Source organism: Bacillus sp. mrc49, from assembly GCF_002803435.1.
The window spans coordinates 1-57,671 of sequence record NZ_PHNG01000640.1; the positions used below are offsets into that span (position 1 = coordinate 1).

56 protein-coding genes and 1 pseudogene are annotated in these 57,671 nt (G+C 40.6%); 40 read left to right on the plus strand and 17 right to left on the minus strand.

Features of this window, described 5'->3' with window-relative positions:
• Positions 1–544: M20 family metallopeptidase (locus CVN76_RS07120; protein ID WP_157805586.1), on the minus strand; the 544-nt coding region annotated here is incomplete at its 3' end.
• A gap of 163 nt (positions 545–707) precedes the next feature.
• Between CVN76_RS07120 and CVN76_RS07125 the strand changes: the two genes are divergently transcribed.
• Positions 708–1,214, plus strand: coding sequence for a general stress protein (locus CVN76_RS07125; RefSeq protein ID WP_100530703.1), 507 nt, complete (start codon positions 708–710; stop codon positions 1,212–1,214).
• 49 nt (positions 1,215–1,263) lie between these two features.
• On the opposite strand, the gene CVN76_RS32340 is transcribed toward CVN76_RS07125, so the two are convergent.
• The 4 genes and pseudogenes from CVN76_RS32340 to CVN76_RS07140 all read right to left on the minus strand — a co-directional run bounded on the left by CVN76_RS32340 (position 1,264) and on the right by CVN76_RS07140 (position 5,421).
• A complete protein-coding gene (locus CVN76_RS32340; protein ID WP_442857559.1) occupies positions 1,264–2,214 on the minus strand; it encodes a methyl-accepting chemotaxis protein in 951 nt (316 codons plus the stop codon).
• Positions 2,212–3,255 (minus strand): annotated as a pseudogene (locus CVN76_RS32345) (cache domain-containing protein); the annotation flags it as partial. The gene CVN76_RS32340 and the pseudogene CVN76_RS32345, both read right to left, overlap by 3 nt.
• Positions 3,256–3,457: 202 nt before the next feature.
• A complete protein-coding gene (locus CVN76_RS07135; protein ID WP_100530705.1) occupies positions 3,458–4,924 on the minus strand; it encodes a PH domain-containing protein in 1,467 nt (488 codons plus the stop codon).
• Positions 4,925–4,926: 2 nt separating this feature from the next.
• Entirely contained in the window at positions 4,927–5,421 is a 495-nt protein-coding gene (locus CVN76_RS07140) for a PH domain-containing protein (protein ID WP_100530706.1), read from the minus strand.
• 131 nt (positions 5,422–5,552) lie between these two features.
• Here CVN76_RS07140 and dacB point away from each other — a divergent pair, with 131 nt between their 5' ends.
• Entirely contained in the window at positions 5,553–7,043 is a 1,491-nt protein-coding gene (gene dacB / locus CVN76_RS07145; RefSeq protein ID WP_232732134.1) for a D-alanyl-D-alanine carboxypeptidase/D-alanyl-D-alanine endopeptidase, read from the plus strand.
• Here dacB and CVN76_RS07150 read toward each other — a convergent pair.
• Complete coding sequence (locus tag CVN76_RS07150) at positions 7,026–7,706, minus strand: HAD hydrolase-like protein (protein ID WP_442857558.1); 681 nt, start codon at positions 7,704–7,706, stop codon at positions 7,026–7,028. The two genes, dacB and CVN76_RS07150, sit on opposite strands and share 18 nt — an antisense overlap.
• A gap of 89 nt (positions 7,707–7,795) precedes the next feature.
• Here CVN76_RS07150 and CVN76_RS07155 point away from each other — a divergent pair, with 89 nt between their 5' ends.
• Both CVN76_RS07155 and CVN76_RS07160 read left to right on the plus strand, forming a co-directional pair.
• Entirely contained in the window at positions 7,796–8,401 is a 606-nt protein-coding gene (locus CVN76_RS07155; RefSeq protein ID WP_100530708.1) for a uridine kinase family protein, read from the plus strand.
• A 344-nt stretch (positions 8,402–8,745) separates the two neighbouring features.
• Entirely contained in the window at positions 8,746–10,491 is a 1,746-nt protein-coding gene (locus tag CVN76_RS07160; RefSeq protein WP_100530709.1) for a glycosyl hydrolase family 18 protein, read from the plus strand.
• A 76-nt stretch (positions 10,492–10,567) separates the two neighbouring features.
• On the opposite strand, the gene rpoN is transcribed toward CVN76_RS07160, so the two are convergent.
• Complete coding sequence (rpoN, locus tag CVN76_RS07165) at positions 10,568–11,929, minus strand: RNA polymerase factor sigma-54 (protein WP_157805587.1); 1,362 nt, start codon at positions 11,927–11,929, stop codon at positions 10,568–10,570.
• A gap of 326 nt (positions 11,930–12,255) precedes the next feature.
• Between rpoN and CVN76_RS07170 the strand changes: the two genes are divergently transcribed.
• From CVN76_RS07170 to CVN76_RS07180, 3 genes are all read left to right on the plus strand, one after another.
• A complete protein-coding gene (locus tag CVN76_RS07170; protein ID WP_100530711.1) occupies positions 12,256–13,581 on the plus strand; it encodes an aminotransferase family protein in 1,326 nt (441 codons plus the stop codon).
• A gap of 18 nt (positions 13,582–13,599) precedes the next feature.
• The gene (locus CVN76_RS07175) at positions 13,600–15,033 is read left to right on the plus strand and encodes an aldehyde dehydrogenase family protein (RefSeq protein WP_100530774.1); all 1,434 of its coding nucleotides are present in this window, start codon (positions 13,600–13,602) and stop codon (positions 15,031–15,033) included.
• Positions 15,034–15,220: 187 nt separating this feature from the next.
• A complete protein-coding gene (locus CVN76_RS07180; RefSeq protein WP_100530712.1) occupies positions 15,221–16,741 on the plus strand; it encodes an aldehyde dehydrogenase family protein in 1,521 nt (506 codons plus the stop codon).
• Positions 16,742–17,036: 295 nt separating this feature from the next.
• Here CVN76_RS07180 and CVN76_RS07185 read toward each other — a convergent pair whose 3' ends face one another.
• Complete coding sequence (locus tag CVN76_RS07185) at positions 17,037–19,082, minus strand: molybdopterin oxidoreductase family protein (RefSeq protein ID WP_100530713.1); 2,046 nt, start codon at positions 19,080–19,082, stop codon at positions 17,037–17,039.
• Positions 19,083–19,400: 318 nt separating this feature from the next.
• On the opposite strand from CVN76_RS07185, the gene CVN76_RS07190 reads away from it, so the two are divergent.
• Together CVN76_RS07190 and CVN76_RS07195 are read left to right on the plus strand one after the other, a co-directional pair.
• Positions 19,401–20,726 (plus strand): ATP-binding protein, encoded by a 1,326-nt coding sequence (locus CVN76_RS07190; RefSeq protein WP_232732135.1) that lies wholly within the window; start codon positions 19,401–19,403, stop codon positions 20,724–20,726.
• Positions 20,727–20,773: 47 nt separating this feature from the next.
• Positions 20,774–21,910, plus strand: a complete 1,137-nt coding sequence (locus CVN76_RS07195; protein WP_100530714.1) for a DEAD/DEAH box helicase — start codon at positions 20,774–20,776, stop codon at positions 21,908–21,910.
• A 59-nt stretch (positions 21,911–21,969) separates the two neighbouring features.
• Here the strand turns inward: CVN76_RS07195 and CVN76_RS07200 are convergent, their stop codons facing one another.
• Positions 21,970–22,422: a MarR family winged helix-turn-helix transcriptional regulator gene (locus CVN76_RS07200; RefSeq protein WP_100530715.1), complete on the minus strand. Its 453-nt coding sequence runs from the start codon at positions 22,420–22,422 to the stop codon at positions 21,970–21,972.
• 125 nt (positions 22,423–22,547) lie between these two features.
• Between CVN76_RS07200 and CVN76_RS07205 the strand changes: the two genes are divergently transcribed.
• The 3 genes from CVN76_RS07205 to megL all read left to right on the plus strand — a co-directional run bounded on the left by CVN76_RS07205 (position 22,548) and on the right by megL (position 24,980).
• Positions 22,548–22,988: a GNAT family N-acetyltransferase gene (locus tag CVN76_RS07205; protein WP_198512519.1), complete on the plus strand. Its 441-nt coding sequence runs from the start codon at positions 22,548–22,550 to the stop codon at positions 22,986–22,988.
• Between the two features lie 50 nt (positions 22,989–23,038).
• Entirely contained in the window at positions 23,039–23,641 is a 603-nt protein-coding gene (locus tag CVN76_RS07210) for a YczE/YyaS/YitT family protein (RefSeq protein ID WP_100530777.1), read from the plus strand.
• A 163-nt stretch (positions 23,642–23,804) separates the two neighbouring features.
• Entirely contained in the window at positions 23,805–24,980 is a 1,176-nt protein-coding gene (megL, locus tag CVN76_RS07215) for a methionine gamma-lyase (RefSeq protein WP_100530716.1), read from the plus strand.
• Between the two features lie 15 nt (positions 24,981–24,995).
• Here megL and CVN76_RS07220 read toward each other — a convergent pair whose 3' ends face one another.
• A complete protein-coding gene (locus CVN76_RS07220) occupies positions 24,996–25,727 on the minus strand; it encodes a tryptophan-rich sensory protein (protein ID WP_100530717.1) in 732 nt (243 codons plus the stop codon).
• A gap of 362 nt (positions 25,728–26,089) precedes the next feature.
• Positions 26,090–27,205 carry a tyrosine-type recombinase/integrase gene (locus tag CVN76_RS07225; RefSeq protein ID WP_100530718.1) on the minus strand — a complete coding sequence of 372 codons (1,116 nt, stop codon included), beginning with the start codon at positions 27,203–27,205 and terminating at the stop codon, positions 26,090–26,092.
• 266 nt (positions 27,206–27,471) lie between these two features.
• Between CVN76_RS07225 and CVN76_RS07230 the strand changes: the two genes are divergently transcribed.
• From CVN76_RS07230 to CVN76_RS07245, 3 genes are all read left to right on the plus strand, one after another.
• A complete protein-coding gene (locus tag CVN76_RS07230) occupies positions 27,472–28,206 on the plus strand; it encodes a hypothetical protein (RefSeq protein ID WP_100530719.1) in 735 nt (244 codons plus the stop codon).
• Between the two features lie 94 nt (positions 28,207–28,300).
• Positions 28,301–28,552 (plus strand): hypothetical protein, encoded by a 252-nt coding sequence (locus CVN76_RS07235; protein WP_100530720.1) that lies wholly within the window; start codon positions 28,301–28,303, stop codon positions 28,550–28,552.
• 287 nt (positions 28,553–28,839) lie between these two features.
• Positions 28,840–29,034: a hypothetical protein gene (locus CVN76_RS07245; protein WP_157805588.1), complete on the plus strand. Its 195-nt coding sequence runs from the start codon at positions 28,840–28,842 to the stop codon at positions 29,032–29,034.
• A 19-nt stretch (positions 29,035–29,053) separates the two neighbouring features.
• Here CVN76_RS07245 and CVN76_RS30890 read toward each other — a convergent pair whose 3' ends face one another.
• Positions 29,054–29,230: a hypothetical protein gene (locus CVN76_RS30890; RefSeq protein ID WP_232732136.1), complete on the minus strand. Its 177-nt coding sequence runs from the start codon at positions 29,228–29,230 to the stop codon at positions 29,054–29,056.
• Positions 29,231–29,300: 70 nt separating this feature from the next.
• On the opposite strand from CVN76_RS30890, the gene CVN76_RS07250 reads away from it, so the two are divergent.
• The 25 genes from CVN76_RS07250 (at position 29,301) to CVN76_RS07370 (ending at position 54,888) form a co-directional block, all read left to right on the plus strand.
• Entirely contained in the window at positions 29,301–29,516 is a 216-nt protein-coding gene (locus CVN76_RS07250) for a hypothetical protein (RefSeq protein WP_100530723.1), read from the plus strand.
• Positions 29,517–29,858: an HNH endonuclease gene (locus tag CVN76_RS07255; RefSeq protein WP_100530724.1), complete on the plus strand. Its 342-nt coding sequence runs from the start codon at positions 29,517–29,519 to the stop codon at positions 29,856–29,858.
• Positions 29,859–29,860: 2 nt separating this feature from the next.
• Positions 29,861–30,160, plus strand: coding sequence for a hypothetical protein (locus CVN76_RS07260; RefSeq protein WP_100530725.1), 300 nt, complete (start codon positions 29,861–29,863; stop codon positions 30,158–30,160).
• An 86-nt stretch (positions 30,161–30,246) separates the two neighbouring features.
• Positions 30,247–30,630 (plus strand): P27 family phage terminase small subunit, encoded by a 384-nt coding sequence (locus CVN76_RS07265; protein WP_061142620.1) that lies wholly within the window; start codon positions 30,247–30,249, stop codon positions 30,628–30,630.
• Entirely contained in the window at positions 30,611–32,299 is a 1,689-nt protein-coding gene (locus tag CVN76_RS07270) for a terminase large subunit (protein ID WP_100530726.1), read from the plus strand. Before CVN76_RS07265 ends, CVN76_RS07270 begins: the two co-directional genes overlap by 20 nt.
• Before the next feature lie 42 nt (positions 32,300–32,341).
• Entirely contained in the window at positions 32,342–33,529 is a 1,188-nt protein-coding gene (locus CVN76_RS07275; protein WP_100530778.1) for a phage portal protein, read from the plus strand.
• Positions 33,510–34,277 (plus strand): head maturation protease, ClpP-related, encoded by a 768-nt coding sequence (locus CVN76_RS07280; protein WP_157805591.1) that lies wholly within the window; start codon positions 33,510–33,512, stop codon positions 34,275–34,277. The genes CVN76_RS07275 and CVN76_RS07280 overlap by 20 nt, the downstream gene beginning before the upstream one ends.
• Before the next feature lie 31 nt (positions 34,278–34,308).
• Positions 34,309–35,523 (plus strand): phage major capsid protein, encoded by a 1,215-nt coding sequence (locus tag CVN76_RS07285; protein WP_100530779.1) that lies wholly within the window; start codon positions 34,309–34,311, stop codon positions 35,521–35,523.
• Positions 35,524–35,538: 15 nt separating this feature from the next.
• Entirely contained in the window at positions 35,539–35,793 is a 255-nt protein-coding gene (locus tag CVN76_RS07290) for a head-tail connector protein (protein ID WP_100530728.1), read from the plus strand.
• 12 nt (positions 35,794–35,805) lie between these two features.
• Positions 35,806–36,129, plus strand: coding sequence for a hypothetical protein (locus CVN76_RS07295; RefSeq protein WP_100530729.1), 324 nt, complete (start codon positions 35,806–35,808; stop codon positions 36,127–36,129).
• Positions 36,110–36,430: a phage head closure protein gene (locus tag CVN76_RS07300; RefSeq protein WP_100530730.1), complete on the plus strand. Its 321-nt coding sequence runs from the start codon at positions 36,110–36,112 to the stop codon at positions 36,428–36,430. The genes CVN76_RS07295 and CVN76_RS07300 overlap by 20 nt, the downstream gene beginning before the upstream one ends.
• Positions 36,430–36,819, plus strand: coding sequence for an HK97-gp10 family putative phage morphogenesis protein (locus CVN76_RS07305; protein WP_100530731.1), 390 nt, complete (start codon positions 36,430–36,432; stop codon positions 36,817–36,819). The genes CVN76_RS07300 and CVN76_RS07305 overlap by 1 nt, the downstream gene beginning before the upstream one ends.
• Entirely contained in the window at positions 36,816–37,181 is a 366-nt protein-coding gene (locus CVN76_RS07310; RefSeq protein WP_100530732.1) for a DUF3168 domain-containing protein, read from the plus strand. Before CVN76_RS07305 ends, CVN76_RS07310 begins: the two co-directional genes overlap by 4 nt.
• 4 nt (positions 37,182–37,185) lie before the next feature.
• Positions 37,186–37,764: a major tail protein gene (locus CVN76_RS07315; protein ID WP_100530733.1), complete on the plus strand. Its 579-nt coding sequence runs from the start codon at positions 37,186–37,188 to the stop codon at positions 37,762–37,764.
• Positions 37,765–37,821: 57 nt separating this feature from the next.
• Positions 37,822–38,178: a phage tail assembly chaperone G gene (gene gpG, locus CVN76_RS07320; protein ID WP_052137203.1), complete on the plus strand. Its 357-nt coding sequence runs from the start codon at positions 37,822–37,824 to the stop codon at positions 38,176–38,178.
• A 220-nt stretch (positions 38,179–38,398) separates the two neighbouring features.
• Positions 38,399–42,532 (plus strand): phage tail tape measure protein, encoded by a 4,134-nt coding sequence (locus CVN76_RS07325; RefSeq protein WP_100530734.1) that lies wholly within the window; start codon positions 38,399–38,401, stop codon positions 42,530–42,532.
• On the plus strand, positions 42,532–43,359 hold the full coding sequence (locus CVN76_RS07330) for a phage tail family protein (RefSeq protein ID WP_100530735.1): 828 nt from the start codon (positions 42,532–42,534) through the stop codon (positions 43,357–43,359). The genes CVN76_RS07325 and CVN76_RS07330 overlap by 1 nt, the downstream gene beginning before the upstream one ends.
• A gap of 8 nt (positions 43,360–43,367) precedes the next feature.
• On the plus strand, positions 43,368–45,440 hold the full coding sequence (locus CVN76_RS07335) for a phage tail spike protein (RefSeq protein ID WP_100530736.1): 2,073 nt from the start codon (positions 43,368–43,370) through the stop codon (positions 45,438–45,440).
• A gap of 12 nt (positions 45,441–45,452) precedes the next feature.
• A complete protein-coding gene (locus CVN76_RS07340) occupies positions 45,453–47,390 on the plus strand; it encodes a tail fiber domain-containing protein (RefSeq protein WP_100530737.1) in 1,938 nt (645 codons plus the stop codon).
• Between the two features lie 17 nt (positions 47,391–47,407).
• On the plus strand, positions 47,408–48,865 hold the full coding sequence (locus CVN76_RS07345) for a BppU family phage baseplate upper protein (RefSeq protein ID WP_100530738.1): 1,458 nt from the start codon (positions 47,408–47,410) through the stop codon (positions 48,863–48,865).
• 12 nt (positions 48,866–48,877) lie between these two features.
• Complete coding sequence (locus CVN76_RS07350) at positions 48,878–51,565, plus strand: hypothetical protein (protein ID WP_100530739.1); 2,688 nt, start codon at positions 48,878–48,880, stop codon at positions 51,563–51,565.
• A gap of 324 nt (positions 51,566–51,889) precedes the next feature.
• On the plus strand, positions 51,890–52,981 hold the full coding sequence (locus tag CVN76_RS07355) for an acyltransferase family protein (protein WP_100530740.1): 1,092 nt from the start codon (positions 51,890–51,892) through the stop codon (positions 52,979–52,981).
• Positions 52,982–53,143: 162 nt separating this feature from the next.
• On the plus strand, positions 53,144–53,593 hold the full coding sequence (locus tag CVN76_RS07360) for a hypothetical protein (RefSeq protein WP_100530741.1): 450 nt from the start codon (positions 53,144–53,146) through the stop codon (positions 53,591–53,593).
• Positions 53,594–53,608: 15 nt separating this feature from the next.
• Positions 53,609–53,854 (plus strand): phage holin, encoded by a 246-nt coding sequence (locus CVN76_RS07365; RefSeq protein WP_100530742.1) that lies wholly within the window; start codon positions 53,609–53,611, stop codon positions 53,852–53,854.
• A gap of 59 nt (positions 53,855–53,913) precedes the next feature.
• Positions 53,914–54,888, plus strand: coding sequence for a peptidoglycan-binding protein (locus CVN76_RS07370; RefSeq protein ID WP_157805592.1), 975 nt, complete (start codon positions 53,914–53,916; stop codon positions 54,886–54,888).
• An 80-nt stretch (positions 54,889–54,968) separates the two neighbouring features.
• Here the strand turns inward: CVN76_RS07370 and CVN76_RS07375 are convergent, their stop codons facing one another.
• The 5 genes from CVN76_RS07375 to CVN76_RS07395 all read right to left on the minus strand — a co-directional run bounded on the left by CVN76_RS07375 (position 54,969) and on the right by CVN76_RS07395 (position 57,438).
• The gene (locus tag CVN76_RS07375) at positions 54,969–55,724 is read right to left on the minus strand and encodes a Panacea domain-containing protein (protein WP_100530743.1); all 756 of its coding nucleotides are present in this window, start codon (positions 55,722–55,724) and stop codon (positions 54,969–54,971) included.
• A gap of 16 nt (positions 55,725–55,740) precedes the next feature.
• Positions 55,741–56,448: a hypothetical protein gene (locus tag CVN76_RS07380; RefSeq protein WP_100530744.1), complete on the minus strand. Its 708-nt coding sequence runs from the start codon at positions 56,446–56,448 to the stop codon at positions 55,741–55,743.
• Between the two features lie 117 nt (positions 56,449–56,565).
• A complete protein-coding gene (locus CVN76_RS07385) occupies positions 56,566–56,772 on the minus strand; it encodes a hypothetical protein (protein ID WP_100530745.1) in 207 nt (68 codons plus the stop codon).
• Positions 56,773–56,826: 54 nt separating this feature from the next.
• Entirely contained in the window at positions 56,827–57,183 is a 357-nt protein-coding gene (locus CVN76_RS07390; RefSeq protein ID WP_100530746.1) for a DUF4064 domain-containing protein, read from the minus strand.
• A gap of 60 nt (positions 57,184–57,243) precedes the next feature.
• Positions 57,244–57,438 carry a helix-turn-helix transcriptional regulator gene (locus CVN76_RS07395; RefSeq protein WP_100530747.1) on the minus strand — a complete coding sequence of 65 codons (195 nt, stop codon included), beginning with the start codon at positions 57,436–57,438 and terminating at the stop codon, positions 57,244–57,246.
• Positions 57,439–57,671 lie beyond the last annotated feature (233 nt).

Sequence of the window (57,671 nt, forward strand, 5' to 3'; positions counted from 1 at the left end):
CTTCCCACGGACGGCTTCCATGGGCGGATTTACCAGATACCTCAATATCAAGGCGCAGGGCACCCTTTGCCTGCAGGCCAATTCCCAATTGGGTAGGTTCGGCACAAATTACAAAGTCCCCTCTATAACCATGTTTCGCTAAATAGCCAGAACAGTTCAACCCGCCAATTTCTTCATCCGATACTATCTGCAGCTGGATTTTCAATCCTAAATTCCTATCTTTCAGTTCGGAGAATGCACACATCATTCCGACAACCCCTGCTTTCATATCGGCTGCACCGCGTCCATATAAATGCCCTTCATGAATGCGAGGGAAAAATTGATCCGGGGTCCCGCTGACAACATCTACATGGCCATTCCAGATGACGGTTTTATCTCCGCTGCCAATCTCGCTAACGAGCATCCTATACCCATTATTAACGATTACATTCACGGTCAATCCTTGCTTTTTAAGCCAGTCCGCACAGTATTCAACTGCTTCGTTGGCTCCTTTTTTCGATGAACTGTCAATGGATACTAAATCTTTAAGTAACTCGATGAGCAAAAAGAAAACCTCCCAAAAATTTGCATACTATCATTATATATACCCTCCCTTTCCAAGTGTTAACTAGAAATTTTTTTCCTGTTACGTAACGTTTAATACTTCCACTTTCTGGGGTATGTAAAGGAGGAGCGATAGATTACATTCTTTAAGGAGGATGATAGAAATGGATAAACGTATAATTGGTGTATATGAAACTGGAGAAGAAGCCATTAAGGCTGTTGAGGCCTTGCAGGCCGATGGATATAACCGTGATGATATATCGGTGGTGGCAAAAGATAAAGAGGAGTTAAGGACAGTGAACGAAAAAACCGGGACGAAGGCTGAAGAGGGTCTCGCAGCTGGTGCAGCGACCGGGGGGATTTTGGGAGGAGCAGCTGGTTTATTAGCAGGAGTGGGTGCATTGGCAATACCGGGAATCGGACCCGTACTGGCAGCAGGGCCGCTTGCTGCAACATTGGCTGGTGCGGCTGTAGGCGCTGGTACAGGCGGTTTGGCAGGTACATTGATCGGGATGGGCTTACCGGAAGATGAGGCGAATCGATATGAAGCGGATGTGAAAAGCGGCAAGCTGCTTGTGCTGGTCGACGCAGATTCGCGTAAATTGAATTCTTCTTATTCAGGTATTACCGAAACGGATGAAACGTTAACGCATGGCAGAAGATCGCTATAATGACAGGTGAAAAAGGACGGAATCCCTTTAGGGTCCGTCCTTTTTTTGATTAAAATATGAACTTCCGTATTTCTTTATGCATTTCCTGTGATAAGGTATCCAGATCACTGGCAAGGGCATTTAATTGTTCCATGGAGGCGTTCGTTTGTTCGATAGATGCCGATACTTCTTCAGTTCCCGCAGCCGTTTCCTGACTGATCGAATTCAATTGTTCTGCATTTCCGGACATCCGTGTAACCTCTGATACCATATCGTTCATCATCGTTTTCATTTCGTCAAAATTGCTGAAAGTGTTCTCGATGATTGTTGCAATGTGACTGAAGGCATTCTCCGTATCCGTTACCGAAGTATCCTGATGATGGATTTTTTGATTGACTTGGTCAATCAGTTGTACTGTGTTGCTCGTATCGGCCTGCATCGCTTGGATGATTTCCGAGATTTCCTTCAGCGAATGCTCCGTTTGCTCGGCCAACTTCTTCACTTCATCGGCTACCACGGCAAACCCTTTCCCGTGCTCACCAGCCCTTGCCGCTTCGATGGCAGCATTCAAGGCGAGTAGGTTCGTTTGTCCGGCAATCCCGCTTATCGTCTTTACGATCGCGCTAATATCATGGGAACGGGCATCCAAGGACTTAACGGCCGTACCCATTTTATTGGAGATCAGCGATGTTTCGTTGAATTGTTGTTTTAGGTCGCGCACTTGAGTGATGCCGTTTTCGGAAGCCTTGAACATATTGTCGGATTCCAACGCCATTTTACTTGTTTCTGCGTCAAGATCATTGATTTTGTCTGCCAAAAGCTTTACAGCCTTTTCATTATTTTGCCCGACTTCAATTTGATCTATGGCACCTGATGCTATTTGTTCCATCGTCAAGGCGACTTCGTTTGCCGCTGCCGAATTTTCCTCTGCACTTGCGACTAGCGTCATCGAGGACTCGGAAACTTTATCGGAAAGGGTGTTGACCTTCCCTAACATCTGGCTCATATTTCGGGCCATCATGTTCGTGTCTTCTGCAAGCTGTCCTATTTCATCGGTCCTAGAGATGGAATTTATGGTCGTGAAATCGCCGCCAGCCATCTTCCGTATCGAGCCTTGCAGGTTTTTAATCGGGTTCGTCAAGGATCTGGTGATGAAGATGGCAGATAGGGCCGTCACGGTAAAGACGATCAACAACGTGATGATATTATCTTTGATCATCGGGCTTGCACGGACTATCACTTCATTTTCATCCATCAATCCAGCTATTCGCCATCCGGTAGTCGGGTTGGTGGCATAGCCGATGATCCGTTTTTTTCCTTCATATTCCTCGAGCATCGATCCGGATTCATTTTTCATTTTCTTGAAAATGTTCTCCTTGGATATGTCCTGTTGAATTTTTTCTTTATCCGGATGGGTAACGAAGGCTCCTTTTTCATCCAGCAAAACCGAATAACCGGTTTCACCGAACTTCGTTTGGTTAACCATCTTGACTAATGTGTCGATCGAAATGTCTACACCGAGCACGCCGATTAATCGGTTGCCATCATATATGGCCTTTGCTGCAGTGATGACAAGTTTATTTGTAGCTTGATCTGTATAAGGTTCCGTCCAAATGGTTTCATTTTTTTCCTTTAACGCGGCTTGATACCACTCTCTCTGTCTAGGGTCAAAATCAGACGGCAATTCAGCTTTAGGGAATATTATTGTTTTTCCCCCTTTTTCCGTGCCGAGATACAAGCCATTTATTTCGGAATTGCTTGACTGTGTATGGGAAAACTCATCGATTATCGATTCAGGGTCCTTTTCATAAGTGCTCATGCGGGGGTACTTACTGAGCCTATCCAATTGATCCTCGGTTTTCTTGAAGAAGATTTCAAAGGATTCATTCATTGACTTGACTTGCTCTTCCGTCGTTCCAGTAAGCTCATCTGTCGTTAACTCGATGCTATTTTTATAGCTCATGTAAGCAATGGCCAAGCCGCTTATCATGATCAAAGCTAAAAAGGGAATCAATATCTGTTTTTTTAGCGAATTAAAATACCAATCTGTCATTTTCTGCATGGACAATGCTCCTTATATAGTTCGGATTTTGGCTTCTAATAGATATTTCGGTGCGCATTTACTTTTTTGAAGCCTCCATTTAGAAAATTGCCATAATTAATCGTCAGATTTGAGCGCCCATTACATGACGTGGATATTCGCAAGGAGCTGCAGATGGGAAAGAAGAGGAGACTGTATGGGTCACCTCTTCCATGGACGGTGCTTATTCGGTTTGGATAGCTTGGGTTCTGCCTATGTACCACGCGTAAAAATCGTCTGCATATTCCGCGGGCACATCATGGATTGTTGTGTGATGTACAGGTTTGGAGCGGTTGATCGTTTCAATGGAGGCAAGCCCGAAAACCTTCTGCAGTTTGGAACGCCTGACTTCAATTTGAATGACCTTGCTTCTTTTGGTTATGAACAGAGAGGTTTCTAAACTTCCTGATTTAAACTGAACAAACTCGCCATTCAACAAGTAGCGGCTACTTTTGAAATCAAGTATCCTCAATGTGAAAATGAGGACAAGTAAAATCAGCGAAAGATACCACAAAGCTATATCGAAAAAACAGATGGCGGCTGTCGTGAGAAGCCAGAAAACGCTTGGGCGAAGCATTCGGATTTTGAAGGCTTGTTTCGAGAGCGGCTCCATTGCACGTTCAACCTTGTAAGCGGGTAGTATCTCTTCTATCATCGCGTAGGCCCGTTCGGTCGATAAAAAAGGATAGAGAACATTCGTATCAAGCTCTTCATCCCCAGTGCTTCCTGCGCTTATCAGTTTCACTTCGGCTAAACCTAGCATCCTTTTCATGATGGATTGGGTGATCTCGACAGCTTGGACCTTTTCTTTCTGGATTGAAAAAGTAGTTTCGTCCAATACACCTTTCGTGATATGGATGCGCTCCTGATCGGATGAAATTTCATATTTTCCATATTTAACAAAGGTGGATACGATTCCGAAGGTGACCGCTATGCAGATAAGGGCAGTGATGGCGATGGTTATGATCCACCACGACTCCATTGCCTTCTCAGCGTATCCTTCGGCATTTCTTAAATCGATGAAATCATCGAGTGTATTATATAATGTGGCCAAAACGGGAATCAGGGCCAGGAAGCTGAGCGATGTAAAGGAGGCTTTCAGAACGTCTCGTTTGGTCGGTGTGAAATGAATCGTTTTTTCCATGGATGGTTCTAGGTCTGCTGCAATCATTTCCTCGGCAACCTGCGCATCCATGATTGAATCATGCTTTGACGAATGTGTCCGCTCTAGCCGCTCGGCCTCTTTTTGGGAAATCACCTCGAAAGGTACGCTGCCCTCGTCCCCGCTGGTCCCCGTTTCGAATGTCAAGGAGGTTAGTTTGAAAATCCTGTGGAAAACGGTCGTCCGTCGATGGACATTCTGCACCTTATGAAGCGGTATCGATTGATATGATTTCGAGATGAGGCCTGAGGTAATATGGATGGTGCCTTCCTTGATTTGATATTTATAGGTATACCATTTCAGGATGATAGCCAAGACTCTCCAGGCCAAATAAATCAGAAAGGCGATTTGGAGTATCTTCATATACATTTTTTCTGATCCGAAGTTGAATAGATAAAGTATGATGATGAAAAAAATATTCCCTTTCAGCAATTTTCCTAAATCCAAAGGGATTTTGATGGGGTGAAGTCGCTTGGTCTGTTCTTCCATCGTCAATCCACTTCCTTAATTTTTGCGAAATAGGCGATTTTGTCTCGTAATTCATAGGCTTCTTCCTCTGGGATGGCAGGTATCTCGTGAGAGTCGCCCATTGTGCCGATGCTTAGTGAGTATAGGTTATATTTTCGCAGCAAAGGACCCTGGTCCAGCCTGACGGATTGCACTTTCGTCATCGGTATGAGTTCATGCGTTTCAAACAAGGCTCCTCGTTTTGTTTGGATGAATTCTTCATTCACATCGTACCGCCAATATTTTTGCAGTAAGCCGGGTTCAATGAAGATGGACCAGACAGAATTGAATAAGCATAGTACGGTAAGTCCGATTACCCCCCATCCAATCCATTCTTTCCAGGCAAAATAGTCGTCTGCAAATAATAGAAGGATAAGGATGGCAAGGATAATGAGATGGATAATGGCTTCAGACATCCGCCAAACCTTCACCGCTTGTTTGGAAATCTGTTTAGTAGGTGGTTTAACCTTTGAATACATACATTCACTCCTTTTGTGTCTTCTTACTTATACGATCTATCTTTCGAAAAAGTTCCCGGTTTGTCTCCTATTAGATGGCGGTAAAGTGGACAAGATAGTAGGAGGCAGTTTTTAGAGTAGGAGTGATGGGTTTGACATATAAAAGGAAGGTAAGCTTCATCTTCTTCCTGTTTTTGATAGGCATTTTTCATGGTGAATCCATGCAGGCTGCGAAAGAAGAGGGAACGGTGGGACAGGAAATTCAACGTATCTTGGAGGATTCCCCGGCATTATCAGGGGCGTTAACGGGAATTTCGATCCGGTCAGCGGAAACGGGGGAACTGATTTATGAACGAGGTTCGCAAACGCGCTTGCGCCCAGCTTCCAACCTTAAGCTATTGACGGCAGCGGCTGCACTGGAAACGTTGGGGGAGGACCATGTATTTCTGACGGAAGTATACGTAAAAGGTGTGCAAGTCGGCCATGTCCTGCAGGGGAATTTGTATTTGAAAGGAAAGGGAGATCCAACCTTGCTGGAAGAAAATTTCGATGAGCTGGCTGCTTCACTAAAGCAAAAAAAAGTGACGCTCATTCACGGAGATCTTATTGGGGATGATTCCTGGTATGATGATATCCGGTATTCAAAAGACTTGGTATGGAGCGATGAACAAGAATATTATGGAGCGGCTGTTTCAGCTTTAACCGCTTCCCCGGATGAAGATTATGATACCGGAACGATCATCGTGAAAATTACGCCAGGTGATAAAGCAGGCGGCAAGGCAGTGGTGAAAAAGACACCGGAAACGGATCAGGTGAAGATCATCAACAAAACGAAAACGGTGGCGGCAGACGGTCATAGGAAAATCGAAATCGATCGTTCTCATGGAACACGGACCATTACGGTGACCGGAACGATTCCGGAGAATGCCGGGGAGGTCAAGGAGTGGATTCCGGTAAAAAATCCGACCGAATATGCCATGAGCCTATTCGCAAAATCGATGAGAAAACAAGGAATCAAAATTGTGGGAGAAAGGAAAAAAGGGAAAACGCCAATAGACGCGAACTTGATTGCCACTCATCGATCCATGCCGCTTTCCCAGCTTCTCATTCCTTTCATGAAACTGAGCAATAACAGTCATGCTGAGATCTTAATAAAAGAGATGGGCAAAGAAGCCGGCGGGGAAGGAAGCTGGGAGGATGGTTTGAAGGTAGCCGGAAACGAGATGAAAAGTTTGGGACTCGATATGCAAACGATCGTGATGCGGGATGGCTCCGGCATATCCCAAGTCAATTTGATTCCAGCAAATGAAATCACCAGATTACTATATGCCGTACAGGAAAAAACGTGGTTTCCTGCTTATTTGAATGCATTGCCGGTGGCGGGAATCGAGAATCGAATGGTAGGAGGCACGCTAAGAAAGAGGATGAAGGGAACCGTTGCAGCTGGGAATGTCAGGGCGAAGACGGGGACGATTACTGGAACGAGCTCGTTAGCAGGTTATGTGACGACGAAACGAGGGGAAAAAGTCATATTTTCAATCATCCTGAATAATTTTGTGGAAGAGAAAGGGGTAACGGCCATCCAGGATAAGATAGCCGTTATGCTCGCTGAACAGGAACGCGTATTAGCCGTTGGACGTTAGGAGCCAATGAGTTACGTAGGTTTGCAGTTCACGGAAATCCGCGATGAGTACATCCGCCTCATTTAATTCCTGTTCCTCTGCAAATCCGAATTGGCAGCCTACAGCAGTTAGGCTGTTTTTCTTTGCTGCTTCGATGTCGGATTTTCGATCGCCGATCATCATCGCATTTTGAATGTGATGGTCATCCAATAACATTCGTACCAAGTCGGGCTTGGAGCCTTCCGCAGATCTTTGGACACTGTAAATGTCTGTAACATATCGATGAAGCCCAAAGTATGAACAGATTTCTTCCAAATACTTTTCCAGTCCGTTACTAGCGATGAAAATGGAAATTCCAAGCTTTTTGATCGTTGATAACGTCTCCAGCACATAAGGAAAAAGCTGTCCCTTCCCTTCTTTGATTTCCTCGATCAAGCATTCCAAAAAAAGGCGGTCCGCCTGCTGGCGAATAGGATCAGGGTGCTCCGGCATCAGAGTTTCCCAAACGGCGCTTAATGGGGCTCCCATTATGCTTTGGTAGGCTGCAAGCGGGGCATCCCCCCTCCAGCTTCCTTCTGCCCGGAGGACATCGAATGTTTTTTCAAGTGAAGAACCTAAAATTTCGTTTGTTTGAAATAAGGTACCGTCCATATCGAAAATGGCGGCAAATTGGATCGTGTTCAATAGGTGCACCTACTTTTCAGTTTTTTCATTCCATCCCAAAAGGAAACAAGGGGGGATGGATGGAAGTATGTAATAGAGGAGGAATGCTCATGAACTTTCCAACAATTAAAGGATCGCTCACGATTGAAGGCCTTATAGCCGAAGTTCACTTCAAGTCCCCAAAACGATTTCCCTATCTGATCGCCATAGATGGCAGGGGCGGGTCTGGAAAAAGTACACTAGCTTCCCTAATCCAGGCAGCGTGTCCGGGGAGTGCCGTTGTTCATATGGACGATTTTCATCTCCCTTCTTCGCGATGCTTCCAGCTGCCGCCGTCCCAAAAGCCAATCGGAGGAGATTATGATTGGAAGCGGGTGTTCCGGCAAGTCCTTAAACCTCTTTCCGAAGGGATGGAAGCAAGATATCAGCGGTATGATTGGGATAAGGATGCCTTGGCGGAGTGGCATGCCGTTCCTTCTGAAGGACTGGTCATAATTGAAGGAATATATTCGACCCGTAAAGAATTGGCTCTGCTTTATGATTTCACCATCTGGGTGGAATGTCCCCGCAATCGGCGCTTGGAACGCGGCCTCGAACGGGATGGCGAAGAGGCGCGTCAGATATGGGAAGATAACTGGATGATTCAGGAAAACCTCTATGTGGAAGCGCAAACGCCCCAAGAAAGAGCGAATCTTGTGGTGGACGGAACATGCTGAATCCAGCGAATATCCAAGTCATTTTAATTGTAAAGGTTTCCTTGAAATAATCATATGGATTTTGCAGGCTTTTGGGGGAGGAAACGCTGTTCACTGATACGGAATATTTTTACGTATGAAGTGCAAAATCAGCGGTTTTTTGTTTTTTTTTATGAGATGACCTTATTAGAATCGAAATAGAACATTTGGATTTTTTTTACATAAACAGGTCTTTCCTCCTGTACAAATAATTTGTTATGACATGTAAAATATTAGTATCATACAAATTTTGTAAATTCCAACTTGGTGGCTCGTCAGTTTAATAGATTCATTCTAGTATCTGGAAATAGGGAGGGGCAAGGGGAATGAAAAAAGGTAAATGGATGTATTCCATGGGGATGCTTGTGGTATTGATCGCTTCATTAATATTTGGAAACATAGGAGCGTCAAAATCTGCAGAAGCCTCCAGTGAATCGGTGAATAAAGTCGTTGGTTATTATACTTCATGGGGAGCCAAGGACCGGGACTACCAGGTGGAGGATATCGATGGAACGAATCTAACCCATATCAACTATGCTTTTGCCGATATTTGCTGGAATGGAGTTCATGGGAATCCTTCTGTGGGTAATCCGGGTTCGAAGACATGGAAGTGCCAAGATAAATCCATTCCACTTCAAAGTAAAAAAATACCGAATGGAACAGTCGTCTTAGGCGACCCTGAAATTGACGTCCAACGTGCTTATGGGAAAAAGACAGTGAAGGATTGTAATCGTGCGGAATGCGGAAACTTCGCAAAACTCGCCGATTTGAAAGAAAAGCACCCGCATATAAAAACGCTTATCGCCGTCGGTGGCTGGTCATGGAGCAACCGTTTTTCCGATGCGGCAGCGGACCCTGCAACACGAAAGGTGTTCGCCGAATCCTCGGTCGCTTTCATTCGGGCATATGGCTTCGATGGAGTCGACCTTGATTGGGAATATCCTGTTGAAGGGGGGCTTGAGGGGAACTCTCTTCGTCCGGAAGATAAAGAAAACTATACATCATTGCTCCAGGAAATTCGCAATGAATTGGATAAAGCCGAAAAAAAAGACGGAAAGCAATATGTATTGACGATTGCAGCGGGAATAAGCGGCTCGTTCATAAAAAATACGGAACTTTCAAAGATTGCGGGAATTGTGGATTGGATCAACTTGATGACCTACGATTTCCACGGAGGCTGGGAAACGACTACAAACCATAATGCCCCGCTATATTTTTCAAAAAATGATCCCAATAATAGTTGGGGGTTGACGGTCAAGGAGTCGGTTGAACGGTATAAGGCAGCGAATGTGCCCATGGATAAAGTCACACTAGGATTGCCGTTTTATGGGAAAGGCTGGACCGGTGTAGATGGTGGAGGGCAAAATGGGGAATACCAAACTGCCATACCTGGAAGCAATGGCTCTTTTCTGCCTCGGGGGACGTGGGATGATGCTGCATCTGGCATAACCGGGATTTTCGATTATGGAGACCTTGCCGCGAACTATATAAATAAGAAAGGCTACAAACGATATTGGAATGACGAAGCAAAGGTGCCTTTCCTGTATAATCAAAGGACGAAATCGTTCATTTCATATGACGACCGCGAGTCCATCGGCCATAAAACCGATTTCATCGAATCACAGGACATGGGAGGGGCAATGATTTGGGATTTAAGCCTGGATTGCAGGACTTCAGGGAAGTATACATGCAAAGGCGATACCCTTCTGCAAAAAATTTCCGATGATCTGCTCGAAGGCGGCATCAAAGGACCTGACCAAGGCGGTATCAATCATGTAAATGTCACATATACCATCACCTCTAAGTGGGGGACAGGCTCCATTTTCAATATCAGGATCAAAAATACCGGAACATCGCCTATTGAGGATTGGAAGGTAGGGTTCGATTACGCTGGGGAAATCCAGACAATATGGAATGGGAGGATCATCAGTGAATCACAGCATCACTATGTGATCAAAAATGACCAATGGAATAAAAAGATCAATCCGGGAGAAACGGTGACCGTAGGGGGAGAAGGCAGGGGACCAGCCCCAGCTGTCATCACTAATGTGGCCGTGAATGAAATGGATTAAGAAAAACAAAAAAGACTATTCCAAACAGATATGCCTTTTGGAATAGTCTTTTTTTATGACATTGATTAATTGAATCTTAAAATCTGCGCCGCTTGGATGAACCCGGTATACCAAGATCTTCACGGTACTTTGCAATGGTGCGGCGAGAAATCATCGTTCCTTCACTTTCGAAGATTTGGCATAGCTTCTGGTCTGAAAATGGTTTTATTTTATCCTCGTCTGCAATCAAGACCTTTATTTTTTCTTTGATGGTAGTCGTTGATTCACAGTCTTTGCCGTTTACATGATTTAACCCTCTCGTAAAGAAATTCCTTAATTTAAAAAGTCCATGCGGTGTCTGGATGTATTTATTACTCGTCGCCCTGCTTATCGTTGACTCATGAAGCTGAAGTTTTTCGGAAATGTCCTTCAGTGTCATCGGTTTTAGTCCAGCCATTCCCCGCAGGAAAAACTCCTGCTGAGCTTCCATGATTGTAGCCGTCACTTTGTATAGAGTCAATTGCCTTTGTTCGATCCCCTTGATCAGCAACTGAGCATCATGTAGGTGAGACTTAACGTAGTCATTAGCTGGATCTTCCGGTTTCATCGCGGTGCGGTCCTTATAGAAAGGATTGATGGACGGCTTGGGCAGGAAGCTATCGTTAACCGTTATCCTATATCCATCTTTTTCTTTATCCACGAATACATCCGGGACGATGTAATGGATCATCTCATCGGAAAAATGACTGACAGGGCGAGGGTTCAAGGTACGGATGAAATCCGCTGCCTCCTGCACTTCCTGAAGGGTCACTTTGTAAAGGGCCGCAATTTTCCGATAACGCTTTTCGGCTAAATCCGATAAGTGCTTCTCAACGATCGTATAAGCCAATTGATTATCATTTTCTTGTTTGCGAATTTGAATGAGTAAGCAATCAGTCAGATCCTTAGCACCGACGCCAATGGGATCGAAGGATTGCAGTACTTCAATCATCGCTTCGATTTTCTCGGCGGACACTGAAAAAAGCAAGGCTGCCCCTTTTATATCAATATCAAGAACCCCATTTTCATTTAAGCTTCCTATTAAAAATTCGACAATCTTAGTTTCACTGTCTTTTAATGACGGGAAAAAACTCAGCTGCTCCAATAAATGGGCTTCCAATGTATCTGTAGTGCAGGAAAGGTTATTGATTGGGTTGAAATCATTGTGATACCTATTCGATGAAGTTTCTCGTTTACGATAGTCCATGATATGTGGACGAATGCTAGGTTCAAAGTTTGAGGCGAGGGGGTCATTAGTTGCTGCGGTCATTTCAAGAACAGGATTTTCATTAGCCTGCTCATGTAGAAAATCCATCAATTCATGTGTGGAATATTGCAGGATATTGATTGCCTGTCGTAATTCAGGGGTTAATGATAACTTCAAGGATTGTTTTAGCTGCATTTCAAAACCTACCAGCATATCTATCAACTTCTTTCGTATTAGATTAACGAAGTGAACAAAAGGATAGTATAGATAATAATACAAATCTTCCGGAAATTCAACATTGTATGTCAGGTTATGTAACATCGAAAGTTTTACGCGAGAAACGGCAACAGGATGATAGGGATCGCTTGATTCAAATATAAATCGTTTGATTCTTAAATAAATCATTGGGTGCGGTTTTTGATTTGAATATGAATCGTTTTATGTTGAATACCTATGATATTAGGTTCATATACTTTGGCATGCATCTTGCAATATCTATAAATATATAAAAATCATTATTCAAGAAGGGTGTTTTTTACATGATTAAAGAGAAGACGGGTATTCAGGAATTAATCGATTTGGACAAAAAGCATTTCATTCATCCGACTACGGCAATCGAGCAACAGCAGGCAGATGGTCCAAGTTTCATCTTTAAAGAAGGCAAGGGGATTTATCTTACGGACGTTAAGGGCAGGACAGTCATCGATGGCATGTCTTCACTTTGGAATGTGAACATAGGACATGGACAAGAAGAACTGGCTGATGTGGCAAGAGAACAAATGGCAAAGCTGGCTTTCACCTCTAACTTCGCTACTTTCAGCAATGAGCCTGCCATTCGTTTGGCTGCCAAGATCGCTTCCATCGCTCCTGGTGATTTGAATGCCGTTTTCTTCACTTCAGGCGGATCGGAGTCGAATGATACAGCGTTCAAACTTGCCCGTCATTATTGGATATTGAAAGGCCAGCCTAATCGCCAAAAGATCATTTCACGTTCGAAATCGTATCATGGAGTTGCCATGGGGGCGACAAGTGCGACTGGCCTGAAACCGTTCCGTGACTTCACGAATTCCATCGCTCCTGATTTTTGTTATGTCGACGGATCTTCGATTGAAGAGTTGCGGAAGGTCATCGAGCAAGAAGGTCCGGAAACGGTTGCGGCATTTATCGCGGAACCGATCCAAGGGGCAGGCGGCGTGAATCTCCCTCCTGAGGGCTACTTTAAGGAAGTAAGGGAGATTTGCGATGAATATGGCATTTTAATGGTGACGGATGAAGTCATAACAGGTTTCGGGAGAACAGGGACTTATTTCGGGATTGAACATTATGGCGTCGTGCCGGATATGATGTGTTTTGCAAAAGGTGTGACAAGTGGGTACGCCCAATTAGGTGGTGTGGTCCTGAATGATAAGCTGCACAAGGACTTCATTTCGCTATCAAAGGGCACGCTCCTGCATGGCTACACATACAGCGGTCACCCGATGGCTTGTGCGGTGGCTTTGAAAAACATTGAAATAATTGAACGTGAAAATCTGATGGAAAACTCGAAACGGCGCGGTGAAGAGTTGCTTGCCGGCTTTAAGAAGCTTCAGAACGAACACCCGATCATTGGTGATGTCAGGGCGCTTGGACTGATCGGAGGCATCTCCATCGTCAAGGACAAAAAAACAGGGGAAGGCTTTGGGACACAATTAGCTCCAAAACTTGTGGCTGAAGCGGCGAAGAATGGCTTGATTTGCCGGTCTGTCACGTTTGATCAAGATACACTCGTATTCGCCCCGCCTTTAATCATCACTAAATCAGAGGTCGAAAAGATCATTGATATTCTTGATAAAACGTTTACAGCTGTCGAAAAAGAAATCTTATAAGAGGTGAAAAGGATGGAAATGACGGAAACGCTGAAGAAAAAATTATTCATTAATGGTAAGTGGCAAGCAGCTGAAAATTTCACGATGCTAGTATCTCCGTATAACGGGAAAGTTTTAGCGGAAATTCCTTCGGCAAGCATGGAAGATGTGGAGCTGGCGATAGAATCGGCTCATCAAGCGAGAAAAACGATGGCAGCCCTGCCAAGTCATAAACGGGCCGCCATACTTGAACAACTTGCAAGTCTGTTGGAAAGCCGTAAGGAAGAAGCAGCTGAAATTATCGCTAAAGAGGCAGCGAAGCCGATTAAAACGGCAATGGTAGAAGTGGCCCGTACGATTGCCACATATAAATTTGCTGCGGAAGAAGCAAAGAGGATTCACGGGGAAACATTGACGATGGACGCTACAGCAGACGGGGAGGGACGAATTGGCTATACAGTCCGTGAACCGATTGGTGTTCTTGGTGCGATCACGCCTTTTAATTTCCCGATGAACCTGGTCGCCCATAAAGTTGGCCCGGCCATTGCCGCGGGTAATACGATCGTCTTGAAACCTGCGAGCCAAACGCCGCTATCCTCGATCTTTCTTGCAGAGCTATTGGCGGAAACGGATTTGCCTGCCGGAGCATTCAATTTAGTTACCGGAAGCGGCTCTGTAATCGGTGATAAATTAGTCACTGATTCACGGGTGAAAAGCATATCCTTTACCGGCAGTCCTGCTGTAGGGATCGGAATCCGCAATAAAGCGGGATTGAAGAAGGTGAGTCTTGAACTTGGTTCAAATGCGGCCGTCATTGTGGATAAAGGGATCAATATCGATAAAATCATCCAGCGCTGTGTTTCGGCAGCATTCGCCTTCCAAGGGCAGGTCTGCATTTCGCTACAACGTGCATATGTACATGAAGACGTATACGATGAGTTCGTCCAAAAATTCACGGAAGCAACAAATTCCTTGAAGCTTGGCGATTCTTTGGATCCTTCGGTCGACATCTCTGCCTTGATCAGTCCTGGTGATGTGCAAAGGAGCCTCGATTGGATCGGGGAAGCCAAACAATTTGGTGCGGTCGTTGCAGCAGGAGGAAAATCTGAGGGGAATATCCTCCATCCAACTGTGTTGTTGGAAGTCGATTCGAAGCTGAAGGTTTCCTGTCAGGAAGTTTTTGCACCAATCGTGTTAATAAATAAGGTTTCGTCCGTTGAAGAAGCGATTGACTTGGTCAATGACTCCGAATTCGGCCTTCAGGCTGGGATTTACACGGATAATATCAATTTGGCCCTTTCTGCGGCAGAAAAATTGGAAGTCGGCGGTGTGATCATCAATGATATCCCGACTTACCGCGTCGACAACATGCCATACGGCGGGGTCAAAAAAAGCGGAACGGGCCGCGAAGGATTAAAATATGCCATCGAGGAAATGACGGAAATGAAATTGATCATCATTAATCGGAATTAGGTAGGAGATGGGCAAATGCCCATCTTCTTTTTTAGCGAAAAGCTATGCAGAAATGAATAGGTAATTCACGAATGAATGTAATTGAACCATGGATGGGTAAATAAACGTGATGTACCAACTTGTTAAAATGGCATGAAACTTGCTTTTAAGTATATTAGGTAAATCACTTAAACAAGGAGGAATTTAGATGCAGAAAACTTTACAAAATAACGCGAAAAAAGAAGGGACCGGTGCACTGGATTTAAAAATGTTCATTAATGGTCAATGGGTGAATTCTTCTTCAGGTGAAAAAAGGGATGTATTGAATCCGGCCACGGGAGAAGTTATTGCTACAGCTGCGGAAGGAACCAAGGAGGATGTCGATAAAGCCGTAGAGGCAGCCAAGTATGCCTTTTATGAAGGCGGATGGTGGGGAACGCCGGCAGTCGAGCGGGCCCGCATTTTATTCAAGATCGCCGACAAGATTGAAGAAAAGGCCGAAGAGCTTGCTGCGTTGGAAACATTGGATAATGGGAAACCATTACGCGAGTCCCGTTTTGATATCGATGATTCGGCTGCCTGCTTTAGATATTATGCAGGTTTGGCTACGAAACCGACAGGGCAGACTTACGAAGTTCCTGACGGGCAACAAGCGATGGTCGTAAGGGAACCGATCGGTGTATGCGGGCAAATCGTTCCTTGGAATTTCCCGTTGATGATGTCAGCCTGGAAGCTTGCACCGGCACTTGCCGCAGGAAATTCCGTCGTCTTCAAACCATCGGAGATTACACCAGTGACTGCGGTCAAGCTGTTTGAAATCATGGCTGAAGTCGGTTTGCCAAAAGGTGTCGCGAACCTTGTGTTAGGAGCTGGACCCGTTGTCGGACAGGCTATTGCCGAACACGAAGAAATCGATAAAGTGGCCTTTACAGGAGGTACGGCAACCGGACGTAAGATCATGGAAGCGTCGCTTGGAAACTTAAAGAAAGTGACATTGGAGCTTGGCGGTAAATCCCCTAATATCGTATTCGCGGACTCTGACTTTGAGACGGCCGTCGATTATGCCTTGTATGGGATTTTCTGTAATCAAGGGCAGGTTTGTTCAGCCGGCTCGCGTCTACTTTTGGAAGAATCGATTTATGATCAGTTCATAGCAAGCCTTACTGCAAAAGCGAAACGCATCAAGGTGGGTTCAGGCTCCGATGGAAAAAGCCAAATGGGACCTGTCGTTTCAGAGGCACACATGAACAAGATATTATCTTATATTCAAATCGGAAAAGAAGAAGGAGCAAAATTAATCGTTGGAGGAAATCGAATTAAAGGGGAAGGCTTGGAAAACGGCTACTTTGTCGAGCCAACGATCTTTGTCGATACAACACCTGATATGCGGATCGTGCAGGAAGAAATTTTTGGGCCGGTGCTTGTCGTTCAAACGTTCAAGGATGAAGCGGAGGCTCTCCATCTCGCCAATGATACGAAATATGGTTTAGCGGGGGCAGTATTCACCAATGATATTGCCAAAGCAAACCGCGTCATTAAAAAGGTACGTGCGGGCATCACGTGGATTAACTCTTATCATCCGACTTATAACGAAGCTCCGTGGGGCGGATTCAAGCAAAGCGGCAATGGACGCGAACTAGGCACGTTCGGATATGAGGCATACACGGAATTGAAGCAAATCAATAATAACTTGGACATTCAACCAACAGGCTGGTTTGATGAAGAATAAGAGCTAGTATTAGCAAAAAAAAGGCCGTTCCTTGTGGAATGGCCTTTTGGCGTGCAGATGTTAGATTCCATATTTGTCGATAAATCCGGCATAACCGAAGATAAATCTCCAGAACCGCCGATATATCGGGGGAAAATGCAGATAAATTGCCAGAATCGTCGATAAATCCACGAAACCTGCAGATAAATTACTAGAATCATCGATAAATCCGGTAAAACTGCAGATAAATCTCTGGAATCGTCAATATATCTGGAAACACTGCAGATATAACGACGATTTGAAATTTATTTACACCTCAATGCGAAGATTTTTCAAGGTCAACTCGTCCTGAAAAGAAAACGGCGCCATTACCCATGTCTGATAGGCGATCAGGTGTGAGGACATTGATGTGCTGCTTCGTTTCGGGCGTCTTTTGCCATAAGCCCTGGCTGACCAGTACGCCTGGCAATACATTTTCACCTGCTGCTGCCTTCAGCAGGCATTCCCCGCGTTCGTTCCAAATCCTGACCATATCACCAGTAACGATACCCAATCTTTTGGCGTCAGTCGCATTCATATGCAATTTCGGTTCCTTTTCCAATGAAATATGTTTGGCGTTATTGGAAAAGGTTGAGTTCAAGAAGTTATGGTTAGGTGCCGGTATGAATAAAAAGGGCAGGTCGCTGTCCTTTATGATAGGCTTATATGTTGGCAATGGATCGTAACCGAGCTGTTTCATCCTTTCGGAATAAAGTTCGATCTTGCCGCTAGGTGTTTGCAGCTTACCCGGGAACAGTGGCTTCATCTTCGCCTTGACAAACTGGTTTTTCGAAAGGGAGTCATAGGTGATGCCGTCTAAGTATGGGTTATCCGGGAAATCGAGAGCCTGCCGAATCATATCTTCCTCTGAGTCTTTAAAAGCTTGGTCTTGAAAGCCCATTCCAACAGCCAACAGTTTGAACAATTCAACATTCGATTTCGAATTGCCATATTTTTTGACTACAGGTTTTTGAATTTGAATGTAATTATGCCAATATGAATTATAAAAATCCTCCGTTTCATAGGATGATGTGGCAGGGAGGACAATATCAGCATACATGGCCGTTTCGGTTAAAAATAAATCATGGACCACTGTGAATAGATCTTCGCGCTTAAGGCCTTCCTGCACCTTATTGGCATTCGGGGCGACTAGCGCCGGGTTGGAGCCATATACAAACATGGATCGAATCGGGTTTTCATTTTCCAAAAGGGCCTGGCCGATTTGGTTCATATTAATCGTCCGCGTCGTTTTGTCCTGTAATAAGTCAGGGCGTCTTAAGGCATTTGTATTGAATGCCAGGTATCCTGAATTGCCTTTGGTCGCGCCGCCGCCTTTTTCCATCCATTGGCCGGTAAGTGCAGGAAGGCAGGCGATGGTACGAACTGCCATGCCGCCATTGTCATGGTGCTGCAGGCCATTGCCGATTCGGACGAATGAAGGAGTGGTCGTTCCGTACATCCTCGCTAATTCATATAGATCCTCAATGGGCACACCTGTGATACCCGATACGGTCGCCGGGTCGTACTGACGGACATGTTCGCGCAATTGTTCGGCACCCACTGTATATGCATCGAGAAAAGGCTGGTCGATTAAATTCTCTTCATATAGGATGTGCATTAAACCGAGGGCGAGGGCACTGTCGGTACCAGGGAGTATGGGGATGAACCAGTCAGCCCATTTACCAGTTTGGTTTTTGTGTACATCAATGACGACTATTTTGGCTCCGTTTTTCCTGGCTTGCTGGGCAAGCGTAACTTGGTGCATATTGGTGCTCACCGCATTAATGCCCCACATGATGAAAAGCTTGGTATGGATCGTTTCTTCAGGGTCTATGCCGAAAGATCCGCCCATTGTATAGCTGTAGCCAACGGAACCGGCCGCGTTACATATGGAGCGCTCAAGCATGCTGGAGCCGAGCTTATGAAAAAACCGGCGATCCATCCCCTCGGCGCTGAGGTTCCCCATATTTCCGTAAAAGCTGTAAGGAAGGATGCTTTCCGGACCGTGTTTTTTGATCAATTCCTTCCAATTGGCAGTGATGGTGTCAATCGCTTCTTCCCAGCTGATGGGGGCGAAGTGACCTTCCCCTTTTGGGCCGATGCGCTTTAGTGGCTGCTTTAATCGTTTCGGATCGTATAGGCGCTCGGTCATATTTCTTACTTTATTGCAAATATTCCCTTTCGTGACGGGATGGCCCGGGTCGCCTTGAACCTTGATGATTTTCCCGTCTTTCTTGTGCAGCAATAAACCGCATTGATCCGGACAATCAAGAGAGCAAACTGAGGGAAAGATTCCATCAGGCTGATTGATATAGGATTGCATGGGCGAATACCTCCTAATAATCTAATCTCGTTTCTTCGATTTCAATTCATATCAATCGGAGCATGCTGGTGAAACATCCATACATGCACGAAAGCTGTGTTCGTTGACTTCATTCTAGTACCAGCTAACACAATTGTAAATATTGGTGTTTGGGAACTTCCTACCTTATTCAATATGAGCGGTCGTTGCTTTCAGTCGTTCCAAAGCAAGAGAATCTCATGAATAGTTATTTGATTTTTGATGAGATATTCAAAATGTTTACAAAAAATATGGTACAATATCAAAAGGGTCCTTATGTTTAAAACATGAGGGCTTTTTTTGAGCAAAATTGGGAATGATAAACCAAAAACATACAAAGGAAAAGATATGAACCAAACTCATAAAATTGCAGGTAAAGTAGCCCTTATATATATAATCATTGGGGTCTTATGGATTTTTGTCTCGGATTATTTCTCGATGACACAGGCAAAGTCAGATGTTCAGATTTATGCGACGTTTCAACATTCCAAAGGATGGGCCTTCATTTTCATAACCGGGATATTCTTATATTTCTTAATCCGGTATTGGACGGGGAAAATGTTAAGGTCTCAGCAGGAATTCAATCTTAAGGATGAACAATATCAGTCGCTTTTTAAGCATAACCCCGATTGTGTCATTGAGTTGAACCTTGAAGGAAATGTCGTTTCCATCAACCCTGAAGCGGAAAAGCTGTTAGGGCAGCAAAATGACAGTTTGACGGGGAAGAATTGCAATCATCTCATTAATTGGAATGAAGCGGAAAAGATATCTGCTTTTTTTACACAGTCCCTTCAAGGCGAAGCTGTGAAATTCGAAACGACCTTCCAAAATATGAGAAATGAAAAGCGGATCATCCGTGTCACCTTTTTACCGATCATCGTTCAATCGGAAATGCTAGGGGTATATGCAATCGTCAGGGATATTACCGAAGTGCGGCGTGAAGAAGAATTGATGGTCTTGTCCGAAAAGGTATCGGTCATCGGACATCTGGCAGCTGCCGTCGCCCATGAAATTAGGAATCCACTGACCTCATTAAAAGGGTTCGTCCAATTAATGGATATAACGAAGGAGGTCAATCCCCTGCATTCCGATATCATGTTGAAGGAAATCGACCGTATCAATATCATCTCCAGTGAATTGCTTATTCTTGGAAAGAAACAGGATGTGGTTTTTCGAAGGATCGATCTTGCAGACAGTGTACAGCAGGTTTTCACTTTGATGAAAGCGGAAACGAACTTAAATAATATCGAGATGGTGCTTAAGATTAAAACCGCTGAACCGATTTCAATAATGGCCGATTCAATAGAACTCAAACAGCTTTTCATCAATATTGTGAAGAACAGCATTGAAGCGATTGACGAAAATGGCGAAATTGATATATCCTTGCAAATCATCGATGATAATGCTGTGATCAGCATCAGTGATAATGGCAGCGGTATGGTGCCGGAACGCCTTGAACGGATTGGTGAGCCCTTTTATTCGACGAAAGAGAAGGGCACGGGGATCGGCCTGGCAATTTGCCGAAAGATCGTACACCGGCTGGACGGGGAGCTGGATTTTGAAAGTGAGGTCAACAAAGGGACGACCGTTACAATTCGGATTCCGTTGGCTACTGGACAAGAATAAATGGTACTATGGAAGTTAGGAAAAGTTTTTTATTAAAGGAGAACGATATGAGCGAATTACCTGCATTATTGAACGATAGAAAACCATATATCCAAGAGGTCTGGAAAAAGTCTGGATTCGGGCAGCTTACCCCGATCCAAACGAAAGCGATTCCCGTAATCGTCGAAGGAAAAGACATCATGGCTGAATCACCGACTGGAACAGGAAAAACATTAGCGTATTTATTGCCATTGCTAGAAAAAATAGATCCTGAAAAAAAATCCCCCCAAGCTTTGATTTTGGCATCATCCCGTGAACTGGTCATGCAAATCAATGAAGAAGTGCGGATTTGGTCAGAGGGAAGCGGTATAACCGGCGCAGCATTCATCGGCGGCGCTAACGTTAAAAGGCAGTTGGACAAACTGAAGAAACATCCACAGGTCATTGCCGGGACACCAGGACGGATTTTTGAATTGATTGCCCAAAAGAAATTGAAGATGCATGAAGTAAAGACGATTGTGCTTGATGAAGGCGATCAATTGATTACTGCTGAGCACTTGGGCACGATCCAAAATATTATTAAGGCGACGCTAAAGGACCGGCAAATCTTGGTGTTTTCAGCAACATTGCCAGCGGATACGGAACAAGCGGCTCGTAAATTCATGAATGAACCTGAACTGATAAAGGTCGATAAGCACGAAAAAATGGAATCGAAGGTGGACCATCTTTACTTTGTTGTAGAGAGAAGGGAAAAATCCAAGATTCTTGAAAAAATCACGAGGATCAAAGATGTGAAGGCCCTTGCCTTCCTTAATGATATAGCTGAGCTGAGCGTTTTACATGAAAAGCTGAGTTACAAAGGAATCGAGATGGGAGTCCTTCACGGAGAATCCAATAAAGTCGATCGGGAAAAGGCGTTGCGCAAGCTCCGTTCAGGCAAATCACCGATGCTGATTGCGACGGATGTAGCGGCAAGAGGGCTTGATATTAAAGGTCTGACTGCAGTCGTTCATATTGATATGGCCGATAATATCGACCAATATATCCATAGATCGGGGAGAACCGGACGTGCCGGTGCTGATGGCACCGTCATTTCCATCGTGACGGAAAGGGAGGAGCGCGAGTTGAAAAAAATGGCTCGTGAACTGGATATCCCGCTATCGAGAGTAACCTTCTATGGTGGTAATATCGTGGACGACGAATAGATCTCCCAACAAGCGACGGCCGTTATGGCTGTCGCTTTTTAATTGAACTGAATGGAAAATCAATACTCCCTTTTGTTTCCTTTCTTCACATATTCCCAATCGACCTCAATATTCTTTCTGACCTTGTGAAGAAGATGAAACATCGCTTCAATTTCTTCTGGAGATAAACCGGCCAAGGCGACCTTGTCGGTATACTCGCCTTCTTTCTTTAAATATACATAAACCCTATCACCCTTATCAGTAGGATATAATTTTTTGATTTTTTTGTTGTAATCATCATTTTTCTTTACAATGAAACCTTGATTCTCGAGCTTTTTGATGGCACGAGCTGCTGTCGTGCGGTCAACCTTTATCATTTCTGCTACCTTTTCTTGAATGATTCCAGGATTTTCACAGATTCGGACAAGATATAAATACTGACCCTTCGTCAGGTCAAAATCTTTGAATTCTATATTGCTTATCGAGTCCAATGCTCTTGCAATCATTCCTATTTCACGAAGTATTTCCTTCATTCGAAAATCCCCATTTCTTTTTTTGTTGTATTTACAACAAAATGAATTTCATTTATACTATTACAAGGTTATGAATGTATTATGACTTGTCTAATGGAATAAATCTAGAAAGGTGATGAAGTTCAGTGGATTCAAAAAAAATAACGATGGCTGACGAATTGGATTTGGCTTTTGCAATCAGAAAAGAAGTATTTGTTGAGGAACAAGGTTTCGGATTGGAAGATGAATTTGACGAATTCGATACACTCGATGGTCAAGCTGATCATATTTTAGTTTTTTATAATGATCAGCCTGTCGGAACTGGGCGGCTAAGGGTCGTCGATGAGTTAGGAAAATTGGAAAGGATCTGTATCCTGGAGGCTTATCGCAAGTTCGGCCTAGGGAAAAGGATCATAAAAAAATTGGAAGAAATCGCGAGGGAGAAGGGGATAGCGCAGGTTAAATTACATGGGCAAACTCAAGCCGAGGGTTTTTATCAAAAGCTTGGCTACCGGACTTCTTCAGATGTTTTCATGGAAGACGGCGGTCCCCATATTCTCATGATAAAAGAATTGATTAATGAATAAGGCTGTTTAACGTGGGTAAAACGAAGTTCATCCACTATGTAACGGGGATCATGATTTTAACACTAGGCTGTTCCTTGACGATACAATCGGATCTAGGAACATCGCCATTCGATGCCCTTTTGGTCGGACTCTCCATACAAGTCGGCCTGACGGTTGGAAGCTGGGAATTCATCATAGCGGCCGTCATGATATTGTTTAATGCCCTATTAAGCAGGCAAAGGCCGGAAGTGTTAGGGGTAATAACAGCTTTTATAACAGGCATTGGGATTGATCTATGGCTCTTTTTACTGCAAACCTTGATACAGCCGGAACATATGCTCACTAAACTTTTTTGTGTACTAGTCGGATTAACAGTCATCGGGTTAGGAACGGCTATTTATTTACATGCCAACTTTGCCCCGATTCCTGTAGATCGTTTGATGTTCATCATTCAGGATTTAACTGGCATGAATATATTATTCTCAAAAACATTCATATATCTTTTCTTCTTGGGAATGGCACTCGCTTTCAACGGGCCGATCGGTATTGGAACGCTCTTAACCGTTTGCTTGGGAGGTCCGGTTCTTAATTACTTTACCCCGCTGATTCGTAATAGATTAAGTTCCCTTAGCTCAACCGCAAATAGTGATAAAGGAAAAAACCATTCGATGTAGGATGGTTTTTTCGTTCTGTTGCATGAATAAGATGACCGGGAGTTTTCAGAAAGGATGGGACCATATTAGGACGTGAAAATGTTGTGCACGCTCAATGAAAACGCTTCCAATAACATAATTTCTGGCATAAAATAGGAATAGACATAGGTTGGGAGGAGTCAATTTGGCAGATAAGCATAAACGATTCGAAACGTCAGTCATCCATGAAGGATATGACTCGAAGGAGCATTTAGGGAGCTTGACTACACCCTTATTCCAGACCTCTACTTTCACTTTCGATACGGCGGAGCAAGGGGAACGGCGTTTTGCAGGTTTGGAAGAGGGATATATATATTCTCGTCTTGGAAATCCAACGGTACAAGTGCTGGAAGCAAAAATCGCCGCCTTGGAGGGAGCTGAAGCCGGGCTTGCCTTCGGTTCGGGAATGGCTGCGGTCTCGGCTGTGCTATTCGCTTTGACTAAGACGGATGACCACATCCTTTGTTCACAGGGATTATATGGCTGCACGTTCGGTCTTTTGCAGTTAATGAAAAATAAATATCGCATCGATCATGATTTTTGTGCAATGGATACAGAGGAGCAGGTGAGGAGGATGATCCGTCCGCAAACGACCTGCATTTATGTGGAAACCCCGATAAATCCGACGATGAAAATGATTGATTTACAGATGGTGGTGAGAGTTGCGAAGGAGTGCAATGTGACGGTGGTTGTCGATAATACCTTTTCCACCCCCTACTTACAGAGACCGCTTGAATATGGCTGTGACATCGTCCTTCACAGCGCAACGAAATATCTATGCGGACATGGGGACGTCGTTGCCGGGCTCGTCGTAGGCAGCAAAGACTTCATGAATCACGTAGCGAGAACGACACAAAAAGATATTGGCGGGATCATTTCCCCATTCGATGCCTGGTTACTATTACGGGGATTGAAGACTTTGCCTGTGAGGATGGATCGGCACTCTGCCAATGCAATGGAAATCTTCCGCGAGCTGAAGAAGCATCCAAAGGTGAAAAGGGTCTACTATCCAGGGGATGAAACGCACGAGGACCATTATATTATGGAAAAGCAGATGAAACATGGGGGAGGTCTTATTTCTTTTGAATTGCATGGTACAAAAGAGGACGCCCAGGGATTTCTCAATAAACTGCAATTAATCAAAATTGCCGTCAGCCTAGGGGATGCCGAAACATTGATCCAGCATCCCGCTACCATGACGCACTCGGCCGTCCCTGAAGATTCGCGCCGGCAAATGGGCATCAGCGATCAGCTCATCCGATTATCGGTTGGACTGGAAGCTTGGCAAGACATCTGGGACGATCTGCAACAAGCCTTTTGAGGTACTTGTATCTATTTATATATTCCTTCGATTCCTGATGAAGATGGTCACGGATATGACCAAGATGACAGCGGCAAGGATATAGGAAATGGTCGTGATGACCGGGTAGTTGGCACCATTGCGGACCCCGATGCCGATGAACGCCCAAACGAATACGAGCGGATAGCCCCAATCCCGGTTTTTGCTTGCAAAGGCAAAAGCCAGGATTGTTGCTACAATCAGCATAGTGATTGTCCAGGTGACCTTTGAAATCCCAAAACCGTCCCATTCAATATAAGTGAGGTAATAAGAAATATCAGCGATGGTCGCAACGCTTACCCAACCTGAATAAATGGAAAATGGGAATAGGTCGAAACCAGTGTGCGTAACCTTTTTTATACGTGTATAAATGACCAAAAGCGTAGTTAAAAGCGCAAGGATGATGAAAACGGATAACAAAAAGTGTTCGTAATGCCAAGCCAAGAGCCAGGCCCCGTTCAGCACACAGCTTAAAGCGAACCACGGGAATGATGCCTTGGCAGCAGGACTGTTCCTGTGCTCACCTGCAAACTGCCTGAATACCCAGATGGCGAGTAGAAGGTAAATGAACCCCCATATGGAAAATACATAACCTGCAGGGGTGAAAAGAACATCCAGTTTATCGGAGACCTCTCCGGATGTTTGGCCGTTGAATGGCAGGAAATTGGCCAAAAAATTCATGGTGACGACGAATAAATAAAAAATCAAGTTAAAGATGACAATAAGCATGGGATTCCTCCTTGAATGTAGTGTGGCTTCTATATCTTATTCCACCATTTTTACTTGAATAACCTTTTTGGAGCACATCGAACGGTTTTCAAAAACCCTTAACGGTTCAATAGACAAGGGAGGCAGTTTCTGTAACAAATGAACCATTTCCAATCAGATATTTTACATCCGTACTTTAAGGTGATAAACTGTTGAAAGATTCATATTATTAGTCCTTCGGGGTCGTAAGAGATCATATAAAATTAAAAAACCGCCTAAACCTTAATGAATAAGGATTTTAGGCGGTTTTTTCTTATCATTTTTTTCGTTTGGTAGGGAGTTTGGTAGGAAATCTGAAATAACAGCAAAATACTAGAAAGGATTTAAGAGTAATTGTTCAGCATTTTTTCAAGAACCTTAGCTGCATCAGCCTGCATGTTTGGCATCATATGAGAATAGGTATCTAAGGTAATTTTGATAGAGGAATGCCCTAATTGCTCCTGGACGATCTTAGGGTGAACATTTGCACTGAATAGCAAGGATGCGCATGTATGCCGCAAATCATGAAAACGGATCTTCCTCATCTCTGTTCTTTCTAATACTCTTTTCCAATCACGGTCGAAGGTTCCTAAAGCCCGAGGCCGGCCATCCACTTGGCAAACCACTAAGTCATGATCTTCATAATCCTCACAGGCTAACTTCTCTTTAAGAACCATAGTTCTATGCTTCTTAAGCTCGTTTATAACGGTCGGTGCGACAGTAATGGACCTGTACCCTGAATCTGTCTTAACGCCTTTAATTAGGCCTTGTCGAGCCTTTAATGACTGACTGATTCGTATTTGGGAAGTTTCAAAGTTGATATCCTTCCAACGTAAGCCCAAGAGCTCGCCGCGGCGCATGCCTGTATAGATCGCCAAGATAAACAATATACGGTATCGGCCGTCTATCTTAGTAAGAAACTGTTTAACTTCCTCAGTTGTCCAGTAATCAATTTTAGGTTTACTGGTCCGAGGTTTAGAACCTTTATCTAAAAGATCAAACGGGTTCTTGATGATCAATTCCTTTTTTACTGCTGTTTTAAAGCAAGTATGAATCAAATTGTATATTTTACGGACAGTACCATCAGCCAATTCTTTATCCTGCAGAGCCTTGATAAGACGTTCAATGTGAGTCACGCTGACTTTTTGTAAAGGGATGTGACCAAGCTCAGGGATAATATGATTGGATAGGTGGCCGTTGTTTGTGTGTCTTGTCTCAGGGGAGATATCTTGTTTATTATCTAACCACTCTTGAATGTATTCGCCGAAGGTAATCTTAGAGGGATCTATATAACTGCCTTTTAACCATTCTGTCCGGGCAGCTGCTTCTGCATCTCTTGCTTCTTTCTTTCCAGTAAAACCTCGCTTCTTAATCGTTTTACGTTTGCCTGTTGTATCCTTTACTTCAAAGGCATAGTAGTAGGCAGTTTTCCCATTCTTCTCATACTCATAGATTGGCATGGGTAACCTTCCTCTCACAATATATGTAATTGAATTATAAAATCTATGAAAAATATAAGCAAATAAAGTACGAGGGAATTAGGGAAAACATTAGAAAAAACTATTGATAATTTGAGGGTGCGATGTGTGTTGTTAGGAGAAATACGTGTTAAATTTATATTATCGAGAATAAAGGAAACGGGGCGTCACATGGTGTCGTACCTTTCTGGTTGAAGAGGGAAATGCATGCTTTTTGTCGAATCTATAGCGCAAAAGGGGTGTATAGAATGAGAAAAAAGCATTGCGAATATTTGTTTATTGAATGTGAAGAAATGTTGGGTCAAATTGAAGAAATAATTGATAGGCACATAAAGGAAACGGAGGATCCTACTATTGTTGTGCCAAAGATAAAAAGCTTCTTGGAGCATTGCCGTAGTAGTTTGGAATATTGTGCCCAGGACATTTTTCAATATGTAGTTACTCAGAGCGGTAGGGAAAAGAAATTAAAAAGTAAAAATAAAAATGTGTATTTTCCGTATGGTAAAGATGTAGCTGCATTTAATCAAAGTATTGAAAAGAATCTCCCTGGCTTATCAGATACCTTAATTAGAAATTTAATATTAGGTCTTCAAGATTTTAGTAAATTCAAAAATGAAAAGTTTTTATCCTACATGTGTAAACTTACAAATGAAAATAAACATGATCAATTAACTGAGCCTTCTCGCCAGATTAATAAAGGAATCTCAATAGGAGGATTTTTATCAGCAGATGAAAGTTCTACTATAATTGTAAATGGCGCTACATTTAATGGACTTCCAACTGGAAACTTTGCTATTCGAAATGCAAGTATTGAAGGAGATATTAATCCTGTCTTACTAAGTGAAGTATTGAAGTGGGAAAATGGATTTTTTGTATTCGAAGATCAGAACTTGAATGTTATAAATTTCTTGAGGCTTTGTTTAGAGGAAATTCAAGATTTTTGCGCATCGTTTTATAAAAGATTAGAAGAAGCATTCATATAATTTAATATTAAGCTCATCCTTATTGAGGGTGCTTTACTTTGGAAGGAATCCATCTCTTTTTGTCGAATGTATAGGGAAAAAGGAGGTGAGTCGAATGACTGTAGAGCAAAAGAAAGCCTTAAGAGAAGAAAAACTTCAAGCGTTATATGATCATAATGAAAAAGCTGGTGGAAGACCAGCAGGTATAAAATATACAGACCTTTATGAAAATGAAGAAGATAAACAGGAGCATTTAGCATATGAATATCTTCATGATAAAGGATTAATTGACTATAAAATTCTGGGTAGAAACACTTACCATGCCAAAATCACTTCTCGTGGTATTGATAGAATAGAAGAAGGTTGATTTATTTGTAAATATGATAGAGTAACTAAGCACTCATTCAATTGGGTGCTTTTTTTATGCCCGAAAACATACAAACGATTGTTCCGTACTCGGATTGCAGTACGGTAGTTAGCGTACTCGAATTGCAGTACGGCAGAGTACTCGGATTGCAGTACGCTAGAGTACTCGAATCGCAGTACTCTGAATTTTTTTCCTTCATTAGAGCAGAAATCCTAAAGAAAATCTTTAAAGAAAATATATAAAGAAAACCCTCTGAACTGTCTTTTATTAATTTAAGAAGGATGATCATGATGAAGTTCGCTGACCATTTATCTAAATCGGATATTCAGAAGTTCAATCAACTTAGAAAAGGCAGCAAGCAGAGAAAACCTGAATCCAAGCCTAAGAGGAAAAAGGAATTAAGTTTTAAAGATTGGGAAGATATCATGGGTAAGAATCGTGATACGTATATAAAGGTTGGAGGAAGAGTGAGAAGTAAATAAAAAACGACCCATCACAGGGTCAGATAATATTCTTCATGCCACAATGGCGACACTCACGAATATAGACAAAGTCCTTAACTGAACTTTTGAACTGGGCTTTATCACAATTGTCACATCGACCACTTTTAATGTCAGGATGTTCATTGTAGTCGTAAATAGCGGTTGTGTCATAGCCATTGTATTTTTCTTCAGTCAACGCTGATCACCTTCATAAATGGATTTAACTTTATTATGATACCTGATTAATTAGGAAGAAGGGGATAAGGTTGAATATTAATCTCGATATGTCTGATATTGCTGAAATGGCCGAGCAGTGTAAAAAAGATTACGAACCAATAAAAGCACAGGTAGAACAATTCATGAACAAATATCCATTCGTGGAAGTTGAGTTCTCTATCGATGAGAATAAGCTGAAGGGCAGTTTGAAGGCAGAATTTGTGGACGAAAATAAGTCTCAGATTTCCGTTAAGTACGTGAAGTAAATGGGTAAGCAAGCGCACTATAATAAATATAAGCGTGATAAAGAAGCCAAGAAGTTCTATAACTCTGCTGCCTGGAAGAAGTGCCGCGCTATTGTATTGGCAAGAGACAATCATCTTTGCCAGGAATGTTTGAGAAAGAAACGGATCACACCTGCAGACGTGGTTCATCACGTCATCGAATACAAAGCAGACCAGAGCAAGGCTTTGGACATTGATAACCTCGAGAGTCTTTGCAATCCTTGTCATAACGGTGAGCATCCGGACAGAGGTAGCAAGAAGGAAGTCAAGGTCAGCAAGAAGATCAGAGTCGTGACAAGTAAAGCGAATGAGGAGATGTGGTAGGGATGGATAGTCAGTGCGACAACTGTAAGCTCACCTTCGTGGTCACGCTGCAGGAAAAGAACCATTGCAAAGGGATAAGGGAATCCTTCTTCACTTGTTCTCATTGTCAAACAAAGTTCTTTGCATTCATTACGGATGATTACATTAGGCAGCATCAAAACAAATTAAAAAAGATTTATAAAAAGGGCACTGTGAATCATATCGATGATTTTAATCAGAAAATCGATGATATTAAAAGGAAAATTGAAACGAGGATGACGGAGCTAAGGGGAAAGTATTCGGATAGGCCCCCCTACCCCTGAAATTATTGATTAATGCAGGAAAAGAACGACGATGGTCCTTCGTTTGCACCGAAACTGGAATTTTTATATATGAGGGGGGGGTGTAGGTGTACAAACCTAAGTCAGGAATTACACGCCAATTAGCAAAAGACCTATTTAAAACGCTTATTGATGAATTGCGGATCGATAACAACTTGAGTAAAAGAACAATAATCTTAGTTGATAACATGGTCCTGCTTGAACAAATGAAACAGGATTCGATTGCTGATGTGAAAAAGCGGGGAACTGTTGAGCTCTTCAAAAATGGCAGTCAGGAAATGTACCGGGATAATAAATCGGTGGATAAAATCTTAAAAATTATTGAGCAGCAGCGTAAACTTCAGGCAGAGTTAAAGCTCACCCCTGCCTCAGATAGAAAAGTTTCAGATGTGATACCAATTGACGGAGGAGAAGCGGAAGACAGCAAGGGTGATGATTTTGAGCGATTCTAAATTATTAACAACAGAATATGCCAAAGGGGTAACTTCTCATAACATCATAACTTCCAAAAAGGTTTTTCAAGCTTGTCAAAGGCACTTGAAGGACTTGGAAAGACAAGGGACGAAGAAGTTCCCTTATGTTTTCGATGGAGAAAAGGGCCATCGTCCAGTCGAATACATTCAGCGATTTTGCAAACCTTCTCAGGGTGATTACGATCGATTAGAATTGCAACCCTGGCAGCATTTTATTGTTGGGTCGTTGTATGGGTGGGTTCATAAAGAAACAGGAATACGGCGCTTTAAAGAGGGCCTTATTTTTGTTGGAAGGAAAAATGGTAAATCAACATTGGTATCTGGTTTATCTCTTTATAGTTCATCAAAGGATGGAGAGAATGGGGCTCGGGTTTATCAGCTGGCGAACTCAAAAGAGCAAGCAAAAGAGGTTTTCGATGAATGCGTTGCAATGGTTAAATCCTCACCAATTCTCAATCGCCATTTTGATCCTACTAATAAAGAAATACGGTTTGGTCGGACCATGTCCAAGATTATCCCTTTGGCAACTGACAGTAAAAAGATGGATGGCAAAAACTGTAGCTTTGGTGTATTTGATGAGATCCATGAATATAAAAACTACAAGTTAATCAATGTAATCAAAAACAGTACAGGGGCCCGGAAACAACCACTCCTTTTGTATATAACGACAGCAGGATATCAATTAGATGGTCCACTTGTGGATTACTATGATAAAGCTGCAGACGTTTTAGATGGCGTGATTGATGATGAACGTTGTTTTTATTTTTTAGCGGAATTGGATGAAAAGGATGACCTTGATAATCCGGAAAACTGGATTAAGGCAAATCCTAACTTGGGGACAACTCTTAAATTGGAAACACTTATTGAAGAATGGGAAAGCCGAAAGCACATCCCGGCTGAACGAAGTGACTTTATAACGAAACGTTTGAATCTTTTTGTTAAATCAGATGAGCAATCATTCCTGGACTATTCCGTAATCAAACGCAATGACAAGGTCATTGATATCGACACACTGAAAAATAGAAATTGTATAGGATCATTTGACCTTTCCGAATCCGAGGATTTCACAAGCGCTTGTCTTGAATTCCCTCTTGATACTGGGGAGGTATTTGTTTTGTCTCACTCTTGGATACCAAGAAAAAAGGTGCTGGCAGATAATGAAAAAATCCCATATCTAGAATTCGCTAAAGACGGACTTTTAACCATAGTGGATGAGGATTATATCAAATTGGAAAAGGTCTACGATTGGTTTGTTGCGAAGTCTAAAATTTACACGATTGAAAAGATTGCGTACGATCCGGCCAAAGCATACAGGTTAGTTAAGGATCTTGAAAGTTATGGATTCGTTACCGAAGTTGTAAGGCAGGGACCATTAACTTTAACACCTGGTCTTCGTGATTTAGAAACGATGTTCATGGATGGGAAAGTTATTTTTAATAAGAACAGGTTGTTGAGGTGGTATATCAACAACGTGAAGTTAAAGAAAAATGAAAACGGCAGTTGGCTTCCACAAAAACAAAATCGTTATCGTAAAATCGATGGCTTTGCTGCCATGTTGAACTCTCATATTAAAACAATGGAGATATTAACGACACCTCAGGGAAATGGAGATATTGAATTTGTGTCTGTTAGTGATCTATTTGGATAATTGAAAGGTGGTGAGAATTTGAAATGGCCTAATAAATTGAAAATGGCTTTAAAAGGTGCAGCAGCTGGTTGGAAAGGGGCAGGATATGATTTTTCATCCTGGTTTGGACGTAAGTTCTGGGGCATAGACAACAGTAAATTAGCTTCAAATGAAACAATTTTCAGCGTCGTGAGCAGATTGGCTAATACTCTTTCATCATTGCCCTTGAAGCTATATAAGGACTACGACACCCTTACAAACAATGTGGCTGACATGATCATAAACAGTCCCAATCAAAACATGACTGGCTTTGATTGGATTAACAAAATGGAAGTTTCGAGAAATGAAACAGGTAACGGATATTCAGCAATTATCAGAGATATCCGAATGCAACCCGAAGCGTTAATACCGATCGATTCAAGCTATGTGACCCCATTCCTCAATACAGATGACAATAGTTTATGGTATGAGGTTCGTGGTGTTAATGGCACGTACTATATTCATAATATGAATATTCTCCATGTTAAACATATTACTGGAGTTTCAAGGTGGCAAGGTATCAGTCCAATAGATGTTCTTAAAAATACATTGGAATACGATAAATCCGTTCAAGAATTTAGCCTGTCTGAAATGCAGAAAAAAGAAAGTTTTATTTTAGAGTATGGGGCTAATGTTGACTCTGATAAACGACAACGTATTATAGATGACTTTAAACGGTTTTATCAAGAAAATGGCGGGATTCTTTTTCAAGAACCAGGTGTTTCCGTTAAAGACATGGAACGTAAATATTTTGCTGCTGACACATTGGCATCTGAAAAAGTTACTCGTTCTCGTGTTGCCAATGTATTTAATGTACCGACATCATTCTTGAATGATATTGAGGGTCTGAATTTTTCTTCAAATGAACAGATGATGATTCAATTTGTGCAGATGACTCTTACTCCTATAGTTAGACAATATGAACAGGAATTTAATAGAAAGTTACTTAATGTAGGGGAAAGAAAGAGCGGATTGTACTTTAAATTCACGCTCGGCGGTTTGCTTCGTGGTGACACAGCAGCTAGGACCCAACTATATCAGGTAATGCTGAGAAGTGGCGGAATGAAGCCGGATGAAGTAAGGCGGCTTGAAGATTACCCACCAATTGGCGGAAAAGCTGATGAACTTTGGATTTCTGGAGACATGTATCCGTTAGAAATGGACCCAAGTCAACGAAAGGGGGTGAAGACAAGTGGAAAAGAAGCTGAATAAATATTGGGAAATGAAAGCATCAGCAGACGAAAAGTCAGCTGATCTTTTTATTTATGGAGCAATTATTAGTGGTTATAAGTGGAATGACGCAGATGTAACGCTCTCGGAATTCAAAGAATCGTTAGAAGCATTACCTATAACTGTAAAAACACTTAATATGTACGTCAATTCCCCAGGTGGTTCTGTTTTTACAACAATAGCAATGATGAACCAGCTCGAGAGAATGAAAAGCAGAATGGTTTTAAATGCATATGTGGATGGGATTGCTGCTAGTGCTGCTTCCATATTAATCATGAAGGCTGACAATATTTATATGTACGAAAATACATTTTTAATGATCCATAAACCTATGATCTCACTTTGGGGTGCGAATGCGGTCGATTGCAGAGAACAGGCTGATTGGTTAGACAAAACGGAAGCAAAAACATGCATTCCAGCTTATTTATCAAAGGGAACCGACACGTTAACTGATGAAAAAGTAAAAGAATTGCTTAATGGAAAAGATAATTGGCTGGATGCAAATGAAGCTGCTGAGTTTTTTGATATCACTGTTTTAGAAGAAACGAAGGATGCCATTGCATGTGCCGATATTGAATTATTAAGTCGTTATAAAGATGTTCCTGGTGAATTATTTAAAGTTGAACAAAAGAATACAATTTCAGCTGAAGAAATGACATATAGAAAACAAATTGTAGAACAATCAGTAGCTAATCAAGCTTATTTAACAACAATTTTAGGGGGACTTTAGAATGAAAAATGTGAAAAACGCAAACTTACAAATGAATTGGTTTAAACCGGTAACAAGTCTATTAAAACTTGATCTTCAGCACTTCGGCGGCAGCACTCTTTTTGAGCTAAAACAAAACATGGCTACTCTTGGGCAACAACTCCAAAAATACGAAGGAGAACTTTCTCAAAAGGCGATTGACCCAACTGCCACCTTGGAGGATATTAAAGCCCTCCAAAAATCAAAAGAGGACATTAAAGCTCGTTTTGATGTAATTAAAGAGCAACATGATGTATTGGAAGCGGAGCAAAAAGCTAGATTCGCAGAAAACCAAAACATTCAAAATCTTGGAATTGCTGCAGAAAATGACCCGAAGCAAAAAGTCATTAAAGCTAAAGCTGAATTAATTCGTGCGACTATTCGTAATCAGGCTGTGTCAAAGGATGTTATGGCCGTTCTTGGTGATCGTAATAATACCGGCGGAGAGAAATTGTTACCAACGACAATGTCTGATGAAATTCTAATGGAACCTTTGGTCAAGAATCCATTACGAAACATTTCCACCTTCACAAACCTAATGAACCTTGAAGTGCCAAAAATTTCGTTCACATTAGATGACGATGATTTTATTGCGGATACAGAAACTGCAAACGAATTAGCGGTAACTGGTGATGTAGTCAAATTCACACGAAACAAATTCAAAGTGTTTGCTCCTGTTTCTGAGACGGTTCTACGAGGCAGTAACATAAATCTTGTACAAAGTGTGGAACGTGCACTTGAATCGGGCCTTGCTGCCAAAGAAAAGAAAGTATCTTTTGCTAAGACACCGAAATCTGGAGAAGAGCACATGTCTTTCTACCAAACTGGTGCGACAGCCATTAAAACTGTAAACGGCGCTGATATTTACGAAGCAGTTGTAAATGCTCTTGCTGATTTACATGAGGATTACCGTGAAAATGCTAAGGTTGTCATGAATTATGCAGATTATACAAAAGTGGTTAAGTTCTTAAATAACGGAAATTCAACTTATTTTGCTGCTCCTCCTGAATCTATTTGGGGAAAAGGTGTTGAGTTTATCGATGCTGCTTCTGAACCAATTGTAGGAGATTTTGCATATTCACATTTCAACTATGATTTAGATGTTTTGTATGAGCGCGACAAAAACGTTCGTACTGGTATCGAAGATTTTGTTTTGACTGCCTATGTGGATCATCAAATTAAGTTGAAATCTGCATTCCGTATCGCTAAAGTTGTCCCTGAAGCTTAATAAGGAGGGCTGTTCATGCCCGAATTGAGTGAAGTAAAAGAATATTTGCGGATTGATGGTAATGAAGATGATGTTCTTATTAGTTTGCTAATGGAAGCCGCAAAAGATTACTTATCCAATGCAGGGGTGACAGAGCGGGACAGTGCCTTATATAAGGTGGCTGTTATGCTTTACGTCACCCTTCAATATGAAAATCGTGACCCAGGGCAAAAAATAGAGAAGTTCAATATAGCCTTTCAGTCTATTATTATGCAATTAAAAACTTACTAAGAGGTGATTATTATGAAATATGAAGTGAAATCAGCATTTATAGATAAAAATACAAAAGAAGCATACGCCGTTGGTAGCCATTTTGAAACGGATAGCGAAGATCGAGCAGAATTCCTTCAAAAGAAAGGGTTTCTTGGGAGTGAAATTGATTCCACCGTAGAAACAATCCTTGATAAAAAAGCATCCGACATTATAAAGGCAATTTCCTCAGAGACTTCAAGAGAAGAGCTGGAGTCTTTACTTAAACAGGAAATTGAAGGGAAAGATCGTGTAACCGTTAAAGAACACATTGAAAAACTCCTAAAAGGTGAGGACGATGAATCCAGCGAAGCTTGATTGCCGCGTTGAAATTGGTCAAAACAAGTCGATTAAGAACCCAGAAACCAAGCTGAATGAAATGGTATGGATTCCCTTTCACAGTTGCTGGGCGGAGCGTTATGAACCCACAGGACGTGCATTATTTGAGGCTGCTGTATCTCATTTGGAAAATGAAGTGTTTTTTAATATCAGACCTAAAGATGGAATAACACCAGGGATGCTTTTGAAATACAAAGGCGAAGAATACACAATTGGCCCTGTGCGATATGGAACACGTAAGAAAAACCTGACCTCATTGCAATGTAGGAGGGTTGACTAGTGGTTAAAACTTCTCTAGAAGTCGATGGAATGGAAGAAATCCGGAAAAGAATCATTGAATTGGGCCTTAAAGGGTCAAGGATTCAAAATACTGCCATAAAGCAAGGCGGCCAGATTCTCGCAGATACAATGTATAAAGAAGTATCTGTTTCGGACATTAACCATACTCATATTAGGGATGATATTGTGGTAAGTGAAGTTAAGCGAATAAAAGGGATTCCTCACGTTCAAGTTGGACCGAGCAAGGAAACAGCTTGGCGGGCGCATTTTCTTGAATTCGGTACAATTTACATGCCGCCTAATCCGTTTATGCTTCGATCTGTACGATTATCAAAAGAAAATGTACAAGCAAAACTAAAAAGTGAGCTTAAAAAGGGGCTGGGGCTATGATTAATATGGAGGTTCCAGTTATTTCAGCTTTAGAAAATGGTTTATTAGATTCGGTCGGGGATAGGGTTTTTCGTTGGTTTGTACCGAAAGAGAATTCCAATGATTACCCTTATATTCGTGTCGCTGAATTGGATAATACCGATGAAGATTACCGGGATAACAAAGCTGTAGCTTCGGACATTTCCGTTCAAGTTGACCTATGGACTAAAGGTGACCCAGACATTTTACAAAACAGAATAGATCAAATAATGAAGACACTCCAATTCAAACGAATAGGGGTGTCTTCTTTTTATGAGGAAAACACTGGTGCGATGAGAAAAGCACTGCGGTATACATCAAAAGTGAATTTAGAGGAGGAATAAATACATGGCGATTGTAGGTTTACGTAATCTTGTGTATGCACCATTATTAACTGACCCTTCAGAAGGAAAAGCAACATACGGTGCTGTAAAACCATTTGCACCAGCCATTACAGCTGGAGTAGAAACGGCACAAGAATCTGCAACTCAATACGCAGATAATGGTCCAATTGATGTTATGACCCAAATTGGCGAAACAACATTGAGCTTGACTGTGGATGAAATTCCAATGGAAGTATTGGCTGAGATTCTTGGTCAGGAATTAAAAAAAGGAGTCATTGCATATAAACAAAGTGCTGTTGGTCCTTATCTTGCATTAGGGTTTGCTGGCAATAAGTCAGATGGTAATGAACGTGTTGTTTGGCTAACAAAAGGCCGTTTTTCTATCCCTTCTGATGAGTGGAATACAAAAACCGATTCACCAGAATTCCAAAACCAAGAAATCGAGGGTACATTCATCCGTCGTGATGCTGATGAGGTATTTAAAATTGTTGGTGACACTGCTGTTGCAGAGTTCGCTCCATATCGAGAAGAATTTTTTGAAGAAGTCTTTGATTATACAAAATTAGATACACCAATCGTGTAATGGTAAGCACTACTTCGGTAGTGCTTTATTTGTGTTTATTAGGAGGAGAAGAATGATATGGAAATCACTTTGATGATAGAAGGACAAGAAAAAACATTCACGCAATCATTCGTATCAGCAAAATATTACCGTAAGTCATTAAAGTTGCTTAAAACCTTAGAAGAGGGTGAATCAGATCAGGAAGCAACTTTGACCGAGCAGTATGAACTTATTGTAGATATTTTTGAAAAACAATTTACAGCTGATCAATTAGAGAATGGATTGGATGCACGAAAAGTTGATGAGGTTCTTTGGGACATTATTCGAAAAGATATCTTAGGTTGGAAGCCTTATTCAAAAATGAAACAAGATATGGAACAGGCGGAAAATAGTTTTTTAGCGGAAGCCCTAGAGAACCTAGGGAAAGCCAAATAAGACAAATTTATAACGATTTACTCGATACTTATGATCACCTTGTCAACAAAAGAGGGTGGCCGTTAAAAGATGTGGATGATATGGATATTCACTTTTATTATGAGCTGTTAAATCACTCATTAACAAAGATTAAGGACAGTGGATCTGCCAAAAGAAAAAGAAATAGGTTCAAAGATCAAAAAGTGGTTCCTATTGATGCCGTATTCTAGGAGGTGGAAGTATGGCTGAAGAGATTGGCTCCATGATAGTTCGCGTTGGTCTGGATGGAGCAGATTTTGACAAAGGACAGAAAAACCTTTTGCAAAAAATGAATCTCGTAAAAAGTGAAATGAAGGCTTCCCAATCCCAGTTCGGCAAATATGGGAATTCACTTGATGCCCTAAAAAGCAAACAAGTCATATTAGGGAAGCAGTATGCATTACAAGGTCAACAGGTTCAGGCATTAAAGAAAAAGTATGATGAATTGGCAAAAGCGCGCGGTGCTGATAATAAAGAGACTTTAGAAGCAGCGGCAAAACTGAACCGGGCAACTGCTTATTATAATACCCTTGGTCGCAATTTGAATGAAACATCTAAGAAAGTTGATACATTGAATTCTAAATGGCACAAAGCAAGCCGGGGGATGTCCACCTTTTCAAACAATATGTCAAGCACAGGAAATAAAATGAGTGAGTTTGGCAGGACAATGGCTTTGTCCGTTACTGCTCCTATTGCAGGTTTGGCTACAGTAGCTGTAAAAACAGGAATGAAATTTGATAAGGAAATGAGCAAGATTCAAGCCGTTTCGGGAGCCACAGGCTATCAGTTAGGGGCAATGAGGGACCAAGCTATTAAATTAGGCGCAAGTACAACAAAGTCCGCCTCAGAGGTTGCTACAGGCATGTTGGAAATGTCCAAATCTGGTTATGATGCGAATCAGGTGATGGGAGCAATGCCGGGTATTATCGCGGCAAGTGAGGCGTCTGGATCCGATATGGCTCAAACAGCTGAAGTTATGTCTTCAGCCTTAAATATTTTTAGTTTAAAGGCGGAGAAAGCATCTGAAGTAGCTGATATTTTAGCTGAAACAGCAAATGCTTCAGCCGCGGATATAACAGACATGCAATATGCGTTGAAATATGCCGGACCTCCTGCTGCAGCACTTGGTGTCAGTTTAGAAGAACTATCTGGATCTATCGGTATAATGACGAACGCTGGTATGAAAGGTGAACAAGCAGGAACCACTTTACGTTCTGCTTTGCTTTCGCTGTTAAATCCATCAGAAGCAAACAGCAAAATGATGGATACGATGGGGATTGCCATAACAGACGCTGAAGGAAACTTCGTAGGACTTTCAAAACTTGTTGAAAACCTTTCAGATTCTATGGAGGGTCAAACAGAGACCCAGAAGGCAGCAACACTTGCAAGTCTTGTGGGAAAAGAAGCGGTATCTGGAATGCTTTCACTAATGAAAGCTGGTCCTAAAGAAATCGACAAAATGACGGAATCACTTGAAAACTCAAGTGGTGCGTCTGCTAAAGCTTCTAAAATTATGAATGATAATTTTGCTGGAGCAATGGAAGCGTTAATGGGGACGATGGAATCTATTGGTATTCAAGTTTCAGATGTATTGACACCTAGTGTTCGAGATCTAGCTGAATGGCTAGGTAAAATGGGGGACAAATTCTCTGACTTGAGTCCAGAAGCCAAAAAGACAGTGATTATTCTTGGATTGGTTGCCGCCGGAATAGCACCTATAACACTCGGTATGGCTGCCCTGTTCAAATCCATAGGAATTGTATCGGGTGGATTGGCTACTGGCATAGGTTGGTTAGGAAAGTACCGAACTCAAACGGTTCTTACGAGTGCCTCGGTAAATACACTAAGCAACTCTGCAGTTGTAGCTTCCACCAAGATGAATACAGCCAATGCCGCAATGGCGAAGTCCACAAAGGGAATGGGGGCAGTACGCGGCGGAGCAACAGCTGCTGGAAGTGCCATGACTATGTTTGGCGGTAAGTGGGGAATGGTTGCAGGAATCGCGACAATGTTCCTGCCGGAAATATTAAAAGGTGGAAAAAGCCTTTTAGGATACGGTAAAACCGCAATAACAAGCGGTGGTAGTGTTGCAAGCATGGGAGCTAAGGTTTTTGGAGCTGCAAAAACCTTTAAGAACTTGGGTTCCATGTTAGTGCTTGCAAGGGGCGGATTAGCTGCTTTTGGTGGTCCAGTTGGTCTAGCTATTACCGGCGTTACTTTACTTGCCCAAGGTGGATACAAGCTATATAAGCATCTTAAAGAAGAACAGATTCCTAGGTTAACTGAGTTTGGTAATAAGGTTTCTGATTCAACGACTAAAGCAGTATTAGGATACAAAAAGCTGAATGACGATGCTACTGTTCAATTAAACCTCTTAGCTTATTCAGGAAAAGCAGTATCGCAGCAGATGGCAGATGATTTGGTAGGTACATTCAGTAAAATGGGCGGAATAATTTCGGCCAACTTAAAAAAGGATTTTGAAGACAGTACTAAACACATTCAAGGTTTATTTCAAGAAAGTAGCTGGCTTAGTAATAGTTACGAACAAGAATTGCTGGGGAAAATGGAAACAACTAACCAAGAGAAACTAGATAAAATTCAAAAGTATGAAGCGAGAGTTAAGGAAATCACGGATAGAGCTGTTGAGCAAAAACGAGAAACATCTCAATTAGAAAAGGCAGAAATTGCAGCAATCAAACAACAAATGATGGATATGGCAGTTAAAACGTTGTCTGAAGGCGAAGTAGAACAATTAGCTATCATGGAAAGATTAAGGCTACAATCTGGATCTATTTCAGCAAGGACGGCTGCCAAAACTGTAGCCGAAAGTAAGAAAGCGAAAGATGGGACAATTAAAGAAGCGAATGATAAGTATAACAAAATAGTAGCTGCAGCTATTCGGGAACGCGATGAGACAGGTTCACTTTCTGCTGAAGAAGCAGATGCAATAATCAGGGAAGCAGGACGCAAAAGAGACGAGGCTGTTGGTAAAGCCAAAAGTATGCATAAGGGTGTTGTTAAAGCTTCCAAGGCACAAGCAAAAGATCATATTAGCGATGTGAATTGGGAGACAGGCGAGGTTCTTAATGGTTGGGATAAAATGGTCGGCGGAATTAAAAAAGCTGTTGATTGGATTAAGGGGATATTTGGTGGCGGTAAAACGAAAGAGACTCCAACTTTAAAACCCCATGTACCTAAGAAAAAAACTACTTCTGAATATGCAAAAGGAACCCCATCAGGAGGGCACCCTGCTGATGGAATGGCCCTTGTTTCTGAGAAAGGCCGAGAATTAATCCATGACCCTAAAGTTGGTACGTATCTTTCTGGTTCCAGTGGCCCAGAGCTAAGACACCTATCTAAAGGAACTAGCGTTTTACCTAATAAGAAAACCGAAATGCTTCTAAAAAGTCATGGGTTCAATGGATATGAAAAAGGAACCGGTGATTACTTTGATTGGATGTTCAAAGGGCCCAAACACTTTTTAGGAAAAACATTTGAAAAATTCAATTTGAAAGACTCAGTGATTCCTAACTGGATGAACAAGTTAACCGGAAACCCAATTAGCTCCATGATGAATATGGGTTCAAATTGGATGAAAGGGCTACTGGGTCAATTCACATTTGGCGGCGGCGGTGAAGGTCCAAATATTTCAGGCGGTGCATCAGCTTGGAGAGGGCAAATCATGAAAGCGGCTGTAGCTATGAAAGAAAGCATAAATAACTCTGAATTAAATGGTATCATCGCTCAAATCCAAAGGGAATCAGGCGGCAATCAAAAAATCACTCAAAGCTCAGCGGTACGTGATATCAACACCTTGAATGGAAATCCGGCTCGTGGGTTACTTCAATACATTCCGCAAACGTTCCGTGCTTATTCAATGAGAGGACACAATAATATTTATTCTGGTTACGATCAACTCTTGGCTTTTTTTAATAACAGTACATGGCGAAGAGACTTACCTTATGGCAAGCGAGGATGGGGACCTAGAGGTACAAGAAAATATGCAACAGGTGGAGAGATTAATCATCACCAATTAGCAGAGTTAGGTGAGAACGGGTGGAAAGAGTGGGTTCTTACTTCTGAACCAAAATATCGAAAAAACAACTTAGGAATGTGGGCAGAGGCAGGTCGGGCATTGGGAGTACAGCCTCCACAAGGCAATGACAATGACAATGGTTCAATTATTTCCTATCTAGCTGAACAAGTGAATTTATTACGGGAAATTGTTAATAAAAATACAGATATCTATTTAGAAAAAAATCTAATAGGTACAGTATTGGATGATCGTGGAACAAAGAAATTAAGCACGAAATCCTTCAATAGGGGGATAAGGTAATGAGGTATGATTTAAAACTTGATTTCGGTGATGGGGAGCAGAGCCTTAATGATTTGCTCCCTAAAGTGCGTTTGTCATCATTTAGTCCAGAAGCTCCAATTGTGGACAGGAAAAGTTTAGCTCTTCCAGGTAGGAATGGTATTATATTGACCAACCAAAGAAAGACGGTTTACAAAGAACGAAAAATCGTCGTAAAGCTCCTAATAAACAGTAGAATTCCAGAGCAGTTCTACTTATGGAGGCATGAAGTATATAAGCTGTTGGTACGCGATGAACCTTACTATATTTCTAATGAATTTGAGCCCTATAAACGATGGCTAGTTATCTGTGATGGTAACTTTAATATTGATAAAGACTCAAGCAAGAACTTTAAGGAATTCGATGTGGAATTCACTTGTATAACTGGGTTTGCTGAATCTAAATTTATGGCCAATGAATTCTATAATCTCGGCGGAGAAATGTATGGTGTGGGTATGAATATTCCACAGGAAGATTTAGTATACCGTTTTAACAATAATTATAGTTTTAAAGTGTATAACGGCGGTGATGTTCGACTTTATCCCACTGAGCATGATTATAGCGTTGACTTAGTCTTGTCTGGAACGAATGTGAAAATTAAAAACAATAATACAGGTGAATACCTTACGATAAAAGGAAAATTGACTAATGCGAAAGTGATGATACTCAGACAATATGTAACGGTAAATGGAAAGATAGCCAAAACAGAAGGGCGCTTTCCGTCTTTGATCCCTGGATATAATCAAATAGTAATTACAGGTGCAAATAAAAGTAGCGTTGACTTTATCACGCGTTTTTATTTTAAGTAGGTGAATAAATGATTAAAGGGATAGATGTATCACATTGGCAAGGGACAATAAATTGGAATAGCGTAGCAAATGACGGAGTAGAATTTGCCTTCATTAAAGCGACCGAGGGCACGAGCTATTTTGATCCGGTTTGCACAACCAATGTTGCTAATGCAAAGGCTAATGGAATTAAAGTTGGGGTATATCATTTTGCCAGATTTTCCTCTAATGCAGAAGCACTGGCAGAAGCTCAATATTTCTTTAATCGGATTAACGGCTTAGAACTGGATTTACCACTAGTTCTCGATATCGAAGTTGATCAAGGTGACATTGGGAAATCTGCATTAACAGCTGCGGTTAGAACATTCTTGGACTATCTTAAATCTCAAGATAGGAAAGTAATGATATACACCTATTATTCCTTTTATACGAACGATATCAATGTAACCGGATATCCTTTATGGATAGCCAGATATGGAGTGAATTCTCCAGGTATTAATGATTGGACCATATGGCAATATACAGATAGCGGTAGTGTAAAAGGAATCAACGGAAAAGTCGATGTGAACAAAGCGGTTGACTCCTTTTTATATGGACTAACAGAGGAACCTCCAACTGATCCTGAAACACCAGATTTACAAGTTACAGGAGATACTGCGTATAGTGTCACAAAGGACGTTTTCCTTAACCAAATGTTTATTGAAAATAAACATACGGGGGAACGTGTGGAAATATTAGGTGTAGAACCTATAATCACGGATGGATTGAATGGTAAGAAGGAGTTAACTTTCACTATTTCACTTACTAATGAAAATCAAATCGAATATGACATGCTGATCAATGATAACATCCTTGTAATCGATGAAAAACGATTTAAACAGCAACGTTATATCATTTTGAATGTAGATGCAGACCATATCGATTTTTCTAAAACGATATCAGCTCAACATACTTATGTGGCAAGGCTTGTAAACAATGATGTATCAGGAACAAAAACAGGTTCGTTAACCTTAGGAGCAGCCCTAAACCATGCCTTAAAAGGTAGTGGTTTTTCTTATGTCTTAGCAAGTGACACCAAAGGTATTAAGCCGTTAGAACAAGAGAACTTTGGTAATCAAAATTCCATATCTTTAATGGACGAGATTATAGAAGACTACAAAATTGAGTTGGACGTAAATAACACAAAAATTTACGTTTACAAAAAAATGGGCAAAAGAGTAAATTATTTGATGGACACTCGTTACAATGTATCAGGATTGAAAATATCATCATCTACACAAAATAGCACGACAAGAGCATGGGGATATGGCAAGCAGGATGATAAAGGAAAATATCTTTTTGACCCAGTTCTATATATTCATCCTGAAGAAAAAGATTTTCTTATTGACGGGTATCCGAGATGGGCAGAACCCATTCGAGATGAGAAGTATACAAAAACCTCCAGTATAAACGATGCATTGGAGAATCTTGTTAATCCATATCCGGAAATTACAGTAAATGCTGATTTGGAATTATTTTATGACCCGAAATTAGAAGAGTTAGAAGAACCATTTTTCAAGGGCGATAGTGTCGGAATGATTGCAGATAAAGGAAATGGTTCTACGTATGAAGATGAGTTGCGGATTGTTCAGTTAAGTTATAATCCACTCGATCAATATAGCAAGCCAGATTTAACCTTCTCCAATTTCAGAAAAGACATTTACGATATGCAAATTGATGACAAAGTAAGGATTAGACGGCAAGAAAAGTATTTCCGCAATATAACAGGTGGCATTAGAAACAATCTGCCTCAACAAGTAAATATGATGCTTACATTCAATGGATCTAATTGGTTCATAAATTCAAGCAATATCTCGACAGGAAGCGTGTCCGTTGTAGGAGACGCTATTTTAGTGTCTACAGGTGGATTGGACATTAATGTAACAAGCGCAATAGTCAATGAAGATGTGAAATTAAAAACGGCAGGGTTTGATGCTACAACGGACTTCACATCAACCAACAATACCGTGAAGGTTAACTTGATAAAGGCTGGAGCCATTGCTTCACCGTTAGTTAATGTCCCTGCGAATAGTCAAATATCCTTGTCCGTATTTCAACAGTAAAGGAGTGACAAGATGACGATAAGATTAATTAAAACTCATGATCCCACAAAAAACGCTCGGCTTATTGCACAAATAGATGAGAATGCATCAATAACTGAGCGTGGATTAAACGATAATGAGGAAAAATTAAAAGATCATGAATCGAGTGAAACAGCTCACCGTGCAAAAGACATCATATATGAAAATCGAAATGTTCATTCTGAGTTAACTCAGATACAAAGTCGAATAGACAATTTAATTTTGAATACATCCGGTAATGACATTACTGAAGTGGTTGATGCAAGGGTGGATTACACAGGTAAAATATACACTACCTTGAAATCCTTATTAGATAACTATCTTCCTAAAGTAATAGCAAATGAAAAGCAGATAACTGTTCTGCTTCCATCCAAAAGCAAAATTGATCGTTTTTGGTTAGATCCATTGGATTTTGGCGCAGTTGGTGATGGTGTAACTAACGATAGCGCTGCATTTTCTAAAATTGAGGGAGGATATAATAATCAAATTGTAAACCTTAATGAAAAGACTTTTGTGGTTACAGCTTTTCCGAACAAAAATAAATATGCAAACGGCACATTTAAATTAGCAGATGGCAGCAAAACTTTATCTGCAGATTATTCTTTAGTAGCTCGGACAGGAAATAATTCGAGTGTCTACTTAGGGAAAGATGCAGGCAAAAATTCGCTACTGTACAATTATGAATCTGCATCATTAGGATCATACAATAATGTAGGTATTGGCTATGAAGCTCTTTTGAATAACGTCAAGGGATATAGAAATACAGCTGTCGGATATAGAGCTATGAAAAGCAACGTACAAGGCTATAACAATGTTGCAATTGGGGATTATGCTTTACACGATAATGTTGGGGTCCATACAAATAGTGACGATGATGCTGGAAGCAGAAACACAGCAGTCGGAACAAATGCAGGGAGATACAATACCACTGGACGAAAAAACGTCTACGTTGGCCGAAATGCAGGTCATGCCAGTACTGTGGGGAGCCATAACACGGCTCTTGGGTACAATGCATACAGTGGAACAGTGACAGAGGGTGTTGCTCACGATGTGAAAACTGCGAGTTTCAATACTCATGTTGGATATAATGCAGGATTTAATACAAATGCGGACTTCAATCAAACCTTAGGATCCTTTGCTCTTTATGAAAATGAAACAGGAAAAGCAAATGTAGCAATTGGCCATCAATCCAATAGTTCGGATGTAAATGCTAATAACAATGTTGCGATCGGTGTCGATGCCATGAGAAATCACAAAGATGATGATGGTCATGATAATACAGCAATTGGTACACAATGCATGCTTAACATTGTCACAGGTAATAGCAATACGGCTGTTGGTCGTAATGCTCTGTCTACGACAATCGCAGGCAATAAAGCTAATAATTTCACTGGATGTGTAGGGCTAGGAGCAAACACACGTATTTCTGGTGATTATCAAATGCAACTTGGTAATAGTGGAGTTACGGTGTATTCATATGGAGCTGTTCAAAACAGGTCAGATATAAGAGATAAAGCTGATATTCAAAATACTACATTAGGAATTGAGTTTATAAATAGATTACGTCCTGTGGACTATAGATGGGATTACCGAGATGACTACGTGGAATTTTATGAAGAAGAGGACGAGTTTGGTCAACTCATTACAAAAACACGAAAACTTGAAAAGGATGGCAGCAAGAAACGGATCCGATATCATCATGGCTTAATTGCTCAAGAAGTACGAGCAGTTATGGATGAAATGGGAGTGGATTTTGGCGGTTATCAAGACCATAGTATCAACGGCGGGGATGATGTTTTATCAATTGGCTATGAGGAAATGGTTGCCCCTCTAATTAAAGCAAATCAAGAGATGTTTGCAATGATCCAAGATTTGCAGACTAGATTAGGTGAATTTGAAAACAAACAAGCACCAGGGGAACCATCAGTCTAAAAAGGAGGGAACGGTTAATGACAGAAAATGAAATATTCAAAAGTGGAAAGATGTCTGTTGATGTTGCTCCAAGGACTGTGGGTATATTAAAGACATCCATTCAATTTAGCACTCAAGATCAAGGAACTGCAAAATTGATCTTTTCTTTATCAAAAGATGGTCTACCCCTACCATTAAGTTCAGCTGCCACAGCAAAGATTTTCTTAAGAATGGCTGATGGAAGTGTGTTTGAAAAAACCGCATCCATTGTGGATCAAATACACGGAAAACTTGAATACGTTTTGGAAGAAGAAATTTCTCATCCTGGATTAGCAAAGGGAGAATTGAATGTTAATTACGCAAATGGTCAAGCCTTGTCCGTTTGTAAATTCTCCTTTAACATCGATGCATCATTAATGGACCAGGACATTGTTCCTTTAGCTGAATATTATGTAAAAAACTTCAATACCCTTCAAACGGATATTGAGGAAAGGGCAGCCGTTATTAATGATACAGTTGATGAGTTGCAAGAAAAGGTTGATGGGTTTGAAACAACAGCGATAACTTTAGATCCTAGACTTACGACAGTTGAAGGAAAAGTAAATACTGTTACCACACAGTTGGCAAAAACCGTGAAGAAAATAAATGGTGTTGCACCTGATGAAAATGGAAATGTTGTACTAGATAGTGGTGCAGGAGATATGACAACGGGAAGCTATTCTGGCGAACCTGTTGAATTAACAAGTCCTCCATCTTTATTCGACGTGCAATCTATAAACGCAGTGGATATTCAGAAAACGTCGATTACTATTGAATGGCCAATGTCATTAAGTGATTCATTTGATAGCTATAAAATCTATAAAGATAATGTGTTGATTGCGACCCTTCCGTATACACAACGATCCTTTACAATTACAGATTTAACCCCATACAAAGACTACACCATTAAGGTTGCTGTCGCTGATGAAGCCGGCAAAGTTACGACAGGGACAACTAAAGTCATTAAGTCTAAAGGGTATTTCTTGGAAATGAATGGTTTCCCGGATGTGTATCTAATGCTTCCCTCTTTAACTGTCACGGAATTCGTCATGGAATGTAAAATTAATAAACCTGAAACAGCCGTAAAGAAATTCATCTTTGATGGTCGCTTACCTTTATCTTTAGGTGAGATAAGCACTGCTAATAATGTGGAAAACTACGGTTCCTATTTCCCGAAAGTTTTCGTGAATGACATCCAGGTTGGAAACAATACAAAGTGGTTTGACACAGGTGTTCCAATCACCTTTAAATGGCAAAAACCAACGGGCGCATCAACAGGAACTATGAAGGTATTCAGTAACTATCTCGGGAAAGAGCAAGCAGCTGGGGAAATTTACAGCATCAAAGCCTACAATGGTGCCGCCTTACTTGCACATTATGATTTTAGGACAGGAACCTATAATGATTTGTCTGGAAACAATAATCAATTAGCTTATACAAGTGGACGATTCAGATAAGGAGGGGAGCGAATGAAGGCACTCATTAAAACAATTAAAGATAAAGCAGGAGAATTTTACCCTGTCACACACGCAACGGCCGTTTTCTATAAAAAAAATATGACGGTCGCAAAAAAGATTCAAGAATTAGAAGATCTATTGGCAAACAACATTAACATGAATTATTTAAAAAATACGGAAACAGCACAAGCGCAAACGGGTGAAATTTTACAATACATTCGTGGCGTATGGAAATCAAAACACATCGGCGGAAATATGAACGTTGATTTAGAAATATATGGACTCAAACAAGGTTACCCAGTGGAAAAACCATACACGGCAGCCGATTACCAAATTGCCTTTGATAATATGCAAGGATTGAATAAGGCATTGCAGGAAGCGAGTGCATTGGGTTATTCCCAGGTAACCTTGCCAAAAGGAACCTATGCATTTTGCTACCCGTATCCAGTTATTCTCCCAAGTAACATTACCTTAAACTTAGGTGGTTCCAAAATCAAGGTTATGTTCGAGTCAGGTAAGCGATCTCCATATGACTCGTCTACGGCGGCAATTTATCTACTAGCAGGTAACCTATTCGAGCTTAAGGGTGTAACCAACGCTCATATAACGAATGGGATTGTTGAAGGTGATATTTACGAAAGAGACTTTACAGATGCAAATGAGAAGGCCGCAGAGCATACTTACGGTATTTCCATTAAGGAAGGGACAAGTTATTGCTCTGTTACACATCTAGAGATACACGGGTTCATGGGTGATAATATTAACTTTACGTCAGGTGGAAAAGTTAGGAATGCCTTTAACACAGGAGCTATTCTAGGCAGCTTAGATCCTACAACTGGCGCAACAATTGCCGGAATAGTAGGGACTACAACTACCATGTATACACCTATACAAAACTTACCTTTGCCCGTATCAGATTATCAGGTATTTTCATTGGCTGGGCAAGGGTACAATCGGACAACTTCATTAACTAATAAATACGTGGATGTTTATTATTATGATAAGGACGATAAATTTTTAGGTAAATTACTAAACCGAAAAGTTCATACCCCAATCCCGATAGCGAGAAAAGCAACGAAGTATCGGATGGTCTTCTACAATGAGACAGACACAGCCAAGAACTTCAATATCTTTATGAACTACGGTGGGGATTGCCATCATAATGTTGTTGAGTCCAATGAGATTTATAACGGTCACCGTGGCGGCATCACTCTAGGTGGATCATATAACATCATTCAGAATAACAACATCCGTGATAACGGAAAATCAGACTATGACTTTGCCTTCTTGGATGGCTTTCCAGCATTCAATGATTCGACTCGATACGCAATTAACCAAGAGGACTCTTTCGGAGACAATAATTCCGTTTGTTACAATCATATATCTGGAGGATTTCATGGGCTACTTCTTCGTGGGTATTCTCAATTTGTAGATCATAACGTATTCGATAGCCTATCTGGTTCGGCTATTGTACTATATGACGTGGAATACGCAGCTGTTACGAATAACTATGTACAGCAAGGATTGACATCCTTGTTCGGAACTACCTTACCGGGTAATGTTATCATCACAGGAAACTGGCTAGGCGGTGGTTTTCAAAATCAGAAAGCAACTACTTATGAAGGAATTTGTTCGGATAACTTTATACTAAGCAGAATAGAATCAGGATCATTGAGGTTTGAAAGAAATACAATCTTAGTCAAACAATTGCCTGTGGGATTGACTGCAGGATTTTTGGGAAGCAAGTTCTATAAAAATAAATTCATTGCCTCTACGGTAACGGATATAGTAGTGACAGAAGTTCTGCCTACCGGAATGATATTAGAGGAAAATGAATTTATTAACTGTAATATTATTTTTAATGCAAGGGACAATGCCGTTACCTTTAAAAAGTGCACTTTTAAAAATGGGAAGACAAGCACAACAACTACTCCAAATACTCTAATGATAGAGATGGAGAATTGTGATTTCACGGATCATCTTATTGAGCCAAGAAACGGCACTGTAGTAGACTCTCTTAAGTTTACAGTTAAGAATAGCCGTATAAATTTTACATCATCCTATGCTCTCACTTATCTATTTAGCATCGTGAATGCAAATGCTGTAAATGCATTTACTTTCAAGTTTAGTAACAATACGGTAAAGATTGATAATCCGGCAATTACAAGCTTTATCAAGTATGGTTATAACTATTCTAACTCAGTTAATCATGAAATCTTTTCGAATAGCTTTGAGTACACGGGAGCAGGCGTGGTAACTGCGGATTTGTTTAACTTGACATCAACAAACAACGCATTTTATTCAGGGAATAAACTTACCAATATTGCATTAAAGACAAACCTAAGTGATGCGAAGATTAAGCTTTATAATCCGTACAAGACGACTTTGGCTGCTCCGATTTCAGGATACTATTATTTAGGTGAGAAAGTAGAGATATCCATTCCGGTCGCGGGCGGTAATATTGGTTGGATCAACTTAACTGAAGGTTACGCAAATGATACAGCTTGGGTCACAACTACACCATACGCTTTAGGTGCAAGAATCTATGTGGGGACAAACGTCTATCAGGCTACTGTCGCAGGAACATCCGGGGCGACTGCACCGTCTCACACAACGGGGACAGCTGTGGATGGAACTGTTACGTGGCAATACATGGGACAAAAAGCAAAGTTTAAATCGTATGGAGCAATACAAGCTTAGAAAAAATTAATACGCAAATCAGTATGAAGATGTTGACATAACAGTCGAAACGTTTTTAAGACTCAATCATGAGGTTGCTCATTGATGACTACTTAAGAAAATATACAGTAAGCCTATCCTTTATTATCCATATAAATTATAATGTTCATTATTAAGAATAATTTACTTGGAGGATGGAGGAGGTAGTGGTTTACTTTATTTTCAATAGAATAAGGTATATTGAGCCAATAAATCATAAAAACCAGTTAACATTAACTGGTTTTTATGATTACAATGATGGGAAGTGAATTCTTAATTAAGAACTAATTTATAAGGAGACTCATTATGGAACTTTCAAAAAACGATACGAAACTACTAAAGGGAGTAGGGATCTCACTTATGCTACTCCTTCATCTTTTTGCAAGGAAAGAAATTGAAGGCTTGTATTATTCACCTTCATTAAATGGAAATCCATTAGTATACTATGTCGGACTAATCGGTGATGCATGCAGGCCAGTATATTTGTTTGCGACTGGATATGCGTTTTATGTAATGTTCAGTAGTAACAAGAAAAACTTTATTTTTAGAAACTTTAGCAGACTTTTGAAACTTTTGGTGAATTTTTGGATTGTCTTTCTAATATTTGTTCCACTAGGTTTTTATTTAGGAAAAGACACAACGTTCACATCAAGTTTCTCTGAATTCATATTGAACTTGTTTCTTTTGTCAAATTCCTACAATGGAGCTTGGTGGTTTTTAAAAATATATATTATACTTGTTCTTATTTCTCCTCTAATAATAGCTCTAATAAAAAGTGAAAATTCAAAAGTTATATTTTTAGTTTCAGGAAGTATTTATTTTTTATCTTATATACAAAGATTTCGCCCACTTTTCGAATTTCATGATAATAGCATTTTAGCTACAATCGTTGAAACAGTTGCCTTGTTGGGCACTTCTCAATTTTCATTTGTGGTTGGCATTATCTTTGCAAAAGAATTACTTTATTCCAAAATACACTCGAAAGTTAGTAAAGTTAGATATAAAAATATATACGGATGTCTAATTGTACTAACCCTATTTATAATTCATGGATTTATTGAATCAGCTATTATAGGTCCTATTAATGGAATAACAATAGCTATTGTTTTTACTTTAATGAACAAGAGTAAGGTCGTTGAAAGCATAATTGGGTTTCTTGGTAAGCACTCCACAAACATTTGGCTTACTCATATGTTCTTTTATATGACTATTTTCCCCAACTTGACGTTTGCTCCTAAAATACCCATCCTAATTTATGTTTGGTTATTTACCTTATGTATTGGTTCATCTTATGTTATAAATTTAATATATAAACCAATAACCCAATTAATTGATACTAAACGAAAAGTAGATAAAAGTTTACCGCAGGTTGAAAGTAAAGTTCAGGGTTTAGGATAACTAGTCTGTTTTCAAATGTGAGATTAAAGTTGCTTTATTTATTACTAAAATTCAAGTCGTCCCTACGGGGCGGCTTTTTATTATGAATAAATTTCATCCTAGACATATATACAGAGTGAATTTTTATGTTAAAGGGGGTCATGAACATTGGAGGGGTTCAACATGGAAAAGAAAGTCCAAGAACATGACATAATGCTGAATTCAGAAATTTTACCCAGGGTCGAAATCTTAGAATCGAAACAGGAATCTTTAGAAAAAAGTCAATTAGCTACTAGTCAAGAAGTACAAGCATTACGTAATGATTTGTTATCTGTACAAAAGGGGCAGGTGCAGTTAGAAAAAGGACAAAAAGAATTGGAACTTACTATGGTAAAAGAAGGGGAAGCTAATCGGAAAATAATGAATGAAAATAAGGACTTATCGAATAGGCTTCTTGATCACGTACTAAAAAAGGATGAAAAAGAAACGGAGGTTGAGGAAGAAGCTAAGAAAAGGAAGGATGAGAACGAAGCAAAACTGAAATCTCAGAAGTGGGAAATCATTGGCAAAGTCGGTTCCATCCTTGTAGGGTCAGGCGGAATTCTATATGTCATTCTTCAATCTATTCAATAGAAGGAGCTGTTATTTATGGATAAATCAAAACAATATGTAGCAATGATTGGCGGCGCCCTGGGAGCGCTGCTTTTATTTTTTCAGGCGTTAGGATGGGAAATATCATGGTTTAATGCAAAAACGATCGATACATTTTTAAACTTTTTATTGGCTGCTGTCCCTTTGATTTTTGCATTGTACGGTGTCTATAAAAACCAATATATCGTAACGAAGAAAGCTCAGGTACAAGAAAAGGTCTTGAAAAAGAACGGATTGAAATAAGCTGCCCATGATCAGGCGGCTTTTTATTATGAATTTAAATTAAAAGGAGACGATGGAAAATGACAGTAGCATTGCAAACTTTATTAGATCGTTCAAATAAAAATATGGGTTCCGGTATGAATTCAGTGGTTAAGACCTCCGCATTAGAAATGATTAAACGGGCTTTTAAAGAAGGTATCTATGCTCAAATTAGTGCCGGCTTTAGGTCGATGGAAGAACAGGCCGCGTTATATGGTCAAGGTCGTTTTTATAGCTACAAGGGTAAAAACTATTCCAAACTGTCTGAGCCGAAGGTGACAAAAGCATTGCCAGGGCAATCATTCCACAACTACGGAGTAGCTATTGACTTTTTTATTGTCAGTGATGATGGTAAGAATGCAATATGGACCATTAATGCGAAATGGAGACGTGTCGCTGCCATTGGTAAAGAGTTAGGTTTTAAATGGGGCGGGGATTGGACAGGCTTTAAAGATTATCCTCACTTGGAAATGACGGGCGGATTATCTTATGCGCAGATGCAATCAGGTAAAAAGCCAAGTCTTACTTTAAAGTTCAAGGATAATGAGGCACCGGTTGTCGTCGAGCAGCCGAAAGATGAGGTGGTCTCAGAGGTCACCAAGGAGCCTTCGAAGAACAAAGGAGATAGCACAATTATTTCCATGCAGAAAACGTTAAATAGTCGATATGAAGCAGGTCTAGTTGTGGATGGCATTAATGGACCTAAAACACAAACAGCGCTGATCACAGCGCTTCAGACTGAACTGAATAAGCAATTCAAGAAAAAACTTATTGTGGATGGAACATGGGGGGCTAAAACTAAGGCGGCCATTGTTACCCTTGAAAAAGGGGCAAAAGGCAATCTAACTTGGATTCTACAGGCTGCGCTTTACACAGAGGGATATAGTCCTGGATCACTTGATTCCATCTTTGGAAAAGCTACAGAAACGGCATTAGAAAAATTTCAGAAAGCTAGAAAGATTACTGCAGACAAAAAGGCGGGAAAAGCTTCGTTCAATGAACTATTTGCGTTATAAATAAATCATTGAAAAAGAATGTTTATGTTTTTAACTCAAAATGTCCCACAAAAAAAGCCCTCTGTAAAGAAGGGCTTTTTTTATCGACTATCAACAACATAGTGATATTGTGTAATAAATTCATCTGTTATGTGAGAATTTTTACCTGGTTTATAAACCCTATCCCAAGGTCCTCCTTCAAGATGTGTTCTTTCAACTAATTCAGTAGCACTTTCTTCTTGGAAATCCTCTATGACATTAACAATACAATCTAATGCAACTAATCCGTGTTCGGATGAGGCTATTTTCATGAAAATTGGTGTTACAGCTTTTATATCAGCTGAAATTCTTATTATTTCATCTTCTTTATAATCAATAACTCCACTACCATGTACTTTAAACTTATGGAAGACTGTCTCCACTACTGGACCGTATTTATAAGCAACAATTGGATCGGTAAATAATTTTTCACCAGTTCTTAACAAAAATCTAGAATAAGAATAATATAAAAGTTTTTGCAGTTTAAGGTGAGACATAGGCAATGCCGATAAGATAAATTTAGCGACATCATATGCTCTCAATTTTTGATCCTTTGAAATTAAATCAATAAATACCTCTGTATCAGAAGAGATGGCCACATCATTAAAAAATGTATCTTTTTCAACAACAGAGTTCCAATCAGTGGAGTCCGTTGATAGCTTGTGTATAGCCAATTGAACATCTCCACATCTTCTCTTAACTCGTTTTGTAAAATCGTGAATAATATCTTTTTGTAATTTTTCTTCTGCAGAGTAATGCCAACCGATTCTTACACCACTAGTGTAGTCACTGACAATTGCAATAAAGTGAAAAGCCATTTATCATTCACTCCTTTCAATTTTCTATAGATTCTTTATATATTTCCGCCCATTTTGTGTACTCTTGTTTATGAAGTGAGTGGGATATCTCATTGTTAGTTGTATCCGAAGGGTTCCATATTTGTAATTCCCAAGGGAAATAATTATTGCTTTCACCGTAAAAGTAGATATGGGTAGCTTTATAATCACCTTTAGATGCATTGGTTTTCTTAATTTTAATGAACTTTGACATGTCATTACAAAGTTCATTAAACTGCTCGCAATTATGATCAAAACCATCAATAATTATTCTGGTGCCTAAAAGGTCATTTAAACATTTATTTATTGCATATTTTCCATTTCCGTCTTTGCCGACTTGGTAATATTTCAACTTATTAACAATTGACTCTTTTTGTTTAACTCTTAAACGTAAATCGAATGTTTCGTATGTGAAATCCAAATCAGTTTCAATTGTTAATTCTTCTAACTCAGTTATGTAATCTTTTACTGTTGAATAAAAGCTGTTGTCCAGTATAAATACTTCCCTTTCGTCAATAGTTTTACACATCACATGACGAACTTGTTTCTTGTTTAAATTAAGTAGTTCCATTCTGGATATTCTTTTCCACTTTCTGGAGAATTCATCATGCATACTATGAATCTTTAATACTATTTCTTCTATAACGTTGTAATGGCAATAGGGTACTTGCTCGGTAACTATTGAGGTCTTAAAATAAGATTCCATAATCTTTCGTCCTTATAAGGTTAATACGTTTAATTATAATACTTATAGATAAGATTAACTAGAATTACTTTCACTTAAGACCATAAAAGACCACAAAAAAAGAGTTAGACCGAAGTGTCATTCAGAATACTTCGGTTTAACACTCTTCACTAACTCCGTAATATCATTTTCCCCGTTATAAATCACCTGATCAATTCGGAAGTCATCACTCGCAGCAAAGTTATTTTTAATCTGCTGAATCCACTCATACGCGGCAATGGCAGCCGCCCAGTCCGGATCCTTTTTGAATTCTGAATTCCTCACTGAAAAGCTGCCACTTTGCATGAATTTACTTCCTTTAGAATGTAAGTACACTTTGATATTTATGTTCATCGCTTTTTAAACTGCGACATTTTGGCTGCTATCTTTTTTAGACACCATCATGATACCAGCAATAAGGAGCATTATCCCCGGGATAAAATAAATGGATAACGTGTAAAGCACACCCATGACTAAGATAAAGATACCCCACCCACGACTATTCATTTTAATTTTAAAAGTAGCTACCCAAATTAATACGAGCAACGGAATAGAGAGGAGTGAATAACCAACTAGATACAAAAATATAAAGTAATCGGCATCATCAGCAGCTGGTGCAAATCCTGTGAAGAAAGTAATAACACTAACGATAAACCATCCAATAGTTAAGAATATGGTGGCGATAAGTGACAATGTAAACTCTGTAGATCGATTCATAAATGAAGTCCCCTTTTTTATAAAATTATACTGTAAGAAATCAGAATATAAGTCATCTTTTCAATTATCCTCCTCATATAAATCATCGACTTTCACGTCTAATAATTTAGCCAATTTAAATGCTTTATCGATCGTTGGATAGTTTCTCATGTTTATCCAATTTGAAATTTGTTGTGATGAAACCCCTAACTTTTCGGCTAAATATTTACTTTTCAGACCTCGTTCTTTAATGATTTCTCCTATTAAGCATTTCATCTCATCACCCTATAAAGTTATTCTCTTTTACAAGTGAATATCCCTCTATAAGAAAATCTGTAAAAAAATATAAGTTTTTTTATACAGACAAGCAATATTGGGCGGAGTTCGGAATATTCTTAAGCATAGTCTTTAACGGACGGAGAAATAGAACAGTTGAAATTGAGGTTCAAACCGCACAAGCGCTATAAATTATGGCAATCACTTTCTATTCCAAACAACTACAACTATTT

Coding starts and splice junctions, on each gene's coding strand:
- CVN76_RS07340 (WP_100530737.1), top strand. CDS start 45,453: ATGACGATAAGATTAATTAAAACTCATGATCCCACAAAAAACGCTCGG.
- CVN76_RS07370 (WP_157805592.1), top strand. CDS start 53,914: ATGACAGTAGCATTGCAAACTTTATTAGATCGTTCAAATAAAAATATG.
- CVN76_RS07270 (WP_100530726.1), top strand. CDS start 30,611: ATGATTTTGAGCGATTCTAAATTATTAACAACAGAATATGCCAAAGGG.
- CVN76_RS07200 (WP_100530715.1), bottom strand. CDS start 22,422: ATGAAGGAAATACTTCGTGAAATAGGAATGATTGCAAGAGCATTGGAC.
- CVN76_RS07325 (WP_100530734.1), top strand. CDS start 38,399: ATGGCTGAAGAGATTGGCTCCATGATAGTTCGCGTTGGTCTGGATGGA.
- CVN76_RS07395 (WP_100530747.1), bottom strand. CDS start 57,438: ATGAAATGCTTAATAGGAGAAATCATTAAAGAACGAGGTCTGAAAAGT.
- CVN76_RS32340 (WP_442857559.1), bottom strand. CDS start 2,214: ATGATGGCCCGAAATATGAGCCAGATGTTAGGGAAGGTCAACACCCTT.
- CVN76_RS07155 (WP_100530708.1), top strand. CDS start 7,796: ATGAACTTTCCAACAATTAAAGGATCGCTCACGATTGAAGGCCTTATA.
- CVN76_RS07230 (WP_100530719.1), top strand. CDS start 27,472: ATGAGAAAAAAGCATTGCGAATATTTGTTTATTGAATGTGAAGAAATG.
- rpoN (WP_157805587.1), bottom strand. CDS start 11,929: ATGCTGGTAGGTTTTGAAATGCAGCTAAAACAATCCTTGAAGTTATCA.
- gpG (WP_052137203.1), top strand. CDS start 37,822: ATGGAAATCACTTTGATGATAGAAGGACAAGAAAAAACATTCACGCAA.
- CVN76_RS07335 (WP_100530736.1), top strand. CDS start 43,368: ATGATTAAAGGGATAGATGTATCACATTGGCAAGGGACAATAAATTGG.
- CVN76_RS07255 (WP_100530724.1), top strand. CDS start 29,517: ATGGGTAAGCAAGCGCACTATAATAAATATAAGCGTGATAAAGAAGCC.
- CVN76_RS07330 (WP_100530735.1), top strand. CDS start 42,532: ATGAGGTATGATTTAAAACTTGATTTCGGTGATGGGGAGCAGAGCCTT.
- CVN76_RS07380 (WP_100530744.1), bottom strand. CDS start 56,448: ATGGAATCTTATTTTAAGACCTCAATAGTTACCGAGCAAGTACCCTAT.
- CVN76_RS07135 (WP_100530705.1), bottom strand. CDS start 4,924: ATGGAAGAACAGACCAAGCGACTTCACCCCATCAAAATCCCTTTGGAT.
- CVN76_RS07285 (WP_100530779.1), top strand. CDS start 34,309: ATGAATTGGTTTAAACCGGTAACAAGTCTATTAAAACTTGATCTTCAG.
- CVN76_RS07375 (WP_100530743.1), bottom strand. CDS start 55,724: ATGGCTTTTCACTTTATTGCAATTGTCAGTGACTACACTAGTGGTGTA.
- CVN76_RS07295 (WP_100530729.1), top strand. CDS start 35,806: ATGAAATATGAAGTGAAATCAGCATTTATAGATAAAAATACAAAAGAA.
- CVN76_RS07125 (WP_100530703.1), top strand. CDS start 708: ATGGATAAACGTATAATTGGTGTATATGAAACTGGAGAAGAAGCCATT.
- CVN76_RS07345 (WP_100530738.1), top strand. CDS start 47,408: ATGACAGAAAATGAAATATTCAAAAGTGGAAAGATGTCTGTTGATGTT.
- CVN76_RS07360 (WP_100530741.1), top strand. CDS start 53,144: ATGGAAAAGAAAGTCCAAGAACATGACATAATGCTGAATTCAGAAATT.
- CVN76_RS07185 (WP_100530713.1), bottom strand. CDS start 19,082: ATGCAATCCTATATCAATCAGCCTGATGGAATCTTTCCCTCAGTTTGC.
- CVN76_RS07365 (WP_100530742.1), top strand. CDS start 53,609: ATGGATAAATCAAAACAATATGTAGCAATGATTGGCGGCGCCCTGGGA.
- CVN76_RS07355 (WP_100530740.1), top strand. CDS start 51,890: ATGGAACTTTCAAAAAACGATACGAAACTACTAAAGGGAGTAGGGATC.
- CVN76_RS07225 (WP_100530718.1), bottom strand. CDS start 27,205: ATGCCAATCTATGAGTATGAGAAGAATGGGAAAACTGCCTACTACTAT.
- CVN76_RS07220 (WP_100530717.1), bottom strand. CDS start 25,727: ATGCTTATTGTCATCTTTAACTTGATTTTTTATTTATTCGTCGTCACC.
- CVN76_RS07260 (WP_100530725.1), top strand. CDS start 29,861: ATGGATAGTCAGTGCGACAACTGTAAGCTCACCTTCGTGGTCACGCTG.
- CVN76_RS07195 (WP_100530714.1), top strand. CDS start 20,774: ATGAGCGAATTACCTGCATTATTGAACGATAGAAAACCATATATCCAA.
- CVN76_RS07290 (WP_100530728.1), top strand. CDS start 35,539: ATGCCCGAATTGAGTGAAGTAAAAGAATATTTGCGGATTGATGGTAAT.
- CVN76_RS07160 (WP_100530709.1), top strand. CDS start 8,746: ATGAAAAAAGGTAAATGGATGTATTCCATGGGGATGCTTGTGGTATTG.
- CVN76_RS07310 (WP_100530732.1), top strand. CDS start 36,816: ATGATTAATATGGAGGTTCCAGTTATTTCAGCTTTAGAAAATGGTTTA.
- CVN76_RS07175 (WP_100530774.1), top strand. CDS start 13,600: ATGACGGAAACGCTGAAGAAAAAATTATTCATTAATGGTAAGTGGCAA.
- CVN76_RS07315 (WP_100530733.1), top strand. CDS start 37,186: ATGGCGATTGTAGGTTTACGTAATCTTGTGTATGCACCATTATTAACT.
- CVN76_RS07300 (WP_100530730.1), top strand. CDS start 36,110: ATGAATCCAGCGAAGCTTGATTGCCGCGTTGAAATTGGTCAAAACAAG.
- CVN76_RS07235 (WP_100530720.1), top strand. CDS start 28,301: ATGACTGTAGAGCAAAAGAAAGCCTTAAGAGAAGAAAAACTTCAAGCG.
- CVN76_RS07210 (WP_100530777.1), top strand. CDS start 23,039: ATGATTTTAACACTAGGCTGTTCCTTGACGATACAATCGGATCTAGGA.
- CVN76_RS07180 (WP_100530712.1), top strand. CDS start 15,221: ATGCAGAAAACTTTACAAAATAACGCGAAAAAAGAAGGGACCGGTGCA.
- CVN76_RS07140 (WP_100530706.1), bottom strand. CDS start 5,421: ATGTATTCAAAGGTTAAACCACCTACTAAACAGATTTCCAAACAAGCG.
- CVN76_RS07385 (WP_100530745.1), bottom strand. CDS start 56,772: ATGCAAAGTGGCAGCTTTTCAGTGAGGAATTCAGAATTCAAAAAGGAT.
- CVN76_RS07275 (WP_100530778.1), top strand. CDS start 32,342: ATGGCTTTAAAAGGTGCAGCAGCTGGTTGGAAAGGGGCAGGATATGAT.
- CVN76_RS07170 (WP_100530711.1), top strand. CDS start 12,256: ATGATTAAAGAGAAGACGGGTATTCAGGAATTAATCGATTTGGACAAA.
- CVN76_RS07350 (WP_100530739.1), top strand. CDS start 48,878: ATGAAGGCACTCATTAAAACAATTAAAGATAAAGCAGGAGAATTTTAC.
- CVN76_RS07390 (WP_100530746.1), bottom strand. CDS start 57,183: ATGAATCGATCTACAGAGTTTACATTGTCACTTATCGCCACCATATTC.
- CVN76_RS07245 (WP_157805588.1), top strand. CDS start 28,840: ATGATGAAGTTCGCTGACCATTTATCTAAATCGGATATTCAGAAGTTC.